The organism is Pseudoalteromonas sp. NEC-BIFX-2020_002, from assembly GCF_013002825.1.
GTDB classification, from domain to species: Bacteria; Pseudomonadota; Gammaproteobacteria; order Enterobacterales; family Alteromonadaceae; genus Pseudoalteromonas; species Pseudoalteromonas neustonica.
The window spans coordinates 1-57,671 of sequence record NZ_JABEPJ010000008.1 but is presented as its reverse complement, the minus strand read 5'-3'; the positions used below and the strand labels follow the sequence as shown (position 1 = coordinate 57,671).

The window sequence follows — 57,671 nt, the reverse complement described above, 5'->3', positions numbered from 1 at the left end:
GCTAGAATGGATGAAATCCAAATATAACCATTTGAATCTTGATAAATACTATCAATGACAGCTTCATCCAATTCCCCATTAGGACCTGCAATGTGCAGTACTTGATAACCATCATAACGATTGAGCCCACCTTCGGTTGCCAGCCAAAGGTATCCATTGTTATCAATCAACATGTTACTGACGTAACTTTGTGATAGCCCTTCACTTGGTGATAATCGTTTTACTTGTGCAACAGCTAAGTGACTAATAGCGATATTGATGGCTAAGAAAAAAAAAGTCATAACCTTAAACCATTTGCTCATTCATAACCCCAAGTTTTATTTTAAATAATTACTCGACCTAATGCTCATTGCTACTATTTTTCGTTGCTGGTAAAAACAAAATAGTGTCGCTAAAGGCTCTGGTAATGTTAACACAAAGTTAAACCCAATTGACCGATAAAAATCAATTAAACTTTGGTATGCAAATGTATAAACTTCTTGCTGTTGACTTTTTATGATCTGGCTAAGTAACTGTCTTGCAATCCCTTTACCACGCCAAGGTGGCGCAACTAATAAGGTAGATAAAAATAAGTGATCACCGCGATTTTGAATTCTACATGCTGCGATTATGTCAAAGTCAGCATAGGCAACCCACACAGCATCTTGTTTGTTTGCTCGTCCTCGCGCGCCATTTGAATCATAAAATTTATTTACTAAAGGCGTTTTTACAGGATCTAAACATTCAAACCTAAATGCCATGGTTAACTCAGCATAACTGCTAAATATTGCTCAAATTGTTGCTTAAGAAACACTTGGTCAGCAACAGGGCGGCTATGTATGGTGTTATATATTTGTTCGCGAGTGCTTTTTCCACGTTTTATTTGATACGCCCAAAACGATGCTTCATAGTCTAATTGAATTTGATATTTTTGCTCTCTAGGGAGTAAACATAAGTTAAATGACATCAATTACCCGTTATTATTACAAACCATATAAGTGAGCTTAGTATATCAAATAATAATTTAAAACGAGCAAAAAGTAGTAGCTAACCTTGCTCTTTGAGGGATTTAAACGTAAATTAGTGGCGTTTTTTCGTCCTCACCTGGAGACATGTTGATTAAATATATCTTGCAGATTTTCATATTCATTCTATTACTTTCCCCTTGCCGTAGTATGGCTGAAACTAAATATATGACTTTCAATCGACCCGCCGATACACAGCAAGCACGCTATGTTATTGAGTTAATGACGATGGCATATAAAGAGCTTGGCTACGAACTGCATATTATAGACTTCAACCATCAGAGCTCGCTTGCAGCTGCAAATAACGGTACGCTCGATGGCCAACTAGGTCGAGTTGCAAGTATCAATAAAAAATATAAAAACTTACGATTAGTCAATGTCCCATTATTTGAATTTGATTTGATTTTATTGAAAAATTGTCAACAATGTAACTTTGAGCAAATAGCTAATATCGCGATTCAATCTGGTTACCCTGCAGCGCAAAACTACCTTGACCAACACCCATATATTGGCGATGTTATACGTGTAAAAAGTGTCACTGCGCAGCTTAACTTACTTACCCAAAAGAAAGTTCAAGGGGCTATTTTACTCGATTTCCTATTAGATACTGCCCACCCAAGTTTTGATGCAAATCAGTTCCACAAAGAAGTATTAATCCCAATTAAAAGCTTTCATTTTTTACATTCACGTCATCAAGCATTAATTCCAAAATTAGAAACCCAATTAAATAAACTAAATAAAAATGGCACAGTGCACTTGCTAAAAAATAAGTACAACCTTAATTAAAAATCAAAATCAGTTTGCTGATTAGGTATTATCGAATCATTCGTCATTGACACTTTTTGCTGATAACGTTTATATCGCTGCTGGCAGAGGCTTATCACTTTTCTCTTCTGCGCATTCGTGAATGTATTCCATGTAAACCGTTCATCCCGGCTACGATAACACCCTTTGCAATAGCCTCGGTTATTCACCTCGCATATACCTTTACAAGGACTTGGAATATCAAATATTTCAATTTGTTGCATGGTTAACAGTTAATAAAAAACACTAAATTAAGTATAGCCCGTTTTTTAAACGAAAAAAAAGCCGTCTACTAAAAACGGCTTTAATCTATCTAAACGACTTGATAGTGACTTAATTTATTTATAACTTTCGCTACTGTTTAACTCAGCTTTACGTTCAAAAGGCTTTGCGTACATTGCCAACACTAATGACTTTAATTCTTCAGGAACTAACGCCATACGCTGCTCAAACTCTGCGGCATCTTTTTTATCTATAACGGCTTGTTTACACCCACCAGCAATATAATTTCCTGGGTGTAAAAAGAATGAATCAATGATTTGCTCATCGATTGTCTTTGCTAGCTGCTCAGGTGAGTCGCAACCATCTTCAACCGGCTGTCCAAATGCTAGATGCACATGCCCTTTGGCCGCACTAAACCCTTCAACGATACTCGCTATGTCTTCACCTGCTGATTTGGTGTATTTACCATGATGTAGCTTATGATAAAGCTCTTTAGCCTTGGCTATTGCGCACGGCTCATATTGGTAAGAGATAGACACAGGTACAATTTTTAATTCGCGAATATATTCAGAGAATTCTTTTTTCTGCTTCCGCCCCTGTAATTGCAACATTTTCAGCAATGCAGGGTCTGTTTGATCAAATCCATCTTTTGCACGCCCTTCTTTTTGTGCAATCCAAATTGAATTACCACCGATTAATGAATCATAAATATAAGCAGAAAGGTGTGACAAAGCACGAAACATCTCTTTTGGGGCTTTAATAGAACGCTTTACAATAAAACTCTTATTTAAGCGCATTAGCTCTGTAATATAAGGGATTTGCAGTAGGTTATCGCCAATAGCAATACGCACTGTTTTCATCTTATAGCTAAATAACCCCCAATTAACTAACGCTGGGTCCAATACAATATCGCGATGATTTGAAATAAATAAATAAGCTTGTTTTGGATCTAGTTTATCAAGTCCAGAAAATGTTACCTCTGACGTTGTCCGCTTAACTAACATTGCTAAATATCTAGATACTTCTTGTTGAACTTCCTCAACAGTGGATATAGCGCCCCATTTTTTACGTAATTGACGCCTAACAAGCGCACGAGAAACAATCGAGAATGTAGATAAAAATCGCGGCAGATTATATTTAGCTAACACATCAACAAACGTATTATCATCAATTAAGCGTGCCACTGATGCGGCCACTTCATCATCATTGTAGGGTCTTATATCGGCGTACTTATCCACGAGTTCACTCATTTGTGCATCTTTAAAGTTAAAAAAACGGCACGCAATAGCGTACCGTTTATATTCTGTTGACGATTATAACTCAGGCAATTGAAAATGCGAACTAAGTCATTAATTTAGTCATCTATTGATGTTAAACAAAATCATCAAAACCTTTTAATAACAATTAGCTATGTAATGCTCTTACCAGTAGCTCCATATTTACCAATAGCAAATTTGACTACTAAACGTACCATTAATGTCAGTAAAATGACCCCACTGAGCAAAGTTAACCAATGCGGCAATACCTGGTGCTCCTCACCTAGCAATGGCGTAACTACAAAACCAAATTCAGCAACAAGGTAATCAGTTAAAAAGCCAAACAGTAATGCAACGCCTATTACCCCTGTTAAATAGGCTGCAACCGCTCGCCTACCAAGTTCGTTTGCTACAACGCCAAGAGTAGCTATGTTTGTTGCAGGGCCCGCCAACATAAAGACCAAAACAGCCCCTGGTGCAACACCACTTAATAATAATCCAGCCGCAATAGGGGTTGAGGCAGTGGCACAAATATACATTGGAATACTAATCAATATCACCACTAGCATTGCCAAAATACCACTCCCCCACTGAGTTAAAAATGACTCAGGTACGAAAGTTTGAACCAATGCCGCAAAAAATAAACCAATCATGAGCCATTTCATTGTATCTGATAGCAACTTATTACAACTAAAGCTTACTGCTTGTTTAAACTTCTCCCATTGCGTATCAGTCACCGTGTCTGTCGTATCACAACAACTTGGTTCATTAATTTGTTTGGCTGTCTCTGCGCTTGGTGCGCAACATGTCTCACTTTCTACCTTTATTGAACCTGTACTTGATGAACAACAGCTAGGTTTTACTGTCGGTTCAGGTTGTTTCTTTGAGCAACAACTTGGTTTCCCCGCTAAGCCCTCATCACTTTTTAGATCAATTGGTTGCTCATCCTTTGTATCTCGCCCAACTAAAACACCTGCAACGATTGCGCTACAAATTGCTGCGATTGGACGAATAACGGCCATAAATGGGCCCAATAAAACGTATGATACAGATACCGAGTCAACCCCAGTTTCTGGCGTTGAGACTAAAAATGCAGTTGTTGCGCTTTTTGACGCGCCCGCACGTCTTAACCCTATGGCAGCAGGGATAACACCACATGAACATAAAGGCATTGGCGCACCAATCAGTGCGGCTTTAACCGTGGTCCAGAAACCTTCTTTCCCCAAATACTTGTTAAGAAAGTTAACGGGTAAATAAACATTAAGCATGCCAGCGATCAGCAAACCAAGCATTAACCAAGGCGCAGATAATAAAAATAGCTGCCAAAAATTATTGAGTAAGTCCATCGATATCCTCCAAAGTAGTTAATATAGAGCAGTTATCTGCGGGCTCTTCACCGCCACAGCATTTGTCAGCTAAAACAGATAATGACTGATGAAAGCGCGTTAATTCAGCAATGCGCTCTGCAACAAGATCTCGCTTTTGTAAGGTTAAATTTTTAACTTCGTGGCATGAATGCTGCTGTTTATGAAATTTAATTTGCAGTAACTCTTTAATTTCTGACAAACTAAAACCGACATTCTTTGCGCGTAAAATAAACTTCATTTGTTTTAAGTCTGACTGGCTATAATCACGATACCCAGATTGTGTCCGCGATGTAGCCGTTAACAAAGCATGCTTTTCGTAGTACCTTAATGTATCTGTTGAGACACCTAACTGGCTTGCAAATTCGCCTATTTTCATCATCGTCTCCAATGAATTTTTTATCAACTTTTACTTACTATAAACCTTAGAGCACACACTAAGGTCAAGTATTTATAATTTTTATTTTAAAGGAAATAGTATGAATATCACTCTACTCGATAGCGATACTTTAGCAGGCACTTCACTTAAGCCTTTTCAAGGGTTTGGTAAGTTTAAAAGCTATCCTCTAACGAGCACTGAGCAAGTTATTACTCATAGCCTAAATGCCGATGTGTTGATCACTAATAAAGTTATACTTAATCGCGAGACGCTCGCACAACTCCCCGCAGTTAAACTTATTTGCGTTGCAGCAACTGGCACAAATAATGTCGACTTAATCGCAGCGAAAGAGCTTGGCATTGCAGTCGCCAATGTAGCTGGATATTCTACACCTAGCGTTGTTCAACACACTTTTGCATTAATTACTAACTTGCTCGGTAATACACATCGCTATATTAATGATTGCCAACAGGGGCAGTGGCAGCAAAGCCAAATGTTTTGCCGTCTTGATTATAGTTTTAACGAAATTGCGGGTAAAACATTAGCGATTATTGGTTATGGTTCATTAGGTAAAGCCGTTGCAACTGTAGCCAATGCATTTGGCGCACACGTCATTCTTGCTGAGCGTAAAAACCATCCCGTTAGGCAAGGCCGCACTGAATTTTATCAAGCAATAAAAAGCGCTGATATTATTAGCGTACATTGCCCTTTAACTGATGAAAGCCGAGATCTAATTAGCGCAGAAGAGCTAAGTATGATGAAGCCCTGTGCTATTTTAATTAATACAGCCAGAGGCGGTATTGTAAATGAAGCTGACTTAGCCCATGCACTCGCTGAGAATCAAATTGCCGCAGCTGGGGTTGATGTGTTAACGAAGGAGCCTGCCACTGACACTAACCCGCTAGCAGGTTATCAAGGCCACAACTTAATTTTAACCCCTCACATTGCATGGGCCAGTGAAGAGTCAATCATTCGCCTAGTTAAACAGATAAGCTTGAATATCAGTGCATTTAGCCAAGGTGAGAGCCGAAATAGACTGGTCTAATAGACTAATTATTAGTTATAAATACCAAGCCATATGCTATTCACACATGGTATATGGTTTCAAAAAACCTAACACACTGATTTTAAACAAGCTAAAAACTTGGCCAGCTATTTGCTAAATATTCAATAATAAATACCGTACTTAGCATCAGGGCAAATATAATGAAAAAAACACTTTTAATCGCAGCACTTACAATACCATTTTTAACTGGATGCGTTATTGCAGTATCAGATGGTGAAGCAGAAACACATTGGGCAGGCGGTGATACATCTAGCTGGGAAAAGCACCACAAATATAATCGAGAGGCTATTGCAAATATTGATTTAGATAGCAGTTATCAATCTGTTTTAAGTAAACTTAAAACGCCTAACTTCTCTGAGCTGTTAAAAAAGAATGATGATGTGTATCAGGTGTTATTTTACGCCACTCACAGCATTCACTCTGACGGTAAAATGACCAAAGATGAGTGCACTGCGCTTGTATTTAAAAATGAGAAACTCATTGGGGTGGGCGATACCATCTATAAATCACTTAACTAACATTTATACCAATCTGCGTAGATATGGGGTCTATTTAACGACAAGAAAATTGCGCTATACCTAGGCAGAAATTTTTATATCTAGTTGTTCTAAATAAAAAATTTTTAACGACGTTATAGCGTGATTTAATTCGTTAAATTGTTCAAATATTTATGCAGATTGGTATTATCTGCCTAAACCACCTCAAGATGCGAGGGTCGTTGGAATTAAAAGCGATTTAGACAAGACATTAGTTGCAAGTAATAGTGGTTCTATTTTTAAAATCAACCCCTTATAAAAGTAACGCAGTATAAATCGCTTTTAAACTAACCCATTGGGCGGTTCACAGGCACCTGTGAAACGCTGAATTCTGCATCTTGAGGTGCCTTGGGTATATTGCGCTGGGTAGATAACAATCTACCCATGATTTTATTTTAACTAACTACAACATTGAAAGCTTTTAAAAACCTAACTCGCTCTTTTATTATTGCGTTCGAATGACACGCGCAACAATGATATCTCGACCAGCATCTTTCGCTTGATATAACCCTAAATCAGCCTCTTCTAACAGTGTATGTTCGCCATATACTTGGCCGCACTCTGTTGTCGCAACACCAATACTTATTGTTATATGATCAGCATTTAATGATGCCTTATGCGGTATATTTAATTTTTTCACCGCATTTCTTAACTTATTTGCAAACTGCAACGCTTCATTTTTTCCCATATCGGGTAACACTGCAGCAAACTCTTCTCCCCCATAACGCGCAACAAAATCACTTGCACGCTCACATTCGCCCACTAATGCATGCGCAATACGTTTCAAGCAGTCATCTCCAGCACGGTGGCCATAACAATCGTTGTAACGTTTAAAGTGATCTATATCCATAAGTAAAACTGATAATGGGGTTCCAGCTCGGCGGCTTCGTCGCCACTCCCGAGATAAGTTTTCATCCAAATAACGCCTATTTGGGATTTCCGTCAAACCATCAATGGATGCTAGCATTTCAAGTAAGTCATTTTTCTGTTTTATAAGTAATTGATTTCTGACACGAGCTTTTACAATTGTAGGGCTAAAAGGTTTTGCAATATAATCCATAGCACCTAGTTCAAACCCTTTAGCTTCATCATCATGACTTGTATTGGCCGAAATAAAAATAACGGGGAGAGCTTGAGTTGATGGATTTTCTTTTAACTGAATTAATACCTCATAGCCACTAATACCAGGCATCACTATATCAAGTATAATTAAATCAACCGCTGTTGATTTTAAAAAGGTGAGTGCTTTTTCACCATTTTCAACCAAGAAAATATCATGCTCACTTGCAAGTGTTTTCTCCAATACCAATCGATTAAGAGGATCATCATCAACAATAAGTATTTTAGCTCTTTTTAACATCTGCTAGTCCTTGTATCTGGATATAAGCCATGGCTTGTTTTAACTCCTGTATAAGTTGATCCTGTAATAATGGATCGGCTTCTTTCAAGGCGCGTAACTTATACTCTAGTTGCTTAGCCAACTCTGAGAGCCTGCAAAATCCTAGGTTTCCTGATACGCCTTTAATGCTATGCACTAACCGTTCCAGTTCTCTTGGTTGATTATATGTTATTAATTTATTTAGGTGGTCATTACATAATTTAGCAAACTTCCCCAGCATAACCAGTAATAAATCACTATCACCGGAGAATTGTTCCAATGCAAAAGGTTCATCATAAAAATTGGGAATTTCAATTTCAAGATCATTAATTGCTTGCAATAAAGTAGGGGCTATAACGGGCTTTGTTAGGTGTTTATTCATTCCTGCAGCTAATGAACGATCCTCGTCTGCTTGTTCACAATGCGCCGTTAGCGCAAAAATCGGCAGCTGCTGTTGATCATATTGCTTACGCAGCAATTGCGCTGCCTGTAAGCCATCCATTTCTGGCATTTGTATATCCATTAGAATGAGATCTGGCATTATTTTCTTGACTAACTCCAAGCCTAACAAAGCACTTGTCGCCGTAAGTACATTAATATTAGCTTGAGTTAAAACATTACTAATAATATCGATATTAAGCTGATTATCATCAATCACAAGCACTAACATCCCTTTAATATTTAGGGGGGGAGCTTGTATCGGCGCTTTTATTCCGACATTACTAAATAATGCCACGGGTTGCATAAGACGCTGTACTAATGCACTACTTTTAATAATGTAAATAGGAATATTAGCAATAGAGGGCAGCGTTATCGTTTGACTAGTTTGAATAACGTAAAGGGGGATATTATGTGTGATTATTGCAGCTTTTTGGTATTCGCAGCTCAGTAACGTTGATACGTCAACATCGCTGATTATAACTTTCTGGTAATCAGTGAGTATTACATTTTTACCTACGTCCGCGATACGGCTAAAATGTAAGTCTGTCATTGGTGCAAGCGCATTCGATAAATTCGTTTCAGCCAGATCGTAAACAACTAAGGTGTTACGCCACAGAGTTGGCACCTCTGTATCAGGAGCATTGAATGCAATGCTGAAATAAAACTCGCTCCCCACTCCTTTTGCACTTTTTAGCGCAATTTCAGAACCCATTAATGCAATTTCGTGCTTTACAATGGCTAACCCTAAGCCTACACCTTGGTGGGTACGTGTCAGTGATTCATCACCTTGAGTAAATGCGTCAAATAACCGACTTTGGTCAGCTTTACCAATACCTATTCCGGTGTCAATCACCCTAAAGCAAACATGCTGTAGTGCAGAGCCAGTCTCTCTACTTTGCAACTTGAGAGTGACGCATCCTCGCTCTGTAAATTTAACTGCATTTGTCAGCAGATTACCCAGAACTTGCTCTAAACGAATATAATCACCAATCAATTGCGCTGATATATCAGGGTCAACTTCGATCTTAAATGTCAATCCTTTTTGCTGGCATAGCCCGGTCAATAAGCTTTCGCAGCTATCAATTAATGTTACGAGATCAAACGTGACCATTTCTAGGCGGACTGAGCTATTTTCTACACGAGCAAAATCGAGCATTCGATTTAACATCGTTAATAAGCTTTGTGCTGAATTCTTTGCTTGCACTGCATATTGCTGTTGTTGGTTTGTGATCCCCTGCTGAGTGATCATGTCAATCAACCCAGTAACTGCGTTTAGAGGCGTACGTATTTCATGGCTCAAATTAGCGATAAAGCGACTTTTAGCTTCGGTTGCCCGCTCAGCATCCTGTTTAGCTTGTGTCAAAGCGCTAATATCTTGAATATGAATAACATAATAATAAGGAGCTTGCTGAGCATCCCACACTAACGACACACTGAGTTGCCACCAGCTTTGCAGCTCTTGTTGCGCAAGAGTAAGATGGTAAACCTTCTTTTTTTCACTCAATAATAATGCAAGCAGTGACTCAATTTCCTGCCATTGGCCTGCCCCAAATAAATCAGCTAAAGGCATTGCCTCCTCAGCTTGCTCAATCTTAAAAAGCTTACGGGCAGTTTTATTCAATTGTAATACGGTATGCTCAAGTGACAGCAAAATAACACCGTTTGCAGCATATTCAATAGCGCTTCTAAACTTTGATTCAGAAGCCCTTAATGCTAATAAAGCCTGTTGCTGCGCTGTAATATCACGGCCAATTCCCATGGTCCCCAATAAATGGTTTTGATCATTATAAAAAGGCGCGATTGTTAATTGAAACGTTTGCTGCGGTGTTTCTATTCGTTGTTCTGCTTTACTTCTCGTTTTTAAAACATGCTGCTCTAACTCATTAATATGATGGCTATCATCGCTGATATCACAAAGCTGCTGGCCCACCAGCTGACCTTGCTCAATGCCTATGTATTTTTCATATGCACGATTACACCCTAAAAATGAACCGTCGATATTTTTAAAGTAAATTAAGTCAGGTACGCTATTTAGCATAGTATTAAGTAATGCTAAATGGCGTTCTTTAGCTTCATAACTACGTGCCAACTCTCTCGTTTTTATTTTTACTTGAGCATCTAGTTCAGTATTTGCTAGCTGTAAGGATTCTACTAATTGCTGATTTTCATTAAGCACTCGTTTTATTCTGCTAAACCAAGGCTGCCAATTTATGGGGATACGATAATCTAAATTGTCACTATAGCGCTCATCATTTTGCTCAAGGAAAGCCATTAAATACGTCATTGGCTTAACAAAAATACGACGACTTAGCCAAAACACCACACTGAACATCATCACTAAAAAAACACTTAAAAAAACAAACTCTATAATGACCTCATAGCGAATAGGCGGCACCAACTGGTAATGAGATTCAAAATATGCGGCATAAACGGGTTGCCGTTTTTTATCTTGAAAAACAACTAAATTATCACGACTGTCCCACTCTCCTTGCATTGGTTTTACCGGTCTTGAAGATGACCAATACTGATCAAGCTCAGAGACATTTCCAATCTCATTCACAGAGCTGGCAATAACCGTATTCGCCTCAGTTAAAAATATATACTCACCGTTTTTTGATGATATTTTTCTTAACCAATCAGAAACAGCCCCCAGATCATAGATTAAAATTATATAGTCTTGACTACCTTGCTCTCGCTGCTTACCTATCGCAAAATACTTTTTATCATCAAGCTTAATAATACGGCTTGAGGAAAGCATGTTTTCTCTAAAATCAGGACGCAAACCACCATCAAGTATCTGTGTTAATAAGATACTGCTATCGTCATCCCGACGCTTAACATACGCAAAACCCTGCTCATTTACATAAGCAACAGCCGCCAATGACTGAATTAATGATAGCGCTGTATTAAAAGCAGGCCCTAGCGCAATTACATGCTGCCATTTTGCGAGCGCATTAGGTGTTGAGGAAAATTTTTCTTGGCCTACAATCTCCCCTCCACCAGAGGGAATTTTGCGATAATAATAGTTTTCTAATTGATTAACGTCTTCTAACCACTGGCCGTCAAATTGATAAGATAAGGGTTGTTCATATTGTAAAAATAAAGTGCTGACTAAGTCTTCCGCAGCTTCCATACGATATTCAAGTTGTGCTGCCAGTGTAATAAAGTCTGCTTCACGTTTAGCAACCGTTCGATCTAATTTAATAGAATATAAATGTAAGCAGAGTAAAAAAGCCACTAGCAGTGGCACTATAAGCGCAACGGCTAATGAGCGGTAATAGTGTTTTAATGGTAAAAAGTCCAACAGACTGCCTATTTCTTGACCCAATAATCAGAGTTTAGATTATCGAGCCAAGTACATTCACGCAAGTTATAAATTTTCTTCCGCAAATGAAGCTAAGCGACTTCTTACTACGCCATTCAAGTTAACTGTGGCGCTGCCCTCAAAGTCCTTAAAGCGCTCGACAATATAGGTTAAACCAGATGTGACAGGGGTTAAGTAGTTACTATCTATTTGTGCCAGATTGCCTGAACAAATTAACTTTGTCCCTTCACCACAACGGGTGATAATCGTCTTTAGCTGTGACGCAGTCAGGTTTTGACTTTCATCTAAAATAACCACTGCATTTTGGATGCTACGACCACGCATAAAGTTAACTGATTTAAACTGTACATTCGCTTTTTCCATAATGTAATTACGACTTGATATTGGGTTTTCATCCCCCTTATGGAGCACTTCTAACGTATCTGTAATTGCAGCTAACCATGGCGCCATTTTCTCCTCTTCTGTACCTGGTAAAAAGCCAATTGATTCTGCGATTTCAGGGGTGTTGCGAGTAACGATTACTTTATCGTAAATACCTTTTTCAATAATCATTTCAAGAGCACTGGCCAGTGCTAATAAGGTTTTACCGCATCCTGCTGGGCCAGTTAAAATGACTAACTCAATATTAGGGTCTAGCAACGCATCAAGGGCCATACCTTGGTAAATGTTTTTTGGTTTAACACCCCACGCAGATTGATGCATCAAACGTTCAACACCAATATCTTTGAGCATTATGTGTTGATCATCATACGATTTAACTCGCGCTGCAAAATGGCCGTTGTCATCAAATAAATACTCATTACAAAACACACCTGGAATGAGGCTTTTTGCTACTTTATGAAAAGTATCTCTACCATGTTGCTGCGTTTCACACTCACCAACATGTTGCCAAAAATCACCGGTGATTTTTTGATAGCCACTGCTTAAGAGTGCAATATCATCAATGAGTTGGTCGGTGCGGTAATCTTCAACGTATTTAAGCCCTGCCCCCTTGGCTTTCAAGCGCATATTGATATCTTTAGTGACCAATACAACTTTGACATGTGGGTGCTGCTTTTGTAAATGCACGGCACAATTAATAATACGATGATCATTTTCATTTCCCGGTAAACCAGAGATCGAATCAACAAATAAATGGTCGTTCACAATAATCAACGTGCCATTAGAACTTACTTTGGCCTTTTTATTGCTGGGTAACGCAACGCCTTTGATCATTTGTTCTGGCGTGGCGTCTTTGAGTACTTCATCTAAACCGCGAATGGCCACACGTGCATCGCGGCTAACATCATGCTTACGGTCTTTAATATGATCCAGTTCTTCTAGAACGGTCATTGGAATAACGACGTCGTGTTCTTGGAATGATAAATACGCGAGGGGTTCGTGAAGCAATACATTGGTATCTAGCACATACATTTTACTATCAAGGTTCGAAGCTTTTTCCATAGCACTTTCCTTACGTTTTATGATTTTTATGCTATACCCAACTAACTAAGTAAAACGAGTTAACGCTAAGCTCATAACACTTAATTGCTAAGGTATATTGTAAGTTTAGCTTAGTTGTCATAAAAGACCCTTTTATGACAAAGCTTTTTTAGTTTGAAATTAGTCAATTAAACATGTGCGTTAATAGTAATAATGCGCAGTTACTAAATTAATTAAAAGTGAGCTAGTTAGCGCCTTGCAGTGGTGTTAGGTTACAGGTAACATAGCCGCCTTTTTCTTCATAGACGAGACATACATGAATTTTTCCTTAGGTCAGCGTTGGATCAGTGATACAGAGTCAGATTTAGGATTAGGCACAGTCGTTGCCCTTGAAGGCCGACAGGTCAGCATTTTATTCCCAGCCAGTGGCGAAAACCGTGTTTATTCAATGCAAGAAGCACCGGTTACTCGCGTGGCATTTAATCCTGGTGATGTGATCAAAAGCGTTGAAGAATGGGAACTTGAAGTCGAGTCAATTGAACCTATCGGTGATCTACTTTGTTATCATGGCACTCGTGTCGATAACGGTGAAAAAGCACAATTAAAAGAAACTTTTTTAGATCACTTTATAAAATTTAATAAACCACAAGACCGCCTATTTGCCGGCCAAGTTGACCGTTTTGATCGTTACACATTGCGCTACCAAACCTGGCAACATCAATTTGAACGCCAACAATCTCCCATTAAAGGACTGATTGGCCAAAGAGCAAGCTTAATACCGCATCAGCTTTACATTGCTCAAGAAGTCGGCAAACGATTTGCACCACGCGTATTATTGTCTGACGAAGTGGGCCTTGGTAAAACTATTGAAGCAGGTATGATTTTACATCAACAAATCATCAGTGGCCGTGCCAGCCGTGTATTAATCATAGTACCTGAAAATTTACAGCATCAATGGTTAGTCGAAATGTTGCGCCGCTTTAACTTACACTTCTCTATTTTTGATGAAGAACGTTGCGACGAAGCATTTGCTGATTCACCCAATGTATTTGATACCGAACAATTAGTGCTTACCAGCCTTGAATTTATAACCAAGAAAAAACGCTGGTTTGAACAAGCAACCATGGCAGATTGGGATTTACTTATTGTTGATGAAGCACATCATTTAAGTATTGCCAATGGCAAGCAAAGTACTGAATATCAACGTATCGCTGAATTAAGCCAAGACATTCCAGGGTTAATATTATTAACCGCAACTCCTGATCAATTAGGTCACCGTAGCCATTTTGCGCGTTTACAGTTACTCGACCCTGATCGTTTTTATGATTACGATGCCTTTGTAGAAGAAGAAAGTAATTACAAGCACATTGCAGAGGCAGCCAATCAATTACTTCAAGACAAAGCGCTTGATGATAGCGCCAAAGCCACATTGATTGAGCTGTTAAAAGAAACCGATATCACAGGTATCCTTGAACAAGCACAAAGTGGTGATGAAGCGGCTCGTAAAGAAATTTTAGCCATGCTATTAGATCGCCACGGCACAGGCCGTATCTTATTTAGAAATAGTCGCAGTGGCATTGATGGCTACCCTAGTCGTAAGCTCCATGCTTACCCAATGGAAATACCAAAACAATATAAAACAGCAATGTCTGTACTTGGCAATATGAGCGGCATTCAAAATGCTCAGTTAAGTGCACAACGCGCACTCTTTCCTGAAAAAATATTTCAAGAGTTTGAAGGCGAAAGCGCAAGCTGGGGGATGTTTGATCCTCGCGTAGATTGGCTGATCAACACCCTTAAAACTCTCAAACACGAAAAAGTATTACTGATTTGTGCTAAAGCAGAAACGGCGATTAGCTTAGAACAAATATTGCGTGAACGTGAAGCGATTAAAGCCTCAGTATTCCATGAAGGTATGTCGATTATTGAACGCGACCGCGCTGCTGCATTTTTTGCTGACGAGTACGACAACGCACAAATATTGTTATGCTCTGAAATTGGCTCTGAAGGTCGTAACTTCCAATTTTCACATCATTTAGTCTTATTTGATTTACCGCTAAACCCTGATTTATTAGAACAACGCATTGGCCGTTTAGACCGTATTGGTCAAACGCAAGACGTCAACATCCATGTGCCGTATTTTGAAAACACTGCACAAGAAGTGCTACTGCGCTGGTATAACGAAGGCCTAGATGCCTTTGAGACCACGTCAACCACAGGCCAAATGCTCTATAAAGAATTTAGTGAAGATCTGCTTGAATTTATTTCAGCGCACAACTGCGATGAAGATGAACTTGACCCATTACTTGAGCAAGTTGCCAGCCAAAATGCTAAATTGCGTAAGCAAATGGAAAGCGGCCGTGACCGTTTACTTGAGCTACATTCATCAGGTCAAGGTGCCGCTGATTCATTAGTAGCTGATATTGAAAAGCTTGATAACCAGTTTGAATTGCCAAGTTATATGATCAATGTATTTGATACCTTTGGCGTCAGCCAAGAAGATAAAGGTGAAAATACCATAATCCTAAAGCCAACAGAACACATGCTAAATCCATCGTTCCCAAGCTTAAAAGATGACGGTATAACCGTAACATTCGACCGTGATACCGCGTTATCACAAGAAGATGTTCACTTTATCAGTTGGGATCACCCTATGGTGCAAGGCACCTTAGACATGATTTGTGATGATGACTTTGGCACCGCCTCTGTTGCGCTTCTTAAAAACAAAAAGTTACCACCGGGAACTTTCTTTGTTGAGCTAATTTTCTTAGGCGAAGCGATGGCACCAAAAGCTCTACAAGTAGGTCGTTTTTTACCACCAACACCGATTCGTATTTTGCTTGATAAAGCGAGTAATAATTTAGGTGAAAATGTTGGGTTTGATGGATTTAATCAGCAGCTCTCTGCTGTTGGCCGTCAAACAGCAAGTAAATTAGCCGGAGCATTACAAAGCGCAATTCATCCAATGATCAAAACCGCGCAAGCAATGGCGCAAACAAAACTTGAAGTGATCCGTGCCGCTGCCCTTGAGAAAATGCAACATTCACTCGCTGAAGAGCAAGCTCGCTTAGCGGCGCTGAAACAAATTAATCCAAACATTCGTGAAGAAGAGCTGACTTTTTACGACAAGCAACGCACTGAGCTAACCACGCATATTGAAAAAGCGCAGTTAAAACTTGATGCTATTCGCTTAATCGTGGTTTCTCACTGATCATAGCTTTAGCTCGAAGTTATAAGTTATAAGCTATAAGCTATAAGCTATAAGCTATAAGCTATAAGCTATAAGCTATAAGCTTTAGAAAAGCGCGGTGTATTAATTTATACCACGCTTTTTTAACCTTCAAACAAATATTGTAGCCAACATAAACGCTTACTTGAAAAGGAATCAAGCCTAGTGATTGTGAAATAAGGACGACTACACTAAAATGCAACGCTTGTGAATCGCTGAGGTCTATCGTGTTACTTAATTACAACCCCCCGCTCGATCCGTATTTAACCATTGTTTATCAGGATGATGATTTACTGATTGTAAATAAGCCCAGTGAGCTATTAACAGTACCCGGCAAAGATCCTAAACACGCAGACTGTTTAATTGCCCGTGTTAATCGTGTATTCCCCACCGCTAAAATTGTTCATCGTTTGGATATGGCAACCTCTGGGATTATTTGTTTAGCGATGAATAAAGCCGCTCATCGCCATGTAAGTATGCAATTTCAAGAACGTCAAACAGCTAAGCGCTATATTGCTCGTGTGTACGGCAAGCTTAAACCTGAAACTGGATCTGTAGATTTACCCCTTATTTGTGACTGGCCTAACCGCCCAAAACAAATGGTTGATCATGATAATGGTAAGCCTTCCTTGACGCATTACAACGTACTGGAATATGAAGCACACGCAACGCGCGTAGAGTTAACGCCAATTACAGGCCGCTCTCATCAATTACGCGTCCATATGCTATCGTTGGGTCACCCTATTTTAGGTGATAGGTTGTACGCTCATCCTGATGCCTTAAGTGCAGCACCACGCTTGCAGTTACATGCGCAAATGTTGCAACTCACCCACCCTATCACTGAACAAACTATGATCTTTGAAGCTGAACCTGATTTTTAATTACATCGTTTGATTGATAGAAATTACGCTAAACTTTTTACAATTAAAGCCGATAACCATATATTGATTCATTGCACGTGGTTACTATGATTATTGGCAAAAAATTAAAAAACCATCAATTAATCAGCTTTGTCGGCTGTTTAATGTTGGCAGCGCCCCTCTTTGCGGCTGATTTCATTGCGCCAACACCATGGTCAACTATTGCTAGCAGTGATTTAGCACGCTTAATGCCTGATGATGAAGTAAAACCCCTACTCGCTGGCGAAACAGAGTTTACAACGTTATACCGTCAACATATGAGTGCTCAACAACGTGGTGTGGTTTTAATTATTCCTGATTGGCAGCATTTACCAACGAATAATGACGGTGTTAATTTTTTGCGTACTGAGCTAAATGATTTAGGCTACGCAACTATTGCAATGACAGTCCCTGATATAGATTGGTACGCCAACGATAGCACCGTCAACGATAGCGCCATCAACGAAACAGAAGCCACAACACCCGATCCCCAAGAAAATACCGAAGCACCAACTAATACTCCTGCAAATGATGCGCTAGAACAAGCCCCTGCACCAATGGCTTCACCCAAGCATGTAGATGCAATTCCTATGATCAGCAACGCGATTATTGATAACTATAAGCTTAACCTTATTTCGCGATTTAACGCCTTGTATGAAAGTGCTTTAAATGAAGATGGGAAAATAGTCGTAGTGGCTCAAGGTGCCAGTGCTGGGGTTTTATTAGAGCATTATGCAAGCTTTCCAAGCACAAATATTGATGCATTTATTAGCCTTAGCAGCTACTTGCCAAACACTGAGCGAAATAAAAAGCTCAATGCAACAATATCAACGATTAGCCCACCACTGCTGGATGTTTATTACAGCGTTGATAATTCCAACTTGCTGTTAAGCATTGCCCAAAGAAAGCGTTGGGTAAAACGTCATAGTAAATATGATTACCGCCAACGTGAGTTATTTGGTTTACGCTCAGCGCCGGAGCAACATGAGCGATTAACCAAAGAGGTGGACGGTTTTTTACGCCGCCTTTTTTAAGTACTCATAAGCCGATTGAATATCTTGGCTTTTTTTCACAGCCAGTTCCATCATATGCTTAGGTAAGCCTTGAGATACTAATTTATCAGGATGATGTTGCGCCATTAATTTACGATACGCTACTTTTACATCACGCTCACTCGCTTCATTATTTAAACCCAACAACGCCAAGGCTTGAGTGCGGCTCATGCCATTATTGGGTGGAACATGATGACCTGAGCCTTCTCGATAGCTACTGTTTTGACCTTGCTGACGATTTTGCTGTTGTTGATAGCGCTGTTGCTGCTGGCGGAATGAAAACTCAGCCTGATACCGCTTAAGTACAAACGCAAAATGTGTTTTTGAAATACCCAAATGCTTGCTGACTTCTTGTAATAGCTCTTTTTCTTGAGCGGCAAGCACACCGTCAGAAAATGCCATTTGGATTTGAATTTCTAAAAAAAGCTGCAGTAAATCATGACGACGAGCAAAGCGCTCTTTAAAATCATAAACCGTTTCTTTTAATGAAAAGTCAGCTTCTTTACCTGCTTTAAATGCACCTTGTGCTTCTTTACGGTCATCACCCTTTAAACCCATCTCATCCATAAATAGACTGGCAGCACGAATATGAGTTTCACTGACTCTCCCATTTGATTTCGCTATATGCCCCATAACAGCAAAACAGCTTGAAAAGAACAATGCTTGGCGTTGATTTATATCATCATCACCTTTAAATAAGTTTGAAAAGCCACCCGCTTTATCAAAATTTTTCTTGAGGCTTTTATCAAACATATGCCCTAAATATAGGCCTATAAACAATCCAACAATACGCCCAAACATAAAACCAAAACAGGCACCTAAAATTTTACCCCACATGAGGTGCTCCTCTTACATGTTCATTTAATTGCGCTAACCGTTGCGGGGTACCGACATCATTCCACATACCAATGTACAACTGTGTCGATACATCACATTCGTTCAAACGCATGCGTAACAATGGCCCTAAAGGCAATACGCCGCCTTGTAAACCATCAAAAAAATGACGCTGAAACCGACTAATACCCGAAAAAGTATACTTTTGACTTTCAGGGCCCAAGTGACGCAAAGTAAAATCCCCATCAGGGTTATGCGCAGGGTTTTCAACAAGTACGATATGCCCTTCACCAATATCTAAATGTAATTGCGCTAATGAGCTTATATCGTAATCGGTAAATATATCCCCGTTAATAACGATAAAGTCATCACCAAGCAAAGGTAATGCATGGATGATCCCGCCGGCAGTTTCAAGCCCCCCTTCAGGCTCGTGGCTGTAAATAATTTTTACATCAAATGCGCTACCGTCACCAAAGTAATCACTAATTTTATCACCTTGCCATGCAAGATTAATTACAATTTCTGTAATTCCCGCGCTTTTCAGACGCTCGATATGGTGTTCTATAAGCGGCATACCTGCGACCTGTAACATCGGCTTGGGCAATTTCGCTGTCAGTGGCATCATTCTTTGACCACGCCCCGCGGCTAAAATCATCGCTTTCATTTATTAATTACCTAATTTTTCTTTTATCGCGACACGCGTAGCAGGAATGATGGTATTGGCAATCCATAACCCTAATGGTTGCAGCGTTTTATGTTCTTGTGCCACATCCGCAATATAGCGTAATGTCGGAAGTACGTTTTCCATATAGCCCAGCTTGCCATCACGTAAATTTAAACGACAAAAGATACCTGCGGCTTTTAAATGCCGTTGAATACCGGTCAAATCAAACCACTGCTTAAATTGTGCAAAACTTACGTTAGCACTGATCAGACCTTGCTCCTTAAACTCTTTATAGGCGTGCTCAAGTAAATATTCGAGCTCATCATGGGGCAGTTTAAAATAGCAATCGCGCAATAATGAAACAAGGTCATAACACACAGGGCCTTGAACCGCGTCTTGGTAATCAATAATCGCCCATTGCTGGTTACTCCGCATAATGTTACGACTATGAAAATCTCGATGTACTGTAACACTTGGCTGGGCAAGTACATTTTCAATAAGCAATTCCGCGCTGCGTTTCCACAGAGCATCAATTGCGGGTGTCACTGTCAGCCCTAAAAATCCTTCCACTAGCCACTGTAAGAAAATACCGAGTTCAAGCTCTAAAAATTCACGGTCAAAATCTTTCATGTATGCTACAGGCGGCATTTTAGCCCATTGTGCACTGAGTTTTATGAGGTGCTTATAGTGGCTAGTCCGTTCTTTGTCCTCTAGCATATCAGCGAGGTGTATATTGCCTAGATCACTTAATAAGAAGAATCCTTGTTTTTCATCGGCATGTAATATTTTTGGTAGTTTGAAGCCATGCTCGGAAAAAACTTTATTAAGTTCAATATAGGGGGTGTTATCGAGTTTAGTTGGATCAGAGTCCATAACAATGTAACTATCTTGACCGCGATTTAAACGGAAATAACGGCGAAAACTCGCATCCCCCGTGATCGCAGCTAACTGGTATTCTTCATCACTAAAGTGGGGATTTAAAAACTGCTGTAAACTTTTATAACGGTTCATTTTACAAGATATCTATTTTTCACTAAGTCAATTACTGTATTTGCCATTGTTTTCCTTTATTATGTGAGGTCTATATTCAACGACACCATATTAAGGTTAATAAATGAGCAAAACCTGGGGCATAATGATGCTAAGTGTGATCAGCGCACCATCGCTTGCCGAAACTGAACTGGCACACAATCTTTGTGGCAATTCAATGCAAACCAGAGCTTGGCAACCGCTTGCTGGCCTTGACTTTGGCATGGTCGATATCAAATCAGATGATATTGAATTGCTTGGTACTCAAAGCGCAGAATTTACCGGTAACGTTGATATTAACACCCTTACTATGAGTTTGTCCGCACAAAGTGCACTTATTGATAAACAGCGCGGGCTCCTTAATGCTACAGGCCCAATTACTTATCGCGATCCAATTAGTGAAGTAAAAAGCTCAGGTTTAAATGCTGATTTAAATAACTCTCAAATTAGTTTATTGGGTGCTGATTACAAACTTACTGACCAACAAGGCCATGGCGGTGCTGAAAAACTCACTGTTAACAAGTCTGGCTTAAACCTGCTGAACGCAAGCTTTACTACCTGCCCAGGCGAAACGCCATTGTGGGCAATTCAAGCTGAGGAAATTGCTCTTTCTCGTGAAGAAGGCTGGGGAGAAACGCATGACATGGTATTGCGTATTATGGATACCCCTGTGTTGTACTTGCCCTACTTTACCTTCCCTATTGATGAGCGTAGAAAGTCAGGGTTATTAACACCAAATATTTCTAGTTCTGATCGTTATGGTATTGAAACAGTCACGCCATACTACTGGAATATTGCCCCAAACTACGATGCCACCATCACACCTCGTTATATGTCTAATAAAGGCTTACAACTGCAGGCTGAATTTAGATATTTAAGCGAAACGAGCCAAGGATTACTTGGTCTAGAGTATTTAAATAAAGATGAGTCTGAACCTGAACTAAACGATCGCTTCCTATTTCACTGGCAACAACAAAGCTATTTCGGTGAAAATTGGCGCGCAAATATCGACATTACAAATGTCAGCGATGATAACTACTTAACTGATTTAAATTCAGGCTATGCTGCAAGTACCGACACACAACTATATCGCACCGGTTCTTTATCTTATTTAGGAGAACTGTGGCGAACAGATATTCAAGTACAAAACTTTGAAGTGCTTGGTGATCACGTAGAATCTTACGCAGCACTGCCGCAAATTACGTTTACACAAACAACACCATTTCAATTTAAAGCCGTTGATTTAACCTTAAATGGTGAATTAAGCCACTTTACTAACGACACTGAGGTAATTGAAAAGGCTACTCGCTTACACATTGAACCTAAAGCCAGCTTTGGTTATCAAGAACATGCATGGTCATTTTTGTCTGAACTTAGCCTTCTACATACTAACTATAGGCAAGAAGGTGACTTAAACGGTACTGACTACGCTAAGTCAGTCTCTCGTACGCTTCCTAAAGTTCGTTTACACAGCCAATTAAATTTTGAACGTGACACAACAACGTTTACTGATAACGGCATTCAAACCTTAGAACCACAAATACAATATTTATACACACCAAATAAAGATCAATCAGATATTGGCTTATACGATACAACTAAGCTACAAGATGACTTTTTTGGTCTGTTTCGCGATAGCCGCTTTTCAAGCGTTGACCGTATTGCTGCAGCGAACCAATTTACACTCGGTGCAACAACCCGGTTATTTAATAATAAAAGCGAGGAATTGTTTAATTTCAGTGCAGGACAAATCTTCTACCTGAGCGATTCAGCTAAGCCAACATCGCAAGGGTTAAACTCCGATACAAACTATAATGCCTTGTTTGCCGCGCAAACCATGTTACATTGGCACCGTCGTTGGTATTTATCCGGTGGCATACAATATGACACTGATGGCAAGCAGATTATCCAATCAAATGTTACTTTAGACTATAAAGGTGACGATAATCAGCTGATACAATTGAACCATCGCTATGCAAACGATGTCTCAGGCAATACAATCGAGCAAGTTGGCTTGTTTACTAGCATACCGCTAAGTGATCAATGGCAGTTTGTAAGTAGCTACCACCGTGATTTAGAAAGCGGTCGTAGTATTGAGGCATTCAGTGGATTGCAGTATGAATCCTGCTGTTGGGCCTTTCAAATTACCGGTCGTCGTCAAATCGAAACTGATTTAAATCAGGCGATAGGCCTAGAACAAGCCACCTTTGACTCAAGCATTGGTTTTAACATTGTCTTGAAAGGATTAGGTAGTAAAAGCCGTTATGATGCACAAAAATTATTACAACAAGGTATTTTTGGCTATCGTAGACCGTATTTTCTTAATAACTAGTATTAGCAAGAGTATTAGAAAAAGTATGAATTTAAATAAATTATTAGCATCAGCATTATTAGGCTTAAGCCTATCTCACAGCGTTTTCGCAGCCCCTGTTGAAATCGATAAAGTTGTCGGTATTGTCAATCAAGGCGTTATTTTAAAAAGCGAAGTTGACACCATCGTTAACCGCGTAAAACTGCAAGCAAAAGAACAAAAACAAGAGCTTCCTTCTGACGAAACTTTACGTATCCAAGCGATGGAGCGTTTAGTTAACCAAGCACTTATGATGCAGCTTGCTGGGCGTATGGGTTTAGAGATTTCAGATAGTCAACTTGATCAAACATTGGTTGGTATGGCAAAAGAGCAAGGCGGGTCGATTGCAGATTTACGCCGAACTATCGAGGCATCAGGTGAAAGCTTTCAAGTGTATCGTGAAGAAATTCGTAAAGAAATCACAACGCAACAAGTTATGCGCGCCAATGTTGATCGCCGTATTTATATAAGCCCACAGGAAGTGGACAACTTATTAAAAATAATGGAAAGCCAAGGTCAAAATACTGAAGAGTATGATATTGGTCATATCCTTGTTGATATTCCAAACAACGCTACAGCAGATGAAATAGCCAGTGCAAAAACTCGTGCAGATAAAGTCATTGAGTTTTTACAAGAGGGTAAAGAATTTAAGCGTATTGCTATTTCATCTTCAAGCGGCTCTAAAGCACTTGAAGGTGGCCAGCTTGGATGGATGAGCATCAATGAAATGCCATCGCTATTTGCTGAAGCAGTTAAAGGCGCGAAGAAAGAAGCCATTGTTGGCCCACTTCGCTCAGGCGCAGGTTTCCATATTATTAAAGTTCAAGATATTCGTGGTCGTCAAGTAGTGGAAACCACCGAAGTACGCTCTCGCCATATTTTGATCAACCCATCTATAATTTTAAGTGAAGAAAAAGCCCGTAACATGCTTAATGGTTTTGCCAAAGACTTACGTGCTGGTAAAGCAGACTTTGGCGAACTTGCGAAAGAATATTCAGAAGATCCAGGCTCTGCGCTAAAAGGCGGCGAGTATGATTGGACAGATCCAACAACGTATGTACCTGCATTTAGAGATACACTTTTATCATTGGATAAAAATGAAATTAGTGACCCTTTTAGAACAAAATTTGGTTGGCACATTATACAGTTGCTAGATACGCGAGTGGCTGATAAAACTGAGCTAGCTAAACGTAATCGTGCTCATGGCATGCTGTTTAATCGTAAATTTAAAGAAGAAAGTTTTAACTGGCAGCAAGAAATGCGTGAACAAGCCCATGTTGAAATCTTTCCATTGGATCAGTAAATGACCCTACGTATAGCAATAACTCCCGGTGAACCTGCCGGGATTGGCCCTGATTTACTTTTAAAGCTAATCCAGCATGACTGGCCGGCTCAATTAATCGCAATTGCTGACGCTAAATTATTACAGCAGCGTGCAGAACAGTTAGGTTTAAATATCAACTTAATTCCATTTGATGAATCAGCAGCGCCTGCGATTGCACCTGCTGGCAGTATTTATATTCATCAAGTCGATTTAGGGGCTGATGTTGAGCTTGGTGTTTTAAATGATGCAAATGGCCAATATGTGTTAGATACCCTGCGTATTGCTTCTGAAAAAAATATGGATGGTACATTTGATGCTGTCGTTACAGGTCCTGTTCATAAAGGGATCATTAACCAAGCAGGTATTTCATTCAGTGGTCACACAGAGTATTTCGCTCAACAATCAAATACTGCCGATGTAGTCATGATGCTTGCAACCGAGGGACTACGTGTTGCACTGGTAACCACACATATTCCGCTTGCTTATGTATCACGCGCAATTACTGCCGAACGTTTGACAAAAGTTGCGGGGATACTAAACCATGACTTACAAACTAAGTTTGGTATTGAAAAACCACGAATTTTAGTGTGTGGGCTCAACCCGCATGCAGGTGAAGATGGCCATTTAGGCCGTGAAGAAATCGACACGATAACCCCAACAATTGAACAGTTAAATACCGATGGTATGAACCTAATTGGCCCATTACCTGCTGATACATTATTTCAGGATAAATACCTATCACAAGCGGATGCGGTACTGGCAATGTATCACGATCAAGGCTTACCTGTGCTAAAATACAAAGGGTTTGGCAAATCAGTGAATATAACTCTTGGTTTGCCGTTTATACGCACTTCAGTAGATCACGGTACGGCACTCGATTTAGCCGGTACAGGTGATGCTGAGGTTGGCAGTTTTGAATTAGCGATCCGCGAAGCAATTAAGCTCGCCCATGAAAAAGCACAAAATCAATGACAGATAAAGTACATTTAGGACACCGCGCCCGTAAACGTTTTGGGCAAAACTTTTTATTTGATGAAATGATCATCGATAAAATCGTCACCGCGATTGATCCTAAACCTGAAGATAATTTAGTTGAAATCGGTCCTGGTCTTGGTGCAATCACTGAGCCTGTAAGCGAGTTAAGTGGTCACTTAACCGTTGTTGAGCTAGATAAAGACTTGGCTTTACGCCTAACCGAACATCCATTTTTAGGTCCAAAGCTCACCGTACACCAAGGTGATGCGATGAAGTTTGATTTTTCTACTCTCATTAATGATGAGCGAAAATTAAAAGTTTTTGGTAATTTGCCATACAACATTTCAACACCTTTATTGTTTCACTTATTTGAATTTGCTGACAACATTGAGCACATGCACTTCATGCTTCAAAAAGAAGTTGTAAAGCGTATGGTTGCAGGTCCAGGTAGTAAAACATTTGGCCGTTTAAGTGTCATGACGCAATATTATTGCCACGCAATGCCAGTGGTAGAAGTACCACCTGAGTGCTTTAAACCTGCACCAAAAGTAGATTCTGCGGTTATTCGGTTAATTCCAAAAAAACCAGAACAACGTACAGCTAAAAGTACTAAAATTCTTAACACAGTGTGTTTAGAAGCTTTTAATCAACGCCGTAAAACGCTGCGTAATAGCCTCGCTAATTTACTCACGGCTGATGAATTAACAAGTATTGGTATTGATATTAAGCTGCGTGCAGAATGTCTTTCGTTACAACAATTTATTGATATAGCTAATTGGATTTATGACAACAAGCAGTAATTTGGGCTCACCCATCAAGGTTTCAGTAGAGACATTTTATGTTGAAGGGCAATCACAGCCAGAACAAGATAAATATGTATTCGCGTACTCTGTAACAATTAAAAACCATAGTTTATGCAGTGCAAAATTGGTAAGTCGATATTGGTTAATTACCGATGCCAATGGCAAAGAAATCGAAGTGCAAGGAGAAGGTGTCGTTGGTGAAAAGCCAACAATTGGTCCTGGTGAAAGCTATAAGTACACAAGCGGCGCAGTACTAGACACCCCTGTTGGCACCATGCAAGGATACTATACCTTGAAGAATGAATTTGGCACTGAATTTGACGCGCCAATTAATGTTTTTCGTTTAGCACAGCCAAATATTTTACATTAACAACTATGGCTAACTATGCAATTGGTGATCTACAAGGCTGCTTTAATGAATTTCACGCCTTACTGCAACAGGTTGACTTTAACCCTAGCAAAGATCACCTTTACTTAGTTGGCGATATTGTTGCTCGTGGACCTGACTCACTCGCTTGTTTAGATTATCTATATACATACCAAGATAGTATTACCGTTACGTTAGGTAATCACGATCTACACCTCATTGCTAACTACTTTTTAAATAAAGCGGCCAACCCTAAAGATAAGTTAGGCCCCTTACTGCGCAGTGAAAAATTCCCAGCTTACATAAAGATGTTACAACAGCAACCCCTTGCATTATGGCTTGAAGAACAGCAAGTATTTATAAGCCATGCTGGTCTTAACCCCGCATGGACGATTAAAGAAGCTCTCAAACATGCTCAATTTGCCACAGACTGCTATCAAAGTGCTCACGCTCATGATTTCTTCAATCATATGTACTTGGCTCACCCTAGCACCTGGAGCAAACAACTTACTAAATTTGAAAAATTTCGCTATATCGTTAATTACTTTACTCGAATGCGCTTTCTAACCCCCGATGAACAACTAGATCTTAGTTATAAAGGTGCTATTACTGACTCTAATGCAATGATCCCTTGGTTCAATCACCCTCGATTTAAAACATTGAAAAAAGATATTGTCTTTGGACATTGGGCTGCACTTGAAGGGAAAACGTCGCACTCCCATATACATGCTTTAGACACTGGCTGTGTTTGGGGAGGAAAAATGACCCTCTTAGAGCTAAGTAATAAGCAACGCTTTAGTGTTAATTCTACTAATTTTGTCTCATTTAACTGAAAAATTATTCATCTTCTGTTAAATTTATAGTAATCAATGTTAAAAGTAATTAGATTTAATTACTTAACTTATTTGCAATAAAGCCGATAAGCACTTGTCGCTACTCTTTTATGGAAATTCATATGAACTTAACTGTTAGTCAACGTATATGGGGTGGATTTATTTGTATCACCTTATTGCTTCTATTAATTGGGGTGAATTCACTGCTAAGAATAGCCAATATCAATAATTCAGCGCAGCAAGTAAATCAACTATCGCTTCCAGCATTACAAAAAAGCTCTGATTTACAAGTTGAATTTATATTAATGAGCAAAGCAGCTCAAGGTAGTTTTTATACATCATCTGCTGCAGAGTTAGCTCCAATTAAAAAAGCAGTTTTTGCTCAAAAACAACGCTTTGATAAATATTATTTACAATTACAAGATGTTGTAAGAAACAACCCAGAGCTGAATCAAAGTAGCCTCGATGTAGAACAAACATACAAGGGGTTTATCAAATCGGTTGAAGATTTGTTAAAAGACAAAAGCAGCCAACTAGAATTAAACAAAAAACTTCACGCTCAATTAGAAAATATTGAACTGGCAGCAGAAGATGCTAACTCTGTGGTATTAGATATTATTGACATAGATGGGTTAGAAGAAAAAGATGCTCGTGCTTTTCAAGCCGCAAATATGTTAGAAAATAATTTCTTGTCATTAGTTACCACAAGTACGGATATGCTAACAGTAAAAACACAAAATACGTTAGATATCGTCAAAAACGAACAAGTCTATTATTTAGAAGAAATTGAACGCAGCTTAAAACTTTTAAAACCTGCGGTAGAAGCAGATAACCCTGATTTATTTAACGATCTAAATACCTATTTTGTTTCGTTGAATGACAACGTTATGGGCAGAAATAGCATTTCAATTAACAAGAAAAAGCTAATTGATGTGATCGCAATGACCCAAGCTGAGCTTGCACAAGCTGAGGTTGCCACTTCCACAGCATTAAAGCAGCTTAACAAATTGGTTAATCAAGCAAGTAATCTCGCTTTTGAGTTGCAAAAAGATGTAAGCACCGATGTTAAATCTGCTAACCTTTGGACTTGGATTGGTATGATCAGTGCAACACTGATAGCAATTATAGTTGCCTACATTACCGTTAGCCGTATTACTAAACCTTTAGCTGAAGTAAACCGCATCCTTGACATTGTTGCCAGTGGCGATATGACACAACGCTTAGATGATACTGCCAAAGATGAATTTGGCGAGTTATCTCGTAGCTGTAATACATTAATTGAAAGCTTAAGAAACTTGATCCAAGGTATTATTTCTCGTTCGACACAGCTTGCTGCTGCATCTGAAGAAACATCGGCGATTACAGGTGAATCTAGTCAAGCTATTCGTAACCAACAAGCACAAGTTGAACAAGCTGCTACTGCGACTACTGAAATGAGCAGCACCTCGCAAACCGTTAGCAACAGTGCACAACAAGCATTAAAAGAAATTAAAAATGCAGACAAAGAAGCTGACCGTGTTAAGGGTATTTCAAGCCATAATAAAGCGACCATTGAGCAACTAGCGCGTGAAGTTGACGCTGCTTCACAAGTGATCAATAAGCTTCACCAAGATAGTGCTTCTATTGGCAGTATCCTTGATGTTATCCGTGGTATTGCTGACCAAACAAACTTACTCGCGCTTAATGCCGCAATTGAAGCAGCTCGAGCTGGAGAACAAGGCCGAGGCTTTGCTGTTGTTGCTGATGAAGTTCGCTCGCTCGCAAGTAAGACACAAGAGTCAACACAAGAGATTCAAGCAATGATCGAATCACTACAAAGCGGTGCTGAAGCTGCGGTTGCTGCCATGTCAAAAGGCAAACAGCAAGCTGAATCATGCGTTGAGCAATCTGACTTAGCAAACACAGCCTTAGATTCAATCACAGCAGCCGTAGCACAAGCACACGATGTAAGTGAAGAGATTTCAACCGCAGCACAAGAGCAGCAACAAGTATCTCAAGAGATCAGCGAACGCCTAGAGTCAATAGTCGCAATCGCTGAACAAACTGCTGAGGGAGCTAACCAGACCAATATATCAAGCTCGGAAGTAGCTAAACTTGCCGAAGAATTACGCTTATCGGTAGATGCATTTAAAGTATAATATAAAGAGTAAAAAAGATAAAAAGCCGCGCTTGAAATCACAAGCGCGGCTTTTTTAATCTAAGTTCAAGAGTAAAGTTATTCGATTAAGAATCACACCAACCACATTAGATTTTCACCTAAATTTGGTATGAATGAAGCTCAACCCAATCCTAAATATCTTTTTACTTAACGCTAGGGCGTGTTGACCTTTCGTGATTGATTTTACAGCAGTATGTTTGGTATTTAGGCAAGGCAGCGCCTATGGTGTGTGGTTGCTCCCCATAAATGGCGATAACGCAGCATCAATGTCAAACAGGCGCTGCCCTTTGGGTTCTGCCTCGGGGTGATTTACTCTTTGTTACCTACACGGATGTAGGTAAGGGGCGTGAGCAGGACGCGGAAGCTTTGCTTGGTTTTTACTCAGCCCACTCGATTCCAAACCTCGCGGAGCGATTAAACCTCCCCGCGTTTGAGCAAATTTCAATCCACAAAGGTCAACACGCCCTAGGCAAAAATTTTTATATCTAGTTGTTCTAAATAAAAATTTTTAACGACGTTATAGCGTGATTTAATTCGTTAAATTGTTCAAATATTTATGCAGATTGGTATAAGGTAACGCCATATTCGAATCGCCATAAAAAAACCGCGGCAGCCGCGGTTTTTTTAATAATTAAATCAGCGGTTATAAACCCGCACGATCTTTAATTACTGCAATTAGTGCAGAGCCGCCATGGCCGTTTGCCTCAGCCCATGCTATGTCTGCACCGTCAGATAATGAACTTTTAGATAGGTTTTTCACAACATACTCACCTGCATCTGCCGCATTGCTGGCAATCGCATGACGAAGAAGGTTATTACCATTACATTGTACAGCATCGTAAATATTACGAATCTTTACACGCGAGCTCTTAAGCTTACTACGCAAGCGGTTTTTATCATCCGCAGCAATGTATTCGCAGATTGAAACTGCTAATTGATCATCTGCTTTAGCTGGTGCACTGAAAACCATAGAACCAGAAACTACTGTTGCAGCAATAAGTAACGTCGATAATTTAATCATTTTGTACCCTTGTGTAATACTTTTAACCTACCCTAATTGTCTAATATTGTACCAACGTATAAGAATAAGCGCAATAATGTTACGTAATTTTATCTAATGTAACGAATTTATAGGCATGTAAATTCTTTTCATCAGCTTGGTTAAATTGTTCTTCAACAACGTGCCAATTAGCCATTTTTTCATAATCAGGAAATTGCGTATCCCCGTCAACATCAAGCTCAATAAAAGTAAGATAGAGTGAATCTGCGCGTTCTAAAAATTGCTGATAAATATTTCCACCACCAATAATCATTACTTCATCACTCTCATAAGCCAATGAAAGCGCGGCTTCTGGCGATGCTACAACCTCAATACCTGGTGCACTATATTCAGTGTTACGACTAATGATTATATTTTTTCGTCCAGGTAAAGGACGACCGATTGACTCAAATGTTTTACGTCCCATGATCACAGGTTTACTCATTGTTACCGCTTTAAAATGCTGTAAATCAGCAGGTAAATGCCATGGCATTTTATTATCTTGGCCTATAACTCGGTTGTTAGCCATCGCGGCAATCATTGAAATTTTCACATTAACATCCAATACTTTTTCATTAAACAAGAAAAAAGGAGCACAGGCTCCTTTTATATAATCTATCTCTGATTAACGTTCGTAGACAACTTCAACGTCATAATCATCGTCATCCCAGTTATCCCAATCATCGTCGTCATCATTCTTCTTCTTAGTCGCATCTTTATGGTAAGTATCCCATTTAAACTCAACATCTTCATCTTCGATTGGCACAAACTTCTCTTTCGGCATACTATCAAGCAGTGTCATGATGTTATGAATAAGAGGCTGTGTATGTAATTTATTAATTGCTGAAATACTATAAATATTTTCAGTCTCGCCAAGCTCTTCAGCAATTTGCTCACACAACGCCTTAGCTTCATCCTCTGGCAATAAATCAATCTTATTGAACACTAACCAACGCGGTTTTTCAGCAAGCTTAGGGCTGTACTGATGTAGCTCATTAATAATCGCGAATGCATTATCAACTGGGTTTGAACCATCCACAGGCATTACATCAATAATATGCAGCAATACACGGCAACGCTCAAGGTGCTTCAAAAAGCGAATACCAAGACCTGCACCATCAGATGCGCCTTCTATTAAACCTGGGATATCGGCAATAACAAATGATTTATTTGCTTCTGGACGCACAACACCCAGATTAGGAACAAGCGTGGTAAACGGGTAGTCTGCCACTTTAGGTCTAGCTGCAGATACACTGCGTATGAAGGTAGATTTCCCTGCATTAGGTAAACCCAATAAACCTACATCAGCTAATAATAAGAGCTCTAATTTAAGGTTACGAACTTCACCTGGTGTACCCAGTGTTTTTTGACGAGGCGCTCGGTTAGTACTTGATTTAAAACGCGCATTCCCCAAGCCGTGGAAACCGCCTTTTGCAACCAAAATTCTTTGACCATTTTGCGTTAAATCGCCAAGACCTTCTTGAGTATCAACATCCATTATACGAGTACCCACTGGCACCATCACATATAAGTCGTCAGCCTTTTTACCCGTACAGTTACGGCTGCGACCATTTGTACCACGCTCAGCTCGATGAAAACGCTCAAACTGATAATCGATCAGGGTATTTAAGTTTTCATCAGCTTGTAGATAAACACTACCACCATCTCCACCGTCACCGCCGTCTGGTCCACCATCTGGGACATATTTTTCACGACGGAAAGACACGATACCACTGCCACCGTCGCCAGCTTCTGCGCGAATTTCTACTTCATCTACAAACTTCATGATTACTCACTTTAGGATTGGCTTGTTAATAACTCTATTATATACCCAAGTGGCCTATAGAGCACACTATGTGATAAAAACACTTGGGGATATATTCTTAAGACTTAAAACAAAAAACCCCGCAAAGGCGGGGTTTTTTAAGAACCGATTCTGATTATTCAGATACGATGCTTATGTATTTACGGTTTAAAGGACCTTTTTGTTCAAACTGAACTTTACCATCTGCTTTTGCGAAGATAGTGTGGTCTTTACCGATACCTGCGTTTGTGCCAGCATGGAATTTAGTTCCACGTTGACGAACAATGATGCTACCCGCTAGAACTGATTCGCCACCAAAACGCTTAACGCCAAGGCGTTTGCTTTCTGAATCGCGACCGTTACGAGTACTACCAGCTGCTTTTTTATGTGCCATTTCTAAGTACCTCTAATTAAGCGCTAATGCCAGTGATTTTAACTTCTGTGAACCATTGACGATGGCCCATTTGCTTACGAGAATGCTTACGGCGTCTAAATTTAACAACCTTAATCTTCTCACCGCGACCATGTGAAACAACCTCAGCTGTTACTTTACCACCGTTTACGAACGGTACACCGATCTCGATTTTCTCACCATCAGCAACTAAAAGTACTGAATCAAATTCAACTGCTGCACCAGTCTCAACGTCTAATTTCTCAAGACGAATTGTTTGACCTTCAGTCACACGGTGCTGTTTACCACCACTTTGGAAAACCGCGTACATAATTAACTCCGTCTGTGCGCCCTCAAATCGACGCAACTAAAATATTCTTCAATAGGGCGCGAAGTTTACGCTAATGTGCAAAAACTAGCAAGCCCGTTTATTAATTAAATGAATAAAAAATAGCTGCATTGAGAGCAATTCAATATTTTCCCCTATTTTATATTAAATTGACGTTATGCCAAGCGCTTTTTAACACCGAATGACAAATAAGTTACAGAGTAGGCAAACAGACGTCATGAATAAAAAACATCCACGATGAATTAAGCCAACTTTAAAAAAATAAAAAGTTAACTTGTCTAATTAAGGCTAAATTAAGCTGCTTAAACGTGTTTTTTCAGGGAATTGTCACAAAATATCGAGCAAGCGCGTTTTTTGTTGTACAATCGGCTGCGTATACCCATTAAATTTGGCTCGGAGATCAATGGATATAAAAGCTATCCAGGCGTTAATCGAAAACGATATGAATAACGTCAATCAACTTATATATGCGCAAATGCGCTCAGATGTGGCACTTGTCAATCAGCTTGGCTTATATATTGTTAACAGTGGCGGCAAACGCGTTCGTCCTATGTTAGCTATTTTAGCGGCCAAAGCACTTGGCTATGAAGGCAAAGACCATATCACCTTAGCAACCATTGTTGAATTTATTCACACTGCAACACTGCTTCATGACGATGTTGTTGATGAGTCAAACCTACGTCGCGGCACACCAACAGCAAATGCTGAATTTGGTAATGCTGCAAGCGTATTGGTCGGCGACTTTATCTACACTCGCTCATTTCAGCTTATGGTCGGGATTGGTAAAATGCAGGTAATGCAAATACTTGCCGATGCAACGAACGTGATTGCTGAAGGTGAAGTGCTGCAATTAATGAACTGCAATGACCCTGACACCACTGAAGACAGTTATATGCAGGTTATTTACTCTAAGACAGCTAAGTTATTCGAAGCTGCTACAGGGCTTGCTGCAGTCATTACTGAACAAAATGAAAAAACACTTAAAGCACTCAATTTATACGGGATGCATTTAGGTACTGCTTTTCAATTGGTTGATGATGTACTTGATTACAATGCAGATGCAGATCAGTTAGGTAAAAACATTGGTGATGATTTAGCTGAAGGTAAACCAACCCTGCCACTTATCTATGCTATGCAACAAGGTAATGCTGAACAGGTTCAGCTAATTCGTGATGCAATTGAGCACAGTAATGGTATGGAGCACTTAGACGCAATACTCAATACGCTAAATGAAACAAATGCACTCGAGTTCACCATGAATAAAGCAAACGAAGAAGCAGATAAAGCCATTGCTTGTTTATCTGTGTTAGCTGATTCGCCTTATAAAGAAGCCTTAGTTAGCCTAGCCCGTATTGCTGTTGATCGTAGTCACTAAAATTAACAATTTGATTTCGAGCACAAAAAAGCCTGCAATTGCAGGCTTTTTTATTACCGCCAACAGCTGGCGATATAAGCAAGGTTAAGCGTTGATGAAATCAACACCTTCTTGGATGTCTTTTTTCAGCGTATCAAGCATATCGTTTTTAGCTTGTAACTCAAACGCGCTTAGTTCGCCGTAAGAAAGAATCTCTTCTACGCCATTTTTACCTAAACGTACTGGATGAGCGAAGTATTCTGCATCGCCATTTTCAACTGCAACGTATGCATAATCTACAACGTCTTCACCTTGTAGGCCTTTAACTAAAGACATACAAAAACGTGCTGCAGCAGCACCCATTGATAATGTAGCAGAACCACCGCCAGCTTTAGCATTTACTACTTCAGTACCTGCATTTTGGATACGTGGAGTAAGTGCTGCAACTTCTTCATCAGTAAAGCTAACACCTTCAACTTGAGATAAAAGAGGAAGAATAGTTGTGCCTGAGTGACCACCAATTACTGGTACTTTCACAGTTGCAACATCAACACCTTTAAGCTCAGCTACGAACGCTTCAGAACGGATCACATCTAAAGTAGTGATACCGAAAACACGCTTAGCATCGTAAGTACCTGCTTTTTTGAAAACTTCAGCAACAATTGGCACAGTGCCATTTACTGGGTTTGTAATAATACCCACAAGTGCAGTAGGACAATTAGCAACGATACCTTCTGCTAATGTTTTGATGATACCCGCATTTACGTTGAATAAATCAGCACGGTCCATACCAGGCTTACGTGGCATACCCGCAGGGATAAGCACGATATCACAACCCGTTAACGCTTGGTCAAGTGCGTCAGCACCAAAACCAGCAACTTTAACATCTGTTGGGATGTGAGAAAGGTCAACAGCAACACCAGGAACAACTGGAGCAACATCATAAAGTGATAATTCAGAACCAGCTGGTAAACCTGTTTTTAATAATAAAGACAACGCTTGGCCGATACCGCCTGCAGCACCTAATACAGCAACTTTCATTGGAATTCTCCGTAATTTGAGATAGGGAAATATTTGTGGCTCTAAAGATAATGAAATTAATGCCTAAAGACAAATTTATCCTGCTTATTTTGCATATAATTTCGACCATAGTTGTAAACTTTCTTGTTTACAAAGCGCATACGACAAACAACTACTGCATAAATATTCATTTTTGTGTAGAATTTAGCTCATCAAATAACAAGAGCAGAACAGCAACATGCAACCACATGATAAACAAGAAGCACTGGTGAAAGCCTTTAAATCACTTTTAAAAGAAGAGAATTTTGGTTCTCAAGGCGAAATCGTAGACGCTCTAAAAGAGCAAGGTTTTGATAATATCAGCCAGAGTAAAGTATCGCGCATGTTGAGTAAATTTGGCGCCGTACGCACACGTAATGCAAAACAAGAGATGGTATATTGCCTACCCGCTGAAATGGGTGTACCTACAGCAAAAAGCCCATTGCGCCAATTAGTGATTGATATTATGCATAATGAGATGATGATCATTATTCGCACCAGCCCAGGTGCTGCACAATTAATTGCTCGCTTACTCGATTCATTAGGTAAAGCAGATGGTGTTTTGGGTACAATTGCCGGAGACGACACTATTTTTATTGCCCCAGCTAAAATTTCAGAAATTGATGTAACCCTTGAGCGTGTTCGTCTTTTATTTGATACGGTTTAAAGCTGCTTTAAAAAGTTAATTGACGGGGCAAAGAATGCCGACCCCATATCAGCTTGTGTAAAATCAAGCCAATGGTCATAGCATTCGCCCTGCCCTAAACGGCTACGTAACACCTGCTCGAACACCGAGCCAAATGCGCCGCAGCTTATTGCTAATACACCTTGCTCATTTACATCACCGTAAGGCATGCTTTGATTGAGAAGCAACGCTTGACCTTGCTCGTCTTTAAGTTCAGTTCGTACTGCATGACTGGTTTCTAACGGTGGTATGATCAGCGTGTTATCTAATCGCGTACGCCCCATTATTTGCTCTTGCTCATGTAATGATAGATGCTGCCATACACTCAAATCATGCTTATAACGCTGCACATGGATATAACTACCTTGATCTTCAAAGTGCCCCGGCCTGCTAACTAAAGCCGTGATTCGCTTTTGACGACCATGGGGGGTATCCCCCCCGAGTATAAAACCATTAAAGTCGCGCCCATCTAAAAAGCGAAAATTACGTACTTGCTCAACAAGCTCAACATCAGGGGCAAACAATTTAAGTATTTGTAATGCGAACAAATGGTTTACGTCTTCTCTATCTGAACGAATTTGTACAAATAAATCGAACGGCTGTGCCCCCATAACATGATCATTATGCGTAATATTAGGAAAGCTTTGTAGTTGGCTTGGAATGAACTCAGGTAAAACATGTGGCCAATACTGCGCGCCTACAGCTACAAGGCTTGAGAGCATAGATTCTGAAAATTGATCAGCGAACTCGTCTTGAATCACACTGACTCGCTTTAATTTTTTACGCAATGACTCGTCATGACCATCAAATACATTAAAAAATAAATGCAAACCGTGTAGGTTTGCCTCAGCACAAATCCCCGATTGCGCTTGCGCCATGGTATTTCCTTAACTCAAAGTCTCATACACGGCGCTTTTGCTTTAAAATAAAAAGTCACTACTCTAACTAGCGAAAAAGTTTACCGTGTGCGGTTTTATTTTTATTGTAACCTGATCATTCTCTTTAAATGACTGGTCTAATTGAGCTGCAACTTCTATTTCTTGCTGTGCAATCATTACTTTATAAACATAATGGGAGCCAATAAAGCGACTATTGATAATAGTTACTGTATTAATACCCTCCTCACCTATTGAAACCGCGGTTAATAAAAGGTGATGTGGGCGAATATATATCTGACCTAGTTGAGCCTGAGAACCTCGTGCAGCAAATGATTCAACACGCCCGTATGCAGTATTATATTCAGTTGCCGTTAATGCTTCTGCGTCCAAGTATATGCCTTGACCTAGAAACTCTGCAACCACCTTTGAACTCGGAGAGCTAAAAAGTTGCTCAGCGGTGCCCTGTTGAGCAATTTTTCCGCGATGCATCACCGCCAAAGTGTCAGAGAATGCAAATGCTTCCTCTTTTGAGTGTGTAACAAATACTGCAGACACGCGCTGCGCTTTAATAATACGACGGATATCAGCAATTAATTCAAATCGTACTTGGGTATCAATATTTGAAAATGGTTCATCTAATAATAATAAACTAGGTTTATAAGCGAGTGCCCTCGCAATCGCGACTCGCTGCTGCTGGCCGCCAGACAATTGGTGTGGAAAACGTTTAGCACAACCAATTAAATGCACCAATTCAAGCATTTCATCAACACGTTGCTGCTTTTGTGCTTTTGGCATTTTAGCTAACCCAAATGCAATATTATCAGCCACTGTTAAATGTGGGAACAATGCATAATCTTGAAACATCATACCGATATTACGATACTCTGGCGCCAAAAATAACTGCTCATCACTTACCAACTTACCATCAATAAAGACTTTACCTTGCTTGGCTTCTATTAACCCTGCTATTGCTTTTAATGTCGTGGTCTTTCCACAACCACTTGCACCAAGCAAACAAACGATCTCATCTTTGGCGACAGTTAAATCTAGATTTTCAATCACTGCGGTGCCGTTATACTGATACGATAAATTATCTAAGACTAAACTGCTCATTTAACTACGTTGCTCCATTGAGCGATTAACAAAATACAAAGGAATTAACCCTACTACGACTATCGATAACGCTGAAATAGAGGCCAACTCTAATTGCTCATCACTAACGTATTGGAATACATGTGTTGCTAATGTTTCAAAATTAAAAGGCCTTAATAATAAAGCGGCTGGTAACTCTTTCATGCATTCAATAAATACTAGTAACCCTGCGGTTAAAATACCACGACGTAACAACGGTATATGTACCTTGCGCAGAGTTTTACCTTGGCTTTGTCCCATGGATTGACTCGCCATATCAAGCGATGGGCTAATGCGCATAAAACTGGATTCTATTGCACCATGGGCAATGGCATAAAAGCGTACAACGTATGCAAATATAATTGCAAACAAAGTGCCACTTAATAACAGTCCTGGCACAAATCCAAGCGGCTCTAACCACGCATTTAATTTATCATCTAATAAAGTTAGGGGTAATAGTACTGCAATTGCAAGTACGGTACCTGGTAAAGCATACCCGGTACTCGCTAAGCGCCCAGGTATTAACGGGTACTGTTGCTTCGCTATTCGCTGATAAAAAACCACTAACAAACTCAAGACGATGGTAATGATGCTAACAATAGCTGCCACCTTAAAGCTCTGCCATGCATAAAGGAAAAACTGATCACTCCATGCTTGTTCAGCATACGAAATGGCATAACCTACCAACACTGCCACAGGCAGTAAAAACGCAAAAAACAAAATCACACAACAAAATGTAGTTGCACACCAGGCATGCTTCCCTTTAAGGCTATATAGTGCATCACTATTAACCCCTGATTGGCGCTCAAATACGGCTTGATCGCGACGGCTAAAGCGCTCCATCATCAGAGCAATAAATAAAATAAGCAGCATAATGCCTGAAATTTTTGCAGCCGCAGTTAGTGAGTAATACCCTAGCCATGTGTCATACACAGCCGTTGTTAAAGTGCTCACAGCAAAGTAGTTAACAGTAGCAAAATCAGCCATTGTCTCCATACTTATAAGTGCAAGAGCGGCGACAATAGCACCACGAGCAAGCGGCAAGCTCACTTTAAAAAAACTTTGCCTAGGTGATAGACCCATCAATTGACTTGCTTGCACTAATTTAAATGACTGCTCACGCAACGCTGTTTTAAAAATCAAATAAAGGTAAGGATAAAGCACTAAAGCAATCATCATAATCGCGCCGGGTAAGGTACGAATATCAAAAAACCAGTAGTCGTCTGGGGACTGCCAATTAAACCAATCACGCAGCGCTATTTGCACAGGTCCGGCATAATCAAACAAATCAGTATATACATAAGCAATAATGTACGTTGGCATCGCAAGAGGGAGCATTAGTGCCCATTCAAACTGCTTTCGTCCGGGGAAATCACAATAAGCCGTTAACCAACCAAGCGGGAGTGCAATCGCACAGCTGACAACAGCCACTCCAAAAATAAGCACCAAAGTATTGCGGATGTAATCCCATAACACGGTTTCCCAGAGGTGACTAAACACCTCTGAATCCCCCTGTAGAGATTCAAAAAGAAGAAAACACAGCGGGGTTACTAGCACGGTGCCAATAACCCACGCGAAAGATTGCCATCGCGACAACGAAAATTTAAAACTCATTAAAGATCGAACTTCACCTCATCTATTAGCTTAAGCGCTAACGGACGATATTTGCTAATTTCATCAAGTGGCAAGCTATCTTCCTTAAAGCTTCCCCAAGACGCAACTAAACTTGATAATTCAACGCCAGGTTTAACCGGATATTCCATATTAACCGACGCATATGTATTCTGTGCCTTATTGTCGGTCATAAACTCTATAAGTTTCAAGGCATTTTCAGAGTTTTTAGCGTACTTAGTCATAACTACACCAGAAACATTGATATGTGAGCCTCTATTATCTTGATTTGGGAAGTTTATATGTACAGCATCTGCCCATGGTTTTTGTGCTGGGTCTTCAATCATCTTACCAAAGTAGTAACTGTTACCTAACGCGATATCACACAATCCCTCTTTAACGGCCTTAACTTGCCCACGATCATTACCTTGTGGCTTACGCGCTAAGTTTGCTTTAACACCTTCAAGCCATGTTTTTGCTTGTGCTTCACCATGATGCGCAATCATTGATGCGACTAAACCTAGGTTATAAGGGTGTTTACCAGAGCGTGTGCATAACTTACCTTTGTATTTAGGTAAAGCCAACTCTTCGTAACTTAAATGCGGTAGTGCACCAACACGCTCTTTTGATGAATATACATTACGTACGCGTTTGGTTAATGCAATCCATTGGCCTTCAACATCACGAAATTTAGCAGGCACATTGCGGTTGACTGTTTCGCTATTGATTGTTTGAGTTAAATTTAGCTCATCTAATTGTACTAAATCACTAAAATTAGAAGTTAGAACTAAATCAGCTTGGCTATGCTTCCCTTCGCGTTTAACACGTTCAATTAAGCCTTTTTTAGCAAATACCACATTGGTTTTAATACCGGTTTGCTTAGTAAAATCATCTAAGATTGGTTGAATTAAGAATGGTTGACGAAAAGAATAAATATTTACCGCATCATCTGCAAATGCAGGTGCTGCCACGGTTAACCCAACCAAAATTGCTAACGTCTTTTTCATATATCGCTTCCACTTAAATAATAACTATTATCATGAAATAATACCTTTTCTCCATTTAAAGTGCACTCATTAAATATGCCTGACAACCATAATGGAAATTGCGTGTGAGATATCTCTTACGATCGTGCCAGTCATTGAGTATAAAACCTCAGAAAAGCCATCAAAAAACAAACTAAAACATTGAAATTTAAGGGTTATATTTATTTGTCGTTTCAATAGCCATATTTTACATCCGATTTGACCACTATTTTGTTTGCTAAAAGGCTCTATACTTACTTCATCGGTTAAGCAGTTAGGCTTAAATGAGTAAACGGACAAGGAATGATTACTCATAAACCTCGGATTTTAGGTTACGTTAGGAAAAAATGGAATTATGGACAGGCTCAGGATGAGCAACACTATGGATAGTAAATATATGGACAGCATCAAGATGATGCGAAAAGGATTAACAACAGGGCTCGTAAGAGGGTTGTTATACAGGATGTTATAAAAGCGGACGAATGGACAGGCCTTAAGGGTAACGCAATGGAACTGTTAATAAATGGATAGCATCAGGATGATGTGTAATGGATTAACAACAGGGTTCGTAAGAAGGTTGTTTACAGGATGTTGTAAAAACGGATAGACGGACAGGCCTTAAAGGCAACGCAATGGAACTGTTTAATAAATGGATAGCATTAGGATTGATGCATAAAGGACGGGTAATAGATTTTACCGATATGGATGAATGGATACTACTTGGATATAGGCCCGGATAGCCTAAATCACGCAGAACGAATAAGTAACAGCGTGATCACATGGAATTGTAAAGTTTAGGAGTTGATTAAGTTCAATTGCAGGATGCAGAAAATTAGAAGATTCCGCAAGCGCGACTAGAGATAGTTCGCGCTTTTCTTTTGCCTGAATAAAGCTATCAGCTATCAGCTATCAGCTATCAGCTATCAGCTATCAGCTATCAGCTATCAGCTATCAGCTATCAGCTATCAGCTATCAGCTATCAGCTATCAGCTATCAGCTATCAGCTATCAGCTATCAAAAAATACTAAACTATTTTGCTATTGTTATGCATAGCATTTTAATACGGGTTTACTTCTTATTACCCAAGCTACCTCAAAATGCAGTTTCAGTTGGAATTAAAAGCGATTAAGGCAGGCATTGATTGCAAGTCATAATAGTTCTATTATTAAAATCAATCCCTTATAAAAGTAACGCAGTATAAATCGCATTTAAACCAACCTGCTGGGCATTTCACAGACGCTTACTCTCATCGTTGTTACTTCTTAAAAGGGACTACCATTGTTACAAAATAACGCCTTGATATTAAACACCTGTGAAACGCTGAAGTCTGCATCTCGAGGTGGTTTGGGTATACAGCGTTTAAATTTACTCGTTATTGTGGTCGGCCTTTGTTGCGCTTACCTAATAAGTACGCGTCGCGAAACTTCATAAAATGCTGCTCGAGTTTATTAGATGCATCTAATTCACCTGCCAATGCTAATACCATAATAGCCACTTCAGCGGTACCAAGTTGATGAGCGTGAGGGGCAACACGCAGGCGATAATCAGATAGCTTGTCAGCAGTGATCGACAGCACAGGTAAATTATCTAAGTAAGGGCTTTTACGAATCATTTTTTTTGCTTCGCGCCATGTGCCATCTAAAAAGATAAACAAAGGACGTTTATTTGGTTGATGCTCCACCTCGGTAACAACTCGTGCAGGGTTTTCAATATCTGAAGCTGGAAATATCACCATAGGTTGATATTGTGGATCATTTAACAGCGCTAAAAGTTTAAGATCGGGCTCGGTTCTATCCCAACGAAAAGCATAATTGTCAGGAACTATTTCAGCAATCAAACGACCGGTATTAGAAGGTTTAAAACTTTCATTGTGGTACATCAGCATACATACAGCGGCCTCACAGTTTGCCTGCTCTACACCGTCACAAATGCAATAATGCTTTGCAATTAAACATTGCTCACAGCGATCCATTTTGCCGCCACGGGCATTAAACTCCCGACGAGATTCGCTAATTTGCTGCGCGCGCAAGGCAAGTACTGAATTAGAAGAGCGGTTAATCACAAGCTTTATACCTAAAAATTGATCGGCGCGTATTATAGCTAAAGTCAGTGGGAATTGATATCAGCTATCAGCTATCAGCTATCAGCTATCAGCTATCAGCTATCAGCTATCAGCTATCAGCTATCAGCTATCAGCTATCAGCTATCAGCTATCAAAATTTTGCCCAGTTCAGCTTACGTGTCAAGAAGGCCTATCTTTAGCTGACGGCTGACGGCTGACGGCTGACGGCTGACGGCTGACGGCTGACGGGTATAATCAAAACAAAAAACCCAAGCCGAGGCTTGGGTTTTTAAACAATTAACTAAAAGAACTTACTTCTTCTTTTTAACTGCTTTTTTGTTTGGTAAATCAGTGATTGAACCTTCAAAAATCTCAGCTGCTAGTCCGATTGACTCGTTCAATGTTGGGTGAGCGTGAATAGTAAGCGCTAAGTCTTCGCCATCTGCGCCCATTTCAACTGCTAAGCCGATTTCGCCAAGCATTTCGCCTGCGTTAATACCAATCATAGCACCACCGATAACACGGCCACTTTCTTTATCAAAGATCAGCTTAGTTGAACCTTCAGTACGAGCAGATGCAATTGCACGACCTGATGCAGCCCACGGGAATACCGCAGTTTCAATGCTTAGGCCTTGCTCTTTTGCTTCTTTCTCAGTTACACCAACCCACGCGATTTCTGGATCAGTATAGGCAATTGAAGGTATGCATTTAGGATCAAAGAAGTGTTTTTGACCTGAGATAACTTCAGCAGCAACATGACCTTCATGAACCGCTTTATGTGCAAGCATTGGTTGACCAACAATGTCACCAATTGCAAATATGTTGCTAACGTTTGTTTTAAGCTGCTTATCAACATTAATAAAGCCACGCTCATCAACATTAACGCCCGCTTTGTCAGCATCAAGTAATTTACCGTTTGGTGTACGACCAACTGCTACAAGCACTTTGTCATAACGTACTGGCTCTGCTGGTGCATTTTTACCTTCAAACGTTACATAAAGACCATCGTCTTTCGCTTCAACGCCAACAACTTTAGTTGATAACATTACGTTGAACTTTTTGCTCACGTATTTTTGGTAAATCTTAATGATGTCTTTGTCGGCAGCAGGCACTAATTGATCAGCAAACTCTACAACATCGATTGCAGAACCTAATGCACGATACACAGTACCCATTTCAAGACCAATAATACCACCACCTAATACAAGTAGTTTCTCTGGTACATCTTTAAGTTCTAATGCGCCAGTTGAATCAATTACACGGTCATCTTGTGGAATGAAAGGCAAGTTAACAGGCTGAGAACCCGCTGCAATAATAGCATTATCGAACGTGATAGTTGTTGCGCCATCAGCACCTTCAACAGCGATAGTGTTGCTACCAGTGAATTTACCGTAACCGTAAACCACTTTTACTTTACGCATTTTAGCCATGCCGTCTAGGCCACCAGTCAACTGACCGATTACAGAATCTTTCCAAGAACGTACTTGGTCTAAGTCAATTTTTGGTGCACCAAAAGTAACACCATGAGATTCCATTGCTGCTGCATCATCAATTACTTTAGCTACGTGTAAAAGTGCTTTTGAAGGGATACAACCAACATTAAGACATACGCCGCCTAATGTATCGCGAGATTCTACTAATGTAACTTCTAAGCCCAAGTCAGCAGCACGGAAAGCTGCAGAGTAACCACCAGGACCACCGCCTAGTACAACAACTTGAGTTTTTAATTCGTTGCTCATGCTATTACCTTAATTGTTTGAACGGGACACTGCCCTAAAGTTTAACTGCCAAGTTTCTGCAAGGCAGAAAATCAGAGCAGATCTTTGTGCAAAGATTGTATCATTGCAAATGGTAAAAATCCCAGCAAAAAACAACTGGCTGGGATTTGATTCTATTTATTTAGCTACATGCACCAATTGCTTACATTACTAATTGGCGAATATCGCTCATGTAACTTGCAAGAGTGACAGTAAAGCGTGCAGCTAATGCTCCGTCAATCACCCTATGGTCGTATGACATTGAAAGTGGAACCATTAATTTTGGTTCAAACTCTTTGCCATTCCATTTCGGTTTCATTTCAGACTTAGATACACCTAAAATAGCAACTTCTGGCGCGTTTACGATTGGCGTAAAGGCTGTACCACCAATCCCGCCTAAGCTTGAAATTGTAAAACAACCACCTTGCATATCAGACGAAGTTAGTTTGCCGTCACGTGCTTTAACCGATACTTCCATCAGCTCACGCGATAATTCAATGATGCCTTTTTTATCAACATCTTTAAATACTGGCACAACTAAACCGTTAGGTGTATCAACCGCAACACCGATGTTGATGTACTTTTTAAGGATTAAGCTTTCGCCATCATTAGAAAGTGAAGAGTTAAATGTAGGGAACTCAGCAAGTGCTTTTGCTGCTGCTTTCATTACAAATACCAGCGGGGTGATTTTAACACCTAGCTTTTTCTTCTCTGCAAGCGCATTTTGTTCTTTACGGAAGACTTCAAGACTGGTGATATCAGCTTCATCAAACTGAGTAACATGAGGAATTTGCACCCAGTTACGGTGTAAGTTTTTACCCGATAGCTTTTGAATACGAGAAAGTTTCTTCTCTTCAATCTCACCAAATTTAGCAAAATCAACTTTTGGCCATGGAATTAAACCAAGCTCACCGCCGTCAGCATTACCTTTACTTGCAGATAATTGACCTGACTCAACTTGCTTAACTAGGTTTTTCACATAGTTTTGCACGTCTTCTTTAACAACACGACCTTTACGGCCAGAGCCTTTCACGTTTGCAAGGTTGATACCAAACTCACGCGCTAAACGACGTACAACTGGCGATGCATGTGCATACGCGCTGTTGTTTTCAAAGCTTTCATTGCTGGCTTTTGCCGGTGCTGCTTGTGGCGCGGGTGCTGACTCTGCTTTTGCAGGTGCTGGAGCGGCTTTTTCTGCTGGTGCAGATGCAGCAGGTGCACTACCGGCAACTTCAAATACAAAGATAAGTGAACCGGTCGATACTTTATCGCCTGCGGCTACTTTAATCTCTTTAACAGTACCTGCAAACGGTGCTGGTACTTCCATTGCCGCTTTGTCGCCTTCAACGTTTAAGATTGATTGATCTTCAGTAACGCTGTCGCCAACAGCAACCAAAATTTCAGTTACTTCAACTTCATCACCACCAATATCAGGTACGTTTACTTCTTTGCTGCTTGGTGCTGAGCTTTGTACAGGCGCAGACTCTTGTGCTGGCGCTGCTTTTTCTGCTTGCGTAGGTGCAGGTTCACTACCGGCTACTTCAAAAACAAACACAAGTGAGCCTGTTTTTACTTTGTCGCCAGCAGCCACTTTAATTTCTTTAACTGTCCCAGCAAACGGCGCTGGAACTTCCATCGCTGCTTTGTCGCCTTCAACATTTAAGATTGATTGCTCTTCAGTAACAGTGTCACCAACGGCAACCAGGATCTCAGTCACTTCAACTTCATCATCGCCGATATCTGGTACGGTAACTTCTTTAGTCGTTGAGCCTGAAGATGCAGCAGGTGCTGCGTCTTCAGTTTTTGCTTGTTCAGCGGGAGCAGCACTTGATGCTTTCTCTTCGCCTTCAAACAAGAATACTAAAGTCCCCGTAGTGACCGTATCACCAACATTTACTTTAATTTCTTTTACAGTACCGGCTTGTGCAGCGGGTACTTCCATTGAGGCTTTATCACCCTCAACCGTTAGTAATGATTGGTCAACTTCAACTTTGTCACCAACGCTCACTAGAATTTCGGTTACTTCGACTTCATCGCCACCGATATCTGGTACATTAATTTCAATACTCATTGCAAACCTCTTATGCGTACAGTGGATTAAGTTTGTTAGTGTCGATGTTGAACTTTTTAAGTGCCTCAACAACAACTGACTTTTCAACTTCACCACGTTTAGCAAGTTCAGATAACGTAGCAACCACTACGTAGCTGGCGTTAACTTCAAAGTGACGGCGTAAATTCTCACGGCTATCAGAACGACCGTAACCATCCGTACCTAACACTTTATAGTTGCTGCTTGGAATAAACGAACGCGCTTGCTCTGCGTAGTTTTTCATGTAATCCGTTGCGGCAACAGTCACTGAATCATTTAAGACGCTCGTGATGTACGCAGTTTTTTGTTCGCCTTCAGGGTTAAGCATGTTGAAACGTTCAACATCTTGACCTTCGCGCGTTAATTCATTGAATGACGTTACAGAGAATACATCAGATGCAATACCGTAATCTTCACTTAAGATAGCTGCGGCTTTACGTACTTCGGTCATGATAGTACCTGAGCTTAATAACTGTACATTGGCTTTTTTACCCGCGTAGCTTTCAAGCTTGTAGATACCTTTACGAATACCATCTTCAGCACCTTCTGGCATAGCAGGTTGTGCATAGTTTTCGTTCATTAGCGTTAAGTAGTAGTAAATATTTTCTTGATCTTCACCGTACATACGACGAATACCATCTTGGATGATAACCGCAACTTCATACGCATAGGTTGGGTCGTAAGAGATACAGTTAGGCACAGTGTTAGCAAGAATATGGCTGTGACCATCTTCGTGCTGTAAACCTTCGCCATTTAGCGTTGTTCGACCGGCTGTAGCACCTAATAAGAAACCACGTGCTTGTTGGTCACCTGCCATCCATGCCATGTCGCCAACACGTTGGAAACCGAACATTGAATAGTAGATGTAGAATGGGATCATTGGTAAATCGTTAGTGCTGTATGATGTTGCAGCAGCAACCCATGACGACATTGCACCTAACTCATTGATACCTTCTTGCAGTACTTGACCTGATGTAGCTTCTTTATAGTAAGAAACGATATCACGATCTTGTGGTGTATAGTTTTGGCCATGCGGGTTATAAATACCGATTTGACGGAATAAACCTTCCATACCAAACGTACGCGCTTCGTCAGCAATAATTGGTACGATATTTTTACCAATGCCTTTATCTTTTAATAAGATATTAAGTGCACGCACAAAGCCCATCGTGGTAGAAATATCACGTTTTTGCTCATCAAGTAATGGCTTAAATGCTTCTACTTCTGGTAGCTGTAACTTTTCAGTAAAGTTAGGAATACGTTTTGGCGTGTAACCTTTCAATGCATCACGGCGAGCATGTAGGTATTTGTACTCTGGCGAACCTTCTTCAAGTTCTAAATAAGGTAGCTCTGCAAGTTGCTCTTCAGACACTAAATCATCTAAACCTAAGCGTGAACGTAAATGTGCCACATGTGACATGTCCATTTTTTTCACTTGGTGCGCAATATTCTTACCTTCAGCCGCTTCACCCATGCCGTAACCTTTTACAGTTTTAGCAAGGATAACCGTTGGACGATCATTTGTTTGCTCTGCTTTTTTAAATGCAGCGTATAATTTTGATGGTTCATGACCACCACGCTTAAGAGCAAAAATCTCGTCGTCTGTCATGTCAGCAACAAGTGCCGCTGTTTCAGGGTAACGACCAAAGAAATGTTCACGTACGTACGCGCCATTTTTAGCTTTGTATGTTTGATAATCACCATCGATGGTTTCGTTCATCAATTGTAGTAACTTACCGGTAGTATCTTTAGCAAGTAAGATATCCCAACCGCTGCCCCATACTACTTTAATGACGTTCCAGCCAGCGCCTTTAAATAAGCCTTCAAGCTCTTGGATGATTTTACCGTTACCCATTACTGGGCCATCTAAACGCTGTAAATTACAGTTAATTAGGTAACACAGATTATCTAGCTTTTCACGCGCAGCGAAAGAAATAGCACCACGTGATTCTGGCTCGTCCATTTCGCCATCACCTAAAAACGCATATACACGTTGATTTTTAGTGTCTTTCAAGCCACGGCCATCTAAGTACTTTAAGAATCGCGCTTGATAAATAGACGCGATTGGACCTAGGCCCATTGATACTGTAGGGAATTGCCAAAATTCAGGCATTAATTTAGGGTGTGGGTAAGACGGTATGCCTTCACCATCAACTTCTTGACGGAAGTTATCAAGCTGTGCAGCTGATAAACGCCCTTCAACAAATGCACGCGCATAAATACCTGGAGAAATGTGACCTTGGTAATAAACTAAGTCACCGCCATCAACATCATTAGGGGCTTTAAAGAAGTGGTTAAAACACACTTCATAAAACGCAGCCGATGACTGATAAGACGCCATATGGCCGCCTAAGTCGAGGTCTTTTTTCGAAGCACGCAATACAATCATGATTGCGTTCCAACGAATAATAGAACGAATACGGCGCTCAAGGTTTACATCCCCTGGGTAAGCAGGTTCTTGATCAACCGGGATCGTATTAACGTAGTTTGTGTTAATGCCTGTTGGCATATCAACACCGTCTAAACGGGCTTGCTCTAATACTTGCTCAAGTAAAAACTGAGCACGTTCAACACCTTCTTCGCGCACAACTGATTCAAGAGCTTGTAACCACTCTTGTGTTTCTAGCGCGTCTACGTCAATTTTATTGACTTCAGACATATGGAGGTTTCCTTATGTTTAAAATACGAATGTTCTTAATAAGCACTGTGGTATAAAGCGTTGCTATATTACAGTCAGTGCTTGCTTAAATTATGAATCTTTACTTAATTTTGTTTGGTGCGTCTTAAACTACGTTCAATCCGCGAATGCTCTTTGCCCGCTTCCAATAATGCTTCTTCAATGAAAGCTAAGTGAGCATTACTGGCAAGGCGTGCTTGCTCAGGATTCCCTTCAATCACTGCATCCATTAATAAACGACGATGCTGAGCCAACTGCTTACTAATATGCGGTTTTTCTAACAACACCGTTAAATTTTGTAATACATTTTGCTCTAATAGCGCTTGCATGCCACGTACTAAGTGCAATAGCACAACATTATGCGACGCTTCAGCAACACTAAAATGAAACGCATTAATTGCTTTGGCTTTTTGCTGTAAATCAACATCAGCTAAAGCGATATAATCAAAGCTTTGTTTCACTTTCTCAAAGTCGGTGCCAGTACCACGAAGTGCGGCATAATATGCGGCAATTCCTTCTAAGGCATGGCGAAACTCAAGTAAATCAAACTGCGATTCCGGGTGCTTGCTGATCAAATCAAATAATGGATCCGTCAACCCTTCTTCTAGCTGATTTTTTACAAACGTCCCGCCACCTTGGCGACGTGTTACTAAGCCTTTCGCCTCTAGCTTTTGAATTGCTTCACGTAATGAAGGTCGAGATACTTCAAATTGCTTTGCTAATTCACGCTCTGGCGGCAGTTTTTCACCTGGTGCTAATGAGCCCTCAAGAATCATGTTCTCAAGCTGCTCTAAAATAACATCCGATAGTTTTGCTGCTTTAATCTTTAAAGACATTAATGGACGTCCGTAATAGTGATAGGAATGACTTAAAAAATAGTTTTCTACCTGCAACTGGAGCAAAAGGTAAATTGGTCATACCAAATTTGTGCCATACGTTATCAAAAAGCGTGTTTGCTGTCAATTTCACTACGACAGAGCCCTGTAAAGCAGACTAACGCATTTAGCATAAAGATTAAACAGTATGAGGTAAAGCGAGTGTTTGGAAAGGTTTTTTATATCAAATCGAAATGGTCTGACCAGATAATTAAACACTGAGAAGCCGATTATTTACTATCAATAAATACCTAAAAAACTTTTATACATAGAGAATAAATGAGAAGAAGCTGCCAGCTATATACCATCGTAGGAGAGCGCTTTAGCGCCGATTGGCTTTAACACAAAACCTAGAACAATCACGGCTAAAGCCTGTTCCCACAAAACAAATACAACACCTAGCAGCTGTTTCTTTACGCTAAGCCACCAAACAAAGTAAGCAATGCAATTAGCACCAAATAAAACAATACATTTCGTTTTACTAATTTCACCATACACGTAGCTTCATAGGTACAACCAAAGTGCTGCTGCTCAATTTGCTCAGCCGCTAATGCCGTATTGGTTACAACTTTACGATTACTCACAGAAAAGTCGAGTACATAGCGTAACCAACAACTCGTTCCTTTATTGAAGTTACCTATTACTAAATAACCAAAGCTTGCAATTCTCGCAGGTAGCCAATCAAGCCAAAATAATAAAGTATGAATAAGCTTAAACCGTTTTGCATACGCCACGCTATGATCTTCGCGTACTATATCGCCGTAAGTACGCACTAATGCATAGAGTACTGCACCGGGGACACCTAACACTACAAACCAAAAAATCACAGCGCAATAGAAGCGAAAATTGATCCACGCAAGTGTTTGCCCAAAGCTCTCTCCCCCAACTTCATCTTCAGTGCGCTTTTGTCCCATTTGATACGCATACAAAGTAGCAGCCTCACTATCACCACGAGTAAGAGCATTCAAATAAGATTTATATAAAACTCGATGCTTAGCACAGCCAAAACACACAAGCAGTACCACAACATTAACGACTAACTGCCATAATACAAAATCAGAAAAGGTATACACCAACGCACTCGCAATAACTGGCAGTACAAGCCAAATTAAAAACCCATGAGCAGAATTAAACATTCCTTTATCACTGAGTTGCTTTTTAGAACGAGATAAATACCCCTGTGCATAATGACTAATTTGCCAATAATTTGATCGCGCACCAAGGCGCTCTAAAATTAATGCGATAATAATAGAAATTAAAATCATAACGGTCTCTTAGCTTGTCGCTTTTTAAAATAGTCCGGCAAAATAAAACTGCCAATCAAAACTCTCACCAGGATCACTTTTTCGTCCAGGCGCAATATCACAATGTCCAACAATTCGCTCCTGAGTAATCGCTGAATATTTATTAGTCAATGCGTTAGTTAAGGATTGTAATGCATTATATTGGTTTTGGGTATATGGCGTTGTATCAGTCCCTTCAAGCTCAATACCAATACTAAAATCATTACACTGGCTGCGCCCTAAAAATTCAGACCGCCCAGCGTGCCAAGCGCGCTTACTAAAAGGTACGTATTGTACTACCTCACCGCAGCGCTTAATAAAGCAATGTGCAGAGACTCTCAAACCTTGTAAATCACTAAAGCTAGGGTGAGCTTGATGATCAATACACCCCATAAATAAATCATCTACATATGGCGTAGCAAACTGCCCTGCCGGTAAAGAAATATTATGGATGACCAATAAAGAAATACCTTCATCATTCGGGCGCTCATCAAAATATGTGCATGGTCGCTGAATCGCCGTATCAACGACGCCAAAAGAGTTTATTTTCATAATGTATCTGTAAATAAGTACATAGCAAGATGCTAATAGATTTTTAAGCACAATGACAGCAAAGTAATAAAACGTAGCAGCGGGTTTATCCCGCCGCAACAGCCCTTACATTTACGCAGAGTAAACCCACGCCTACATATTGCTAGCACCGCGATCCTGTAGGTCGTCATTCATGGCGATAATGGCTACTTTACCACCGAGAAAACCCAAGTAAAACATCACTTATTTCTTCCCTGTGAACTCAGTGTCATCTGTGGTGAATTAGTCACTTAAAGAACTTTAATTGCGCAAGATAAACCCACGCCGACGTATTACTAACGATCCTGTAGGTCGTCATTTATGGCGACAATGGCTACTTTACCACCGAGAAAACCCAAGTAAAACATCACTTATTTCTTCTCTGTGAACTCAGTGTCCTCCGTGGTGAATTAGTCACTTAAAGAACTTTAATTGCGCAAGATAAACCCACGCCTACGTATTACTAGAAAACGATCCTGTAGGTCGTCATTTATGGCGATAATGGCTACTTTACCACCGAGAAAACCCAAGTAAAACATCACTTATTTCTTCCCTGTGAACTCAGTGTCCTCTGTGGTGAATTAGTCACTTAAAGAACTTTAATTGCGCAAGATAAACCCACGCCTACGTATTGCTAGAAAACGATCCTGTAGGTCGTCATTTATGGCGATAATGGCTACTTTACCACCGAGAAACCAAAGTAAAACATCACTTATTTCTTCCCTGTGAACTCAGTGTCATCTGTGGTGAATTAGTCACTTAAAGAACCTTAATTGCGCAAGATAAACCCACGCCGACGTATTACTAGAAAACGATCCTGTAGGTCGCGTTTTAGCGCGCCAACATTAAAATAACAAACACTGTCGCCATAAATGACGACCTACAATATATGCTGGGCGGCTGATAGTTCTTCTATTCACTCATCAAACCATGTAAAATTTGTGCAATTTCCTAATTATAATGAGCTTTTATAATGTCTATCCCACACAGCCTATTAAGCCAACTCGTTAAACTTGCCCTTGATGAAGATTTAAATTATCAAACTGCTGAGCAAGGCGATATCACTGCGCAATTAATTCCAGCATCACAACAAGCCAATGCAAAAGTGATCACCCGTGAAGACTGCGTTTTTTGTGGTAAAGACATTATTATAGAAGTATTCAGCCAAGTTGATCCAAGCGTCACAGTCAATGTACTGGTAAACGATGGTGATACGGTAAAAGCTAACGACACCCTATTTACAGCATCAGGTTCAGCACGCGCGATTTTAACCGCCGAGCGTACAGCACTTAACTTTGTGCAAACACTCTCAGGCACTGCTACAACAACCGCGCATTACGTAAAAGAGCTCTATGGCACCAATACCCAATTACTTGATACTCGTAAAACGATTCCAGGTATGCGTGCCCTACAAAAATACGCAGTCAAATGTGGTGGCGGGGAAAATCACCGTATAGGCTTATTTGATGCGTTTTTAATTAAAGAAAACCATATAGCCGCCTGTGGTGGTATTGATAAAGCCGTAGCTCAAGCAAAACTAAATCACCCAACTAAACCTGTAGAGGTAGAAGTTGAATCACTTCATGAGCTAGATCAAGCCATTAATGCCGGTGCTGATATTATAATGCTTGATAACTTTAGCGTTGAGCAGATTCAACAAGCGGTTGTAGTTACCAATAAACGCGCCAAATTAGAAGTCTCTGGTAATATGACCTTAGAAACACTACGAACCTACTCACAAGCAGGGGTTGATTTTATCTCCAGTGGCGCACTTACAAAAAACTTACAATCTATCGACTTATCTATGCGTTTCGAGTGAAAATTCTACAAATAAATTATTTAATTTTTACCTAATCCGTTGACAAATTGACCAAAAAAGCATTAAATACGACGAAAGGATTATTTTGTAACAAACTGTTAATTTCAGTATCACTTTTACATTAAAATAGTGATAAAGTAAGCCGCAAGGATGAGCGAAACTCTCCCCAAGCAATACAAAAGCTTTATACAGATGTGTTTTTTATATTCAAAAATCATCTGATAAAAATAATCACTTGTTTTTTGAAATTAGTCTGCGCATAAAACTCTCAGAAAGTTCCTAAAATTCTATGAGTTCAGTGCAAAACAGCTTTCAAAAAGCTATTTTAGTGCTAAAGTAATTCTAAACGCCTATTTCCAATCAATTTTGGGTAGGTATAAGAATTAAAATAATTTTTTAAAAAACCGTAAGATAAACATGCTTTATTAGTTTACTCATAAAGCAACTTAGCTTACAAAAAAATCACTATCCTTTAGGAGAGGAACATGGAAAAAATGACACAACAGAAACAAAAGGGTTTTACCCTAATTGAATTAATGATTGTTATCGCAATCATCGGCATTCTTGCTGCTATCGCTTTACCGCAGTACCAAACATATACTAAAAAAGCCCGTTTTTCTGAGGTTGTACTTGCGGCATCTTCAGCTAAAGGTCTTGTAGATGTATGTTTCCAAACTCGTGGTGCTGGTAGTTTAGCAAATTGTGATACTGCGGCTAAAATCGGTTTAAATACCGCAGGTGCTGCAGCTGGTACTCATGTAGCTAGCGTTGGTGTTACTGGCACTACAGCAGTAATCACAGGTACTGGCGCAGCTACTGTTGATGGTGCTACATACATCTTAACACCAACTGTTGCTACTGGTGCTGGCGTAGGCGGTGCGGCCGGTGCATCTTTAGGTACATTGACTTGGGCTGAAGCTTCAACAAGTACTTGTATCGCTGCAGGTCTTTGTTAATAAATTAGTATAATGAGAAACAAGCTTGGCTTCTCATTAATCGAGCTAATGATTACCATCGCCATTATGGGGATTTTGGTATCATTAGCTTTTCCTGCCTATAATAATCATTATAAACGCGCCAAATTTACTGAAGTCACATTAGCAACAAACTCACTACAGCGCGCAGTGGAAATTTGCTTTTATACCAAAGAAACGCTAAGTAACTGTGATTCTTTTAGTAAAATAGGTGTAAAAAAACCCAATTACCTTGCACCAAACTTTATTGCTAACATTGAAATATCTTATGCAGCTGGGAGTTATAAAATCACCTCTACAGCCAGTAGTGAAGCATCTATATCAAGCGGCGATACTTATATAATGATCGCCACTATAAATTCAAATCAACTCCTATGGGAGTTATCCCCTACAAGTACATGCATTAGCGAAGGGACTTGTTAAACGTAAGCACGTCATTGCTTTTTGTAATATTAATAATGCCATTCTTTGTAATCACTCCACATATAGGTTGACACTCATTCTCAAAGCTTGATAGTTCAAAAAACTCATACATTTCGATAGGTGGTATAGATTTTTTAAGTAAATAGTCATACATTTCTCGTTTTTCACTGCCAACCAATGGTTCATTAAACCTATAGAAGTTCTCAGATACCCCATACTCTCTCGCATCAGATTTTGATACCGCAAAGTACGATGCTTGCCATTTTATAATATAAGCTAAACGCTGCCCATCAATCTGGTTTATTCCGTAGCCTAAAGAAGATAGCTGTAAAAAAATAATCAGAAGTAAGTTAATAATATTTTCTTTTTTTGTTTTGACTGGCGATAACAACCAAAAGCTCAGTATAGGCCCCAATATTAAATCGATAGAAATAATAATTCCCGCAAGCCCTATTAAATCAGTTAGATGATGCCGACCAGCATAAAACCACTGAGAATAGATATAAAAACCAACGGCTGATAATAAAAGCAACCCTAGTATAAAATGTAAACTCGTCCATTTTACTTTTTTTAGATAAATAACATTCACTTTTCCCACAATATCCCTCCCGAAGAATGAGTTAATTAATTTTTGACTATTTAATCAGCTTAAGTTTATCTAATCAATTGTTTAAGACGTTAAAGCTAGCTACTATAGAGTATAATATTTTTATTATTTCCCGAACGTAATTTGGAATAAACATGGCTAAAGAAGCAGAAAGAAAAGGACAAGATACCTTTGAGTGGATCGGCGTAAGCGCTAGAGGAAAAAGGTTAGAAGGCGAAATGCAAGGAACAAGCATTGCTTTAGTTAAAGCTCAATTACGTAAACAAGGTATTACTCCTTCTAAAGTAAAACGCAAAGCCAAACCGTTGTTTGGTGCGCGTATGCAAAAAATAACCCCCAAAGACATTGCCTTGGTAACACGGCAAATTGCTACCATGCTAATGGCAGGAGTGCCCCTCATTCAATCAATCGAAATGATTGGTACAGGGTCAACAAATAAAAGTGTTTCTAAGCTTATGGAAACCATTGGTGACGAAGTGAAAGCTGGTGACCCGCTATCACAGGCTCTACGTAAACACCCGCGTTATTTTGATGATTTATACTGCGACTTAGTCGCCTCTGGCGAACAATCCGGTGCCTTGGATAAAATATTTGATCGTGTAGCGCTTTACAAAGAAAAGTCTGAAGCGCTGAAATCAAAAATTAAAAAAGCCATGTTTTACCCTATTGCGGTGCTAGTTATAGCTCTTATTGTTACCTCTATCTTGCTTATTTTTGTGGTACCACAATTTCAGGATATTTTTGCCGGCTTTGGCGCAGAGCTTCCAGCATTCACTTTAATGGTTATTGGCATATCTGAATTTATGCAAGAGTATTGGTGGGTCATTCTTATAATTATGGTGGCGGCTGGTTACGCTTATAAAGAAGCTTTATTAAAAAGTAAAAAACTGCGTGATGCCAACGACCGTGCAATATTAAAGCTCCCTGTAATTGGTATGATATTAAATAAAGCCGCTGTTGCCCGCTATGCGCGTACGCTTTCGACCACTTTTGCGGCGGGTGTACCGCTAGTTGATGCACTCGACTCCGCTGCTGGTGCTTCAGGTAATGCTGTTTACCGTTATGCTATTTTAGATATTAAAGCCGAGGTAAGCTCAGGCAATCAAATGAACTGGGCAATGCGCAACTCAAAAATATTCCCCGATATGGTTATTCAAATGGTCGCTATTGGTGAAGAATCTGGCTCTTTAGATGGCATGCTTGCAAAAGTTGCCACTATTTATGAGCAAGAAGTTGATGATGCAGTTGATGGCTTATCTAGCCTGCTAGAACCACTCATTATGGCGGTGCTTGGTGTATTAGTCGGTGGTTTAATTATTGCGATGTACTTACCGATTTTCCAACTTGGTGCAGTTATATAAAAGCTGTAAGCTGTAAGCTGTAAGCTGTAAGCTGTAAGCTGTAAGCTGTAAGCTGTAAGCTGTAAGCTGTAAGCTGTAAGCTGTAAGCTGTAAGCTGTAAGCTGTAAGCTGTAAGCTGTAAGCTGTAAGCTGTA

At 40.0% G+C, this 57,671-nt stretch carries 51 protein-coding genes (1 of these 51 running past the window's edge); 20 read left to right on the top strand and 31 right to left on the bottom strand.

Annotated features, from left to right (window positions below; genetic code table 11):
- The 3 genes in view from HJP15_RS10685 to HJP15_RS10675 are tightly spaced (at most 15 nt apart) and all read right to left on the bottom strand, a layout consistent with a single transcriptional unit that may run on beyond the window.
- Positions 1 to 302: the 5' portion of an EAL domain-containing protein gene (locus HJP15_RS10685; protein ID WP_170173756.1), read on the bottom strand. 4,201 nt of this gene lie to the left of the window's left edge; 302 of the gene's 4,503 nt are visible here — the first part of the coding sequence; it begins with the start codon at positions 300 to 302; the stop codon falls past the left edge of the window.
- A gap of 15 nt (positions 303 to 317) precedes the next feature.
- Positions 318 to 740, bottom strand: coding sequence for a GNAT family N-acetyltransferase (locus HJP15_RS10680; protein WP_170173755.1), 423 nt, complete (start codon positions 738 to 740; stop codon positions 318 to 320).
- Between the two features lie 2 nt (positions 741 to 742).
- On the bottom strand, positions 743 to 946 hold the full coding sequence (locus HJP15_RS10675; protein ID WP_054203124.1) for a DUF3283 family protein: 204 nt from the start codon (positions 944 to 946) through the stop codon (positions 743 to 745).
- Positions 947 to 1,172: 226 nt separating this feature from the next.
- Between HJP15_RS10675 and HJP15_RS10670 the strand changes: the two genes are divergently transcribed.
- Entirely contained in the window at positions 1,173 to 1,790 is a 618-nt protein-coding gene (locus tag HJP15_RS10670) for a transporter substrate-binding domain-containing protein (protein WP_249365846.1), read from the top strand.
- On the opposite strand, the gene HJP15_RS10665 is transcribed toward HJP15_RS10670, so the two are convergent.
- The 4 genes from HJP15_RS10665 to zntR form a co-directional block, all read right to left on the bottom strand.
- Entirely contained in the window at positions 1,787 to 2,032 is a 246-nt protein-coding gene (locus HJP15_RS10665; protein ID WP_082378982.1) for a DUF1289 domain-containing protein, read from the bottom strand. The two genes, HJP15_RS10670 and HJP15_RS10665, sit on opposite strands and share 4 nt — an antisense overlap.
- 114 nt (positions 2,033 to 2,146) lie before the next feature.
- On the bottom strand, positions 2,147 to 3,280 hold the full coding sequence (locus HJP15_RS10660; RefSeq protein ID WP_170173753.1) for a 1-acyl-sn-glycerol-3-phosphate acyltransferase: 1,134 nt from the start codon (positions 3,278 to 3,280) through the stop codon (positions 2,147 to 2,149).
- Positions 3,281 to 3,438: 158 nt separating this feature from the next.
- On the bottom strand, positions 3,439 to 4,632 hold the full coding sequence (locus tag HJP15_RS10655) for an SO_0444 family Cu/Zn efflux transporter (protein WP_170173752.1): 1,194 nt from the start codon (positions 4,630 to 4,632) through the stop codon (positions 3,439 to 3,441).
- On the bottom strand, positions 4,616 to 5,029 hold the full coding sequence (zntR, locus tag HJP15_RS10650; protein WP_170173809.1) for a Zn(2+)-responsive transcriptional regulator: 414 nt from the start codon (positions 5,027 to 5,029) through the stop codon (positions 4,616 to 4,618). Before zntR ends, HJP15_RS10655 begins: the two co-directional genes overlap by 17 nt.
- 100 nt (positions 5,030 to 5,129) lie before the next feature.
- Between zntR and HJP15_RS10645 the strand changes: the two genes are divergently transcribed.
- Together HJP15_RS10645 and HJP15_RS10640 are read left to right on the top strand one after the other, a co-directional pair.
- Positions 5,130 to 6,074 carry a D-2-hydroxyacid dehydrogenase gene (locus HJP15_RS10645; RefSeq protein WP_170173751.1) on the top strand — a complete coding sequence of 315 codons (945 nt, stop codon included), beginning with the start codon at positions 5,130 to 5,132 and terminating at the stop codon, positions 6,072 to 6,074.
- A 161-nt stretch (positions 6,075 to 6,235) separates the two neighbouring features.
- A complete protein-coding gene (locus HJP15_RS10640; RefSeq protein ID WP_064435793.1) occupies positions 6,236 to 6,613 on the top strand; it encodes a DUF3192 domain-containing protein in 378 nt (125 codons plus the stop codon).
- Positions 6,614 to 7,076: 463 nt separating this feature from the next.
- Here HJP15_RS10640 and HJP15_RS10635 read toward each other — a convergent pair whose 3' ends face one another.
- The 3 genes from HJP15_RS10635 to HJP15_RS10625 all read right to left on the bottom strand — a co-directional run bounded on the left by HJP15_RS10635 (position 7,077) and on the right by HJP15_RS10625 (position 13,218).
- A complete protein-coding gene (locus HJP15_RS10635; protein ID WP_170173750.1) occupies positions 7,077 to 7,991 on the bottom strand; it encodes a diguanylate cyclase in 915 nt (304 codons plus the stop codon).
- A complete protein-coding gene (locus HJP15_RS10630) occupies positions 7,975 to 11,754 on the bottom strand; it encodes a PAS domain-containing hybrid sensor histidine kinase/response regulator (RefSeq protein ID WP_170173749.1) in 3,780 nt (1,259 codons plus the stop codon). The genes HJP15_RS10635 and HJP15_RS10630 overlap by 17 nt, the downstream gene beginning before the upstream one ends.
- Positions 11,755 to 11,820: 66 nt before the next feature.
- The gene (locus HJP15_RS10625; protein ID WP_170173748.1) at positions 11,821 to 13,218 is read right to left on the bottom strand and encodes a PhoH family protein; all 1,398 of its coding nucleotides are present in this window, start codon (positions 13,216 to 13,218) and stop codon (positions 11,821 to 11,823) included.
- A gap of 295 nt (positions 13,219 to 13,513) precedes the next feature.
- On the opposite strand from HJP15_RS10625, the gene rapA reads away from it, so the two are divergent.
- The 3 genes from rapA (at position 13,514) to HJP15_RS10610 (ending at position 18,359) form a co-directional block, all read left to right on the top strand.
- Positions 13,514 to 16,408 carry an RNA polymerase-associated protein RapA gene (rapA, locus tag HJP15_RS10620; RefSeq protein ID WP_170173747.1) on the top strand — a complete coding sequence of 965 codons (2,895 nt, stop codon included), beginning with the start codon at positions 13,514 to 13,516 and terminating at the stop codon, positions 16,406 to 16,408.
- Positions 16,409 to 16,653: 245 nt separating this feature from the next.
- Positions 16,654 to 17,307, top strand: coding sequence for a bifunctional tRNA pseudouridine(32) synthase/23S rRNA pseudouridine(746) synthase RluA (gene rluA, locus HJP15_RS10615; protein WP_054203113.1), 654 nt, complete (start codon positions 16,654 to 16,656; stop codon positions 17,305 to 17,307).
- 86 nt (positions 17,308 to 17,393) lie between these two features.
- Positions 17,394 to 18,359 (top strand): DUF3530 family protein, encoded by a 966-nt coding sequence (locus HJP15_RS10610; RefSeq protein ID WP_170173746.1) that lies wholly within the window; start codon positions 17,394 to 17,396, stop codon positions 18,357 to 18,359.
- Here the strand turns inward: HJP15_RS10610 and djlA are convergent.
- From djlA to HJP15_RS10595, 3 genes are read right to left on the bottom strand one after another with little or no spacing between them, the layout of a single operon-like run.
- Positions 18,342 to 19,214 carry a co-chaperone DjlA gene (gene djlA / locus HJP15_RS10605; protein WP_170173745.1) on the bottom strand — a complete coding sequence of 291 codons (873 nt, stop codon included), beginning with the start codon at positions 19,212 to 19,214 and terminating at the stop codon, positions 18,342 to 18,344. The genes HJP15_RS10610 and djlA overlap by 18 nt on opposite strands.
- Positions 19,204 to 19,875, bottom strand: coding sequence for an N-acetylmuramate alpha-1-phosphate uridylyltransferase MurU (gene murU, locus HJP15_RS10600; protein ID WP_054203110.1), 672 nt, complete (start codon positions 19,873 to 19,875; stop codon positions 19,204 to 19,206). Before murU ends, djlA begins: the two co-directional genes overlap by 11 nt.
- Before the next feature lie 3 nt (positions 19,876 to 19,878).
- Positions 19,879 to 20,886 (bottom strand): aminoglycoside phosphotransferase family protein, encoded by a 1,008-nt coding sequence (locus HJP15_RS10595; RefSeq protein ID WP_054203109.1) that lies wholly within the window; start codon positions 20,884 to 20,886, stop codon positions 19,879 to 19,881.
- Between the two features lie 103 nt (positions 20,887 to 20,989).
- Here HJP15_RS10595 and lptD point away from each other — a divergent pair, with 103 nt between their 5' ends.
- The 7 genes from lptD to HJP15_RS10560 all read left to right on the top strand — a co-directional run bounded on the left by lptD (position 20,990) and on the right by HJP15_RS10560 (position 29,694).
- Positions 20,990 to 23,236 carry an LPS assembly protein LptD gene (gene lptD, locus HJP15_RS10590; protein WP_169326724.1) on the top strand — a complete coding sequence of 749 codons (2,247 nt, stop codon included), beginning with the start codon at positions 20,990 to 20,992 and terminating at the stop codon, positions 23,234 to 23,236.
- A 25-nt stretch (positions 23,237 to 23,261) separates the two neighbouring features.
- Positions 23,262 to 24,557 (top strand): peptidylprolyl isomerase SurA, encoded by a 1,296-nt coding sequence (gene surA, locus HJP15_RS10585; protein WP_054203107.1) that lies wholly within the window; start codon positions 23,262 to 23,264, stop codon positions 24,555 to 24,557.
- Entirely contained in the window at positions 24,558 to 25,550 is a 993-nt protein-coding gene (gene pdxA, locus HJP15_RS10580; protein ID WP_054454571.1) for a 4-hydroxythreonine-4-phosphate dehydrogenase PdxA, read from the top strand.
- Positions 25,547 to 26,353: a 16S rRNA (adenine(1518)-N(6)/adenine(1519)-N(6))-dimethyltransferase RsmA gene (gene rsmA, locus HJP15_RS10575; RefSeq protein WP_054203105.1), complete on the top strand. Its 807-nt coding sequence runs from the start codon at positions 25,547 to 25,549 to the stop codon at positions 26,351 to 26,353. The genes pdxA and rsmA overlap by 4 nt, the downstream gene beginning before the upstream one ends.
- Positions 26,337 to 26,726 (top strand): Co2+/Mg2+ efflux facilitator ApaG/CorD, encoded by a 390-nt coding sequence (gene apaG / locus HJP15_RS10570; protein WP_054203104.1) that lies wholly within the window; start codon positions 26,337 to 26,339, stop codon positions 26,724 to 26,726. The genes rsmA and apaG overlap by 17 nt, the downstream gene beginning before the upstream one ends.
- A gap of 5 nt (positions 26,727 to 26,731) precedes the next feature.
- Positions 26,732 to 27,556 carry a symmetrical bis(5'-nucleosyl)-tetraphosphatase gene (locus tag HJP15_RS10565; protein WP_170173744.1) on the top strand — a complete coding sequence of 275 codons (825 nt, stop codon included), beginning with the start codon at positions 26,732 to 26,734 and terminating at the stop codon, positions 27,554 to 27,556.
- Between the two features lie 122 nt (positions 27,557 to 27,678).
- Positions 27,679 to 29,694 (top strand): methyl-accepting chemotaxis protein, encoded by a 2,016-nt coding sequence (locus HJP15_RS10560; RefSeq protein ID WP_054203102.1) that lies wholly within the window; start codon positions 27,679 to 27,681, stop codon positions 29,692 to 29,694.
- 663 nt (positions 29,695 to 30,357) lie between these two features.
- Here HJP15_RS10560 and HJP15_RS10555 read toward each other — a convergent pair.
- The 5 genes from HJP15_RS10555 to rplU all read right to left on the bottom strand — a co-directional run bounded on the left by HJP15_RS10555 (position 30,358) and on the right by rplU (position 33,279).
- Positions 30,358 to 30,735, bottom strand: coding sequence for a DUF3718 domain-containing protein (locus HJP15_RS10555; protein WP_054203101.1), 378 nt, complete (start codon positions 30,733 to 30,735; stop codon positions 30,358 to 30,360).
- A gap of 79 nt (positions 30,736 to 30,814) precedes the next feature.
- Positions 30,815 to 31,306, bottom strand: coding sequence for a type 3 dihydrofolate reductase (folA, locus tag HJP15_RS10550; RefSeq protein ID WP_054454612.1), 492 nt, complete (start codon positions 31,304 to 31,306; stop codon positions 30,815 to 30,817).
- Positions 31,307 to 31,378: 72 nt separating this feature from the next.
- Complete coding sequence (cgtA, locus tag HJP15_RS10545; protein ID WP_054203100.1) at positions 31,379 to 32,539, bottom strand: Obg family GTPase CgtA; 1,161 nt, start codon at positions 32,537 to 32,539, stop codon at positions 31,379 to 31,381.
- Positions 32,540 to 32,693: 154 nt separating this feature from the next.
- The gene (rpmA, locus tag HJP15_RS10540) at positions 32,694 to 32,951 is read right to left on the bottom strand and encodes a 50S ribosomal protein L27 (RefSeq protein ID WP_054203099.1); all 258 of its coding nucleotides are present in this window, start codon (positions 32,949 to 32,951) and stop codon (positions 32,694 to 32,696) included.
- A gap of 16 nt (positions 32,952 to 32,967) precedes the next feature.
- On the bottom strand, positions 32,968 to 33,279 hold the full coding sequence (gene rplU, locus HJP15_RS10535) for a 50S ribosomal protein L21 (protein ID WP_004587921.1): 312 nt from the start codon (positions 33,277 to 33,279) through the stop codon (positions 32,968 to 32,970).
- 421 nt (positions 33,280 to 33,700) lie between these two features.
- On the opposite strand from rplU, the gene ispB reads away from it, so the two are divergent.
- Complete coding sequence (gene ispB, locus HJP15_RS10530) at positions 33,701 to 34,672, top strand: octaprenyl diphosphate synthase (protein ID WP_054203098.1); 972 nt, start codon at positions 33,701 to 33,703, stop codon at positions 34,670 to 34,672.
- Between the two features lie 84 nt (positions 34,673 to 34,756).
- Here ispB and mdh read toward each other — a convergent pair whose 3' ends face one another.
- Positions 34,757 to 35,692, bottom strand: coding sequence for a malate dehydrogenase (gene mdh, locus HJP15_RS10525; protein WP_054203097.1), 936 nt, complete (start codon positions 35,690 to 35,692; stop codon positions 34,757 to 34,759).
- Between the two features lie 217 nt (positions 35,693 to 35,909).
- On the opposite strand from mdh, the gene argR reads away from it, so the two are divergent.
- A complete protein-coding gene (gene argR, locus HJP15_RS10520) occupies positions 35,910 to 36,377 on the top strand; it encodes a transcriptional regulator ArgR (protein WP_054454574.1) in 468 nt (155 codons plus the stop codon).
- Here the strand turns inward: argR and HJP15_RS10515 are convergent.
- From HJP15_RS10515 to ampD, 11 genes are all read right to left on the bottom strand, one after another.
- Positions 36,374 to 37,273 (bottom strand): Dyp-type peroxidase, encoded by a 900-nt coding sequence (locus HJP15_RS10515; RefSeq protein ID WP_054203095.1) that lies wholly within the window; start codon positions 37,271 to 37,273, stop codon positions 36,374 to 36,376. The two genes, argR and HJP15_RS10515, sit on opposite strands and share 4 nt — an antisense overlap.
- A gap of 63 nt (positions 37,274 to 37,336) precedes the next feature.
- Positions 37,337 to 38,386, bottom strand: coding sequence for an ABC transporter ATP-binding protein (locus tag HJP15_RS10510; RefSeq protein WP_054454577.1), 1,050 nt, complete (start codon positions 38,384 to 38,386; stop codon positions 37,337 to 37,339).
- On the bottom strand, positions 38,387 to 40,018 hold the full coding sequence (locus tag HJP15_RS10505) for an ABC transporter permease (RefSeq protein WP_170173743.1): 1,632 nt from the start codon (positions 40,016 to 40,018) through the stop codon (positions 38,387 to 38,389). It abuts the gene before it with no gap.
- Positions 40,018 to 41,022 (bottom strand): Fe(3+) ABC transporter substrate-binding protein, encoded by a 1,005-nt coding sequence (locus HJP15_RS10500; RefSeq protein ID WP_054203092.1) that lies wholly within the window; start codon positions 41,020 to 41,022, stop codon positions 40,018 to 40,020. Before HJP15_RS10500 ends, HJP15_RS10505 begins: the two co-directional genes overlap by 1 nt.
- Before the next feature lie 1,390 nt (positions 41,023 to 42,412).
- Positions 42,413 to 43,102 (bottom strand): tRNA-uridine aminocarboxypropyltransferase, encoded by a 690-nt coding sequence (locus HJP15_RS10495; RefSeq protein WP_054203091.1) that lies wholly within the window; start codon positions 43,100 to 43,102, stop codon positions 42,413 to 42,415.
- A gap of 311 nt (positions 43,103 to 43,413) precedes the next feature.
- Positions 43,414 to 44,841, bottom strand: coding sequence for a dihydrolipoyl dehydrogenase (lpdA, locus tag HJP15_RS10490; RefSeq protein ID WP_054203090.1), 1,428 nt, complete (start codon positions 44,839 to 44,841; stop codon positions 43,414 to 43,416).
- A gap of 181 nt (positions 44,842 to 45,022) precedes the next feature.
- Entirely contained in the window at positions 45,023 to 46,930 is a 1,908-nt protein-coding gene (gene aceF / locus HJP15_RS10485; protein ID WP_170173742.1) for a pyruvate dehydrogenase complex dihydrolipoyllysine-residue acetyltransferase, read from the bottom strand.
- Between the two features lie 10 nt (positions 46,931 to 46,940).
- On the bottom strand, positions 46,941 to 49,607 hold the full coding sequence (gene aceE, locus HJP15_RS10480; protein WP_054203088.1) for a pyruvate dehydrogenase (acetyl-transferring), homodimeric type: 2,667 nt from the start codon (positions 49,605 to 49,607) through the stop codon (positions 46,941 to 46,943).
- 104 nt (positions 49,608 to 49,711) lie between these two features.
- Positions 49,712 to 50,461, bottom strand: coding sequence for a pyruvate dehydrogenase complex transcriptional repressor PdhR (gene pdhR / locus HJP15_RS10475; protein WP_054203087.1), 750 nt, complete (start codon positions 50,459 to 50,461; stop codon positions 49,712 to 49,714).
- Between the two features lie 452 nt (positions 50,462 to 50,913).
- The gene (gene ampE / locus HJP15_RS10470; protein ID WP_054203086.1) at positions 50,914 to 51,765 is read right to left on the bottom strand and encodes a beta-lactamase regulator AmpE; all 852 of its coding nucleotides are present in this window, start codon (positions 51,763 to 51,765) and stop codon (positions 50,914 to 50,916) included.
- A gap of 24 nt (positions 51,766 to 51,789) precedes the next feature.
- The gene (gene ampD / locus HJP15_RS10465) at positions 51,790 to 52,335 is read right to left on the bottom strand and encodes a 1,6-anhydro-N-acetylmuramyl-L-alanine amidase AmpD (protein WP_170173741.1); all 546 of its coding nucleotides are present in this window, start codon (positions 52,333 to 52,335) and stop codon (positions 51,790 to 51,792) included.
- Between the two features lie 283 nt (positions 52,336 to 52,618).
- Between ampD and HJP15_RS22200 the strand changes: the two genes are divergently transcribed.
- From HJP15_RS22200 to HJP15_RS10450, 4 genes are all read left to right on the top strand, one after another.
- Positions 52,619 to 52,741 carry a hypothetical protein gene (locus HJP15_RS22200; RefSeq protein WP_283242277.1) on the top strand — a complete coding sequence of 41 codons (123 nt, stop codon included), beginning with the start codon at positions 52,619 to 52,621 and terminating at the stop codon, positions 52,739 to 52,741.
- A 585-nt stretch (positions 52,742 to 53,326) separates the two neighbouring features.
- On the top strand, positions 53,327 to 54,172 hold the full coding sequence (gene nadC, locus HJP15_RS10460) for a carboxylating nicotinate-nucleotide diphosphorylase (RefSeq protein ID WP_170173740.1): 846 nt from the start codon (positions 53,327 to 53,329) through the stop codon (positions 54,170 to 54,172).
- 485 nt (positions 54,173 to 54,657) lie between these two features.
- A complete protein-coding gene (locus HJP15_RS10455) occupies positions 54,658 to 55,128 on the top strand; it encodes a pilin (protein WP_169328541.1) in 471 nt (156 codons plus the stop codon).
- Between the two features lie 12 nt (positions 55,129 to 55,140).
- On the top strand, positions 55,141 to 55,569 hold the full coding sequence (locus HJP15_RS10450) for a pilin (protein ID WP_170173739.1): 429 nt from the start codon (positions 55,141 to 55,143) through the stop codon (positions 55,567 to 55,569).
- Here the strand turns inward: HJP15_RS10450 and HJP15_RS10445 are convergent.
- On the bottom strand, positions 55,550 to 56,167 hold the full coding sequence (locus HJP15_RS10445) for a fimbrial assembly protein (RefSeq protein ID WP_349304622.1): 618 nt from the start codon (positions 56,165 to 56,167) through the stop codon (positions 55,550 to 55,552). The two genes, HJP15_RS10450 and HJP15_RS10445, sit on opposite strands and share 20 nt — an antisense overlap.
- A 143-nt stretch (positions 56,168 to 56,310) precedes the next feature.
- Here HJP15_RS10445 and HJP15_RS10440 point away from each other — a divergent pair, with 143 nt between their 5' ends.
- Positions 56,311 to 57,537, top strand: coding sequence for a type II secretion system F family protein (locus HJP15_RS10440; protein ID WP_169328539.1), 1,227 nt, complete (start codon positions 56,311 to 56,313; stop codon positions 57,535 to 57,537).
- Positions 57,538 to 57,671 lie beyond the last annotated feature (134 nt).

Coding starts and splice junctions, on each gene's coding strand:
- HJP15_RS10680 (WP_170173755.1), bottom strand. CDS start 740: ATGGCATTTAGGTTTGAATGTTTAGATCCTGTAAAAACGCCTTTAGTA.
- HJP15_RS10675 (WP_054203124.1), bottom strand. CDS start 946: ATGTCATTTAACTTATGTTTACTCCCTAGAGAGCAAAAATATCAAATT.
- HJP15_RS10670 (WP_249365846.1), top strand. CDS start 1,173: ATGACTTTCAATCGACCCGCCGATACACAGCAAGCACGCTATGTTATT.
- HJP15_RS10665 (WP_082378982.1), bottom strand. CDS start 2,032: ATGCAACAAATTGAAATATTTGATATTCCAAGTCCTTGTAAAGGTATA.
- HJP15_RS10660 (WP_170173753.1), bottom strand. CDS start 3,280: ATGAGTGAACTCGTGGATAAGTACGCCGATATAAGACCCTACAATGAT.
- HJP15_RS10655 (WP_170173752.1), bottom strand. CDS start 4,632: ATGGACTTACTCAATAATTTTTGGCAGCTATTTTTATTATCTGCGCCT.
- zntR (WP_170173809.1), bottom strand. CDS start 5,029: ATGAAAATAGGCGAATTTGCAAGCCAGTTAGGTGTCTCAACAGATACA.
- HJP15_RS10645 (WP_170173751.1), top strand. CDS start 5,130: ATGAATATCACTCTACTCGATAGCGATACTTTAGCAGGCACTTCACTT.
- HJP15_RS10640 (WP_064435793.1), top strand. CDS start 6,236: ATGAAAAAAACACTTTTAATCGCAGCACTTACAATACCATTTTTAACT.
- HJP15_RS10635 (WP_170173750.1), bottom strand. CDS start 7,991: ATGTTAAAAAGAGCTAAAATACTTATTGTTGATGATGATCCTCTTAAT.
- HJP15_RS10625 (WP_170173748.1), bottom strand. CDS start 13,218: ATGGAAAAAGCTTCGAACCTTGATAGTAAAATGTATGTGCTAGATACC.
- rapA (WP_170173747.1), top strand. CDS start 13,514: ATGAATTTTTCCTTAGGTCAGCGTTGGATCAGTGATACAGAGTCAGAT.
- HJP15_RS10610 (WP_170173746.1), top strand. CDS start 17,394: ATGATTATTGGCAAAAAATTAAAAAACCATCAATTAATCAGCTTTGTC.
- djlA (WP_170173745.1), bottom strand. CDS start 19,214: ATGTGGGGTAAAATTTTAGGTGCCTGTTTTGGTTTTATGTTTGGGCGT.
- murU (WP_054203110.1), bottom strand. CDS start 19,875: ATGAAAGCGATGATTTTAGCCGCGGGGCGTGGTCAAAGAATGATGCCA.
- HJP15_RS10595 (WP_054203109.1), bottom strand. CDS start 20,886: ATGAACCGTTATAAAAGTTTACAGCAGTTTTTAAATCCCCACTTTAGT.
- lptD (WP_169326724.1), top strand. CDS start 20,990: ATGAGCAAAACCTGGGGCATAATGATGCTAAGTGTGATCAGCGCACCA.
- surA (WP_054203107.1), top strand. CDS start 23,262: ATGAATTTAAATAAATTATTAGCATCAGCATTATTAGGCTTAAGCCTA.
- pdxA (WP_054454571.1), top strand. CDS start 24,558: ATGACCCTACGTATAGCAATAACTCCCGGTGAACCTGCCGGGATTGGC.
- rsmA (WP_054203105.1), top strand. CDS start 25,547: ATGACAGATAAAGTACATTTAGGACACCGCGCCCGTAAACGTTTTGGG.
- apaG (WP_054203104.1), top strand. CDS start 26,337: ATGACAACAAGCAGTAATTTGGGCTCACCCATCAAGGTTTCAGTAGAG.
- HJP15_RS10565 (WP_170173744.1), top strand. CDS start 26,732: ATGGCTAACTATGCAATTGGTGATCTACAAGGCTGCTTTAATGAATTT.
- HJP15_RS10560 (WP_054203102.1), top strand. CDS start 27,679: ATGAACTTAACTGTTAGTCAACGTATATGGGGTGGATTTATTTGTATC.
- HJP15_RS10555 (WP_054203101.1), bottom strand. CDS start 30,735: ATGATTAAATTATCGACGTTACTTATTGCTGCAACAGTAGTTTCTGGT.
- cgtA (WP_054203100.1), bottom strand. CDS start 32,539: ATGAAGTTTGTAGATGAAGTAGAAATTCGCGCAGAAGCTGGCGACGGT.
- rpmA (WP_054203099.1), bottom strand. CDS start 32,951: ATGGCACATAAAAAAGCAGCTGGTAGTACTCGTAACGGTCGCGATTCA.
- rplU (WP_004587921.1), bottom strand. CDS start 33,279: ATGTACGCGGTTTTCCAAAGTGGTGGTAAACAGCACCGTGTGACTGAA.
- ispB (WP_054203098.1), top strand. CDS start 33,701: ATGGATATAAAAGCTATCCAGGCGTTAATCGAAAACGATATGAATAAC.
- mdh (WP_054203097.1), bottom strand. CDS start 35,692: ATGAAAGTTGCTGTATTAGGTGCTGCAGGCGGTATCGGCCAAGCGTTG.
- argR (WP_054454574.1), top strand. CDS start 35,910: ATGCAACCACATGATAAACAAGAAGCACTGGTGAAAGCCTTTAAATCA.
- HJP15_RS10515 (WP_054203095.1), bottom strand. CDS start 37,273: ATGGCGCAAGCGCAATCGGGGATTTGTGCTGAGGCAAACCTACACGGT.
- HJP15_RS10510 (WP_054454577.1), bottom strand. CDS start 38,386: ATGAGCAGTTTAGTCTTAGATAATTTATCGTATCAGTATAACGGCACC.
- HJP15_RS10505 (WP_170173743.1), bottom strand. CDS start 40,018: ATGAGTTTTAAATTTTCGTTGTCGCGATGGCAATCTTTCGCGTGGGTT.
- HJP15_RS10500 (WP_054203092.1), bottom strand. CDS start 41,022: ATGAAAAAGACGTTAGCAATTTTGGTTGGGTTAACCGTGGCAGCACCT.
- lpdA (WP_054203090.1), bottom strand. CDS start 44,841: ATGAGCAACGAATTAAAAACTCAAGTTGTTGTACTAGGCGGTGGTCCT.
- aceF (WP_170173742.1), bottom strand. CDS start 46,930: ATGAGTATTGAAATTAATGTACCAGATATCGGTGGCGATGAAGTCGAA.
- aceE (WP_054203088.1), bottom strand. CDS start 49,607: ATGTCTGAAGTCAATAAAATTGACGTAGACGCGCTAGAAACACAAGAG.
- pdhR (WP_054203087.1), bottom strand. CDS start 50,461: ATGTCTTTAAAGATTAAAGCAGCAAAACTATCGGATGTTATTTTAGAG.
- ampE (WP_054203086.1), bottom strand. CDS start 51,765: ATGATTTTAATTTCTATTATTATCGCATTAATTTTAGAGCGCCTTGGT.
- ampD (WP_170173741.1), bottom strand. CDS start 52,335: ATGAAAATAAACTCTTTTGGCGTCGTTGATACGGCGATTCAGCGACCA.
- nadC (WP_170173740.1), top strand. CDS start 53,327: ATGTCTATCCCACACAGCCTATTAAGCCAACTCGTTAAACTTGCCCTT.
- HJP15_RS10455 (WP_169328541.1), top strand. CDS start 54,658: ATGGAAAAAATGACACAACAGAAACAAAAGGGTTTTACCCTAATTGAA.
- HJP15_RS10450 (WP_170173739.1), top strand. CDS start 55,141: ATGAGAAACAAGCTTGGCTTCTCATTAATCGAGCTAATGATTACCATC.
- HJP15_RS10440 (WP_169328539.1), top strand. CDS start 56,311: ATGGCTAAAGAAGCAGAAAGAAAAGGACAAGATACCTTTGAGTGGATC.